General features: G+C 63.6%; 54 protein-coding genes, 1 tRNA gene and 3 pseudogenes (2 of these 58 running past the window's edge). 25 read left to right on the plus strand and 33 right to left on the minus strand.

The features are described 5' to 3' along the window. A protein-coding gene (locus AC0CH8_RS11870) for a LacI family DNA-binding transcriptional regulator (RefSeq protein ID WP_465240067.1) crosses the window boundary here: on the plus strand, positions 1 to 135 show its 3' end. 867 nt of this gene lie to the left of the window's left edge; 135 of the gene's 1,002 nt are visible here — the last part of the coding sequence; its start codon lies off the left edge, out of view; the stop codon is at positions 133 to 135. 41 nt (positions 136 to 176) lie between these two features. On the opposite strand, the gene AC0CH8_RS11875 is transcribed toward AC0CH8_RS11870, so the two are convergent. From AC0CH8_RS11875 to rpsU, 3 genes are all read right to left on the minus strand, one after another. After that, the gene (locus AC0CH8_RS11875; RefSeq protein WP_465240165.1) at positions 177 to 3,167 is read right to left on the minus strand and encodes a TonB-dependent receptor plug domain-containing protein; all 2,991 of its coding nucleotides are present in this window, start codon (positions 3,165 to 3,167) and stop codon (positions 177 to 179) included. Between the two features lie 226 nt (positions 3,168 to 3,393). After that, on the minus strand, positions 3,394 to 5,010 hold the full coding sequence (locus tag AC0CH8_RS11880) for a carboxylesterase/lipase family protein (RefSeq protein ID WP_465240068.1): 1,617 nt from the start codon (positions 5,008 to 5,010) through the stop codon (positions 3,394 to 3,396). A 431-nt stretch (positions 5,011 to 5,441) separates the two neighbouring features. Next, positions 5,442 to 5,642: a 30S ribosomal protein S21 gene (rpsU, locus tag AC0CH8_RS11885; protein ID WP_055997902.1), complete on the minus strand. Its 201-nt coding sequence runs from the start codon at positions 5,640 to 5,642 to the stop codon at positions 5,442 to 5,444. A 422-nt stretch (positions 5,643 to 6,064) separates the two neighbouring features. Between rpsU and AC0CH8_RS11890 the strand changes: the two genes are divergently transcribed. Both AC0CH8_RS11890 and AC0CH8_RS11895 read left to right on the plus strand, forming a co-directional pair. Further along, positions 6,065 to 6,580: a Ros/MucR family transcriptional regulator gene (locus tag AC0CH8_RS11890; RefSeq protein WP_465240069.1), complete on the plus strand. Its 516-nt coding sequence runs from the start codon at positions 6,065 to 6,067 to the stop codon at positions 6,578 to 6,580. Positions 6,581 to 6,758: 178 nt separating this feature from the next. After that, positions 6,759 to 7,025, plus strand: coding sequence for a hypothetical protein (locus AC0CH8_RS11895; RefSeq protein ID WP_465240070.1), 267 nt, complete (start codon positions 6,759 to 6,761; stop codon positions 7,023 to 7,025). Between the two features lie 474 nt (positions 7,026 to 7,499). Here the strand turns inward: AC0CH8_RS11895 and AC0CH8_RS11900 are convergent, their stop codons facing one another. After that, positions 7,500 to 7,631, minus strand: a complete 132-nt coding sequence (locus AC0CH8_RS11900; protein WP_465240071.1) for a hypothetical protein — start codon at positions 7,629 to 7,631, stop codon at positions 7,500 to 7,502. Between the two features lie 830 nt (positions 7,632 to 8,461). Between AC0CH8_RS11900 and AC0CH8_RS11905 the strand changes: the two genes are divergently transcribed. Then, positions 8,462 to 9,148, plus strand: coding sequence for an N-acyl amino acid synthase FeeM domain-containing protein (locus AC0CH8_RS11905; protein ID WP_465240072.1), 687 nt, complete (start codon positions 8,462 to 8,464; stop codon positions 9,146 to 9,148). 311 nt (positions 9,149 to 9,459) lie between these two features. Here the strand turns inward: AC0CH8_RS11905 and AC0CH8_RS11910 are convergent, their stop codons facing one another. The 3 genes from AC0CH8_RS11910 to AC0CH8_RS11920 form a co-directional block, all read right to left on the minus strand. Continuing rightward, positions 9,460 to 10,023 (minus strand): FxDxF family PEP-CTERM protein, encoded by a 564-nt coding sequence (locus AC0CH8_RS11910; RefSeq protein WP_465240073.1) that lies wholly within the window; start codon positions 10,021 to 10,023, stop codon positions 9,460 to 9,462. A 609-nt stretch (positions 10,024 to 10,632) separates the two neighbouring features. Continuing rightward, the gene (locus AC0CH8_RS11915; RefSeq protein ID WP_465240074.1) at positions 10,633 to 10,836 is read right to left on the minus strand and encodes a hypothetical protein; all 204 of its coding nucleotides are present in this window, start codon (positions 10,834 to 10,836) and stop codon (positions 10,633 to 10,635) included. After that, on the minus strand, positions 10,833 to 11,021 hold the full coding sequence (locus AC0CH8_RS11920; protein WP_465240075.1) for a hypothetical protein: 189 nt from the start codon (positions 11,019 to 11,021) through the stop codon (positions 10,833 to 10,835). Before AC0CH8_RS11920 ends, AC0CH8_RS11915 begins: the two co-directional genes overlap by 4 nt. A 207-nt stretch (positions 11,022 to 11,228) precedes the next feature. Between AC0CH8_RS11920 and AC0CH8_RS11925 the strand changes: the two genes are divergently transcribed. Continuing rightward, positions 11,229 to 11,582, plus strand: coding sequence for a response regulator (locus tag AC0CH8_RS11925; RefSeq protein ID WP_465240076.1), 354 nt, complete (start codon positions 11,229 to 11,231; stop codon positions 11,580 to 11,582). Here AC0CH8_RS11925 and AC0CH8_RS11930 read toward each other — a convergent pair. Then, positions 11,559 to 11,936 carry a response regulator gene (locus AC0CH8_RS11930; protein ID WP_465240077.1) on the minus strand — a complete coding sequence of 126 codons (378 nt, stop codon included), beginning with the start codon at positions 11,934 to 11,936 and terminating at the stop codon, positions 11,559 to 11,561. The two genes, AC0CH8_RS11925 and AC0CH8_RS11930, sit on opposite strands and share 24 nt — an antisense overlap. A 332-nt stretch (positions 11,937 to 12,268) precedes the next feature. Here AC0CH8_RS11930 and AC0CH8_RS11935 point away from each other — a divergent pair, with 332 nt between their 5' ends. The 3 genes from AC0CH8_RS11935 (at position 12,269) to AC0CH8_RS11945 (ending at position 14,790) form a co-directional block, all read left to right on the plus strand. Continuing rightward, a complete protein-coding gene (locus tag AC0CH8_RS11935) occupies positions 12,269 to 12,856 on the plus strand; it encodes a hypothetical protein (RefSeq protein ID WP_465240078.1) in 588 nt (195 codons plus the stop codon). A 79-nt stretch (positions 12,857 to 12,935) separates the two neighbouring features. Further along, positions 12,936 to 14,438 (plus strand): L,D-transpeptidase family protein, encoded by a 1,503-nt coding sequence (locus AC0CH8_RS11940; RefSeq protein ID WP_465240079.1) that lies wholly within the window; start codon positions 12,936 to 12,938, stop codon positions 14,436 to 14,438. Positions 14,439 to 14,451: 13 nt separating this feature from the next. Next, complete coding sequence (locus tag AC0CH8_RS11945) at positions 14,452 to 14,790, plus strand: hypothetical protein (RefSeq protein ID WP_465240080.1); 339 nt, start codon at positions 14,452 to 14,454, stop codon at positions 14,788 to 14,790. Positions 14,791 to 14,845: 55 nt separating this feature from the next. Here AC0CH8_RS11945 and AC0CH8_RS11950 read toward each other — a convergent pair whose 3' ends face one another. The 3 genes from AC0CH8_RS11950 to AC0CH8_RS11960 are packed head-to-tail and all read right to left on the minus strand — an operon-like array spanning position 14,846 to position 17,200. Continuing rightward, positions 14,846 to 16,009, minus strand: coding sequence for a glutathionylspermidine synthase family protein (locus AC0CH8_RS11950; protein WP_465240081.1), 1,164 nt, complete (start codon positions 16,007 to 16,009; stop codon positions 14,846 to 14,848). A gap of 3 nt (positions 16,010 to 16,012) precedes the next feature. Next, complete coding sequence (locus AC0CH8_RS11955; protein ID WP_465240082.1) at positions 16,013 to 16,738, minus strand: PspA/IM30 family protein; 726 nt, start codon at positions 16,736 to 16,738, stop codon at positions 16,013 to 16,015. A 24-nt stretch (positions 16,739 to 16,762) separates the two neighbouring features. After that, positions 16,763 to 17,200, minus strand: a complete 438-nt coding sequence (locus tag AC0CH8_RS11960) for a YjfI family protein (RefSeq protein WP_465240083.1) — start codon at positions 17,198 to 17,200, stop codon at positions 16,763 to 16,765. 110 nt (positions 17,201 to 17,310) lie between these two features. On the opposite strand from AC0CH8_RS11960, the gene AC0CH8_RS11965 reads away from it, so the two are divergent. From AC0CH8_RS11965 to AC0CH8_RS11975, 3 genes are read left to right on the plus strand one after another with little or no spacing between them, the layout of a single operon-like run. Further along, positions 17,311 to 17,949: a DUF2491 family protein gene (locus tag AC0CH8_RS11965; RefSeq protein WP_465240084.1), complete on the plus strand. Its 639-nt coding sequence runs from the start codon at positions 17,311 to 17,313 to the stop codon at positions 17,947 to 17,949. A 10-nt stretch (positions 17,950 to 17,959) separates the two neighbouring features. Beyond that, on the plus strand, positions 17,960 to 18,373 hold the full coding sequence (locus AC0CH8_RS11970; RefSeq protein WP_204199741.1) for a DUF350 domain-containing protein: 414 nt from the start codon (positions 17,960 to 17,962) through the stop codon (positions 18,371 to 18,373). Between the two features lie 10 nt (positions 18,374 to 18,383). Further along, complete coding sequence (locus tag AC0CH8_RS11975; protein WP_465240085.1) at positions 18,384 to 18,938, plus strand: DUF1190 domain-containing protein; 555 nt, start codon at positions 18,384 to 18,386, stop codon at positions 18,936 to 18,938. Between the two features lie 184 nt (positions 18,939 to 19,122). On the opposite strand, the gene AC0CH8_RS11980 is transcribed toward AC0CH8_RS11975, so the two are convergent. Both AC0CH8_RS11980 and AC0CH8_RS11985 read right to left on the minus strand, forming a co-directional pair. After that, positions 19,123 to 19,314: a hypothetical protein gene (locus AC0CH8_RS11980; RefSeq protein ID WP_465240087.1), complete on the minus strand. Its 192-nt coding sequence runs from the start codon at positions 19,312 to 19,314 to the stop codon at positions 19,123 to 19,125. Between the two features lie 522 nt (positions 19,315 to 19,836). Continuing rightward, a pseudogene (locus AC0CH8_RS11985) lies at positions 19,837 to 20,155 on the minus strand (IS3 family transposase); the annotation flags it as partial. 129 nt (positions 20,156 to 20,284) lie between these two features. Between AC0CH8_RS11985 and AC0CH8_RS11990 the strand changes: the two are divergent. Next, positions 20,285 to 20,925 (plus strand): annotated as a pseudogene (locus AC0CH8_RS11990) (replication initiator protein A). A gap of 124 nt (positions 20,926 to 21,049) precedes the next feature. Here AC0CH8_RS11990 and AC0CH8_RS11995 read toward each other — a convergent pair. The 8 genes and pseudogenes from AC0CH8_RS11995 to AC0CH8_RS12030 all read right to left on the minus strand — a co-directional run bounded on the left by AC0CH8_RS11995 (position 21,050) and on the right by AC0CH8_RS12030 (position 27,330). Next, on the minus strand, positions 21,050 to 22,249 hold the full coding sequence (locus AC0CH8_RS11995; protein WP_465240088.1) for an ABC transporter permease: 1,200 nt from the start codon (positions 22,247 to 22,249) through the stop codon (positions 21,050 to 21,052). A 9-nt stretch (positions 22,250 to 22,258) separates the two neighbouring features. Beyond that, a complete protein-coding gene (locus AC0CH8_RS12000) occupies positions 22,259 to 22,960 on the minus strand; it encodes an ABC transporter ATP-binding protein (RefSeq protein ID WP_465240089.1) in 702 nt (233 codons plus the stop codon). Next, positions 22,947 to 24,257 (minus strand): efflux RND transporter periplasmic adaptor subunit, encoded by a 1,311-nt coding sequence (locus AC0CH8_RS12005; RefSeq protein WP_465240090.1) that lies wholly within the window; start codon positions 24,255 to 24,257, stop codon positions 22,947 to 22,949. The genes AC0CH8_RS12000 and AC0CH8_RS12005 overlap by 14 nt, the downstream gene beginning before the upstream one ends. 1,035 nt (positions 24,258 to 25,292) lie before the next feature. Beyond that, positions 25,293 to 25,613, minus strand: coding sequence for a hypothetical protein (locus AC0CH8_RS12010; RefSeq protein ID WP_465240091.1), 321 nt, complete (start codon positions 25,611 to 25,613; stop codon positions 25,293 to 25,295). A gap of 229 nt (positions 25,614 to 25,842) precedes the next feature. Next, positions 25,843 to 26,091, minus strand: a complete 249-nt coding sequence (locus tag AC0CH8_RS12015) for a hypothetical protein (RefSeq protein ID WP_465240092.1) — start codon at positions 26,089 to 26,091, stop codon at positions 25,843 to 25,845. A 283-nt stretch (positions 26,092 to 26,374) separates the two neighbouring features. Continuing rightward, positions 26,375 to 26,573, minus strand: a pseudogene (locus AC0CH8_RS12020) (IS5/IS1182 family transposase); the annotation flags it as partial. Between the two features lie 187 nt (positions 26,574 to 26,760). After that, complete coding sequence (locus AC0CH8_RS12025; RefSeq protein ID WP_465240093.1) at positions 26,761 to 26,967, minus strand: hypothetical protein; 207 nt, start codon at positions 26,965 to 26,967, stop codon at positions 26,761 to 26,763. A gap of 60 nt (positions 26,968 to 27,027) precedes the next feature. Then, on the minus strand, positions 27,028 to 27,330 hold the full coding sequence (locus tag AC0CH8_RS12030) for a hypothetical protein (protein ID WP_465240094.1): 303 nt from the start codon (positions 27,328 to 27,330) through the stop codon (positions 27,028 to 27,030). Between the two features lie 274 nt (positions 27,331 to 27,604). On the opposite strand from AC0CH8_RS12030, the gene AC0CH8_RS12035 reads away from it, so the two are divergent. Beyond that, a complete protein-coding gene (locus AC0CH8_RS12035; RefSeq protein ID WP_465240095.1) occupies positions 27,605 to 28,108 on the plus strand; it encodes an ATP-binding domain-containing protein in 504 nt (167 codons plus the stop codon). 20 nt (positions 28,109 to 28,128) lie between these two features. Here the strand turns inward: AC0CH8_RS12035 and AC0CH8_RS12040 are convergent, their stop codons facing one another. Together AC0CH8_RS12040 and AC0CH8_RS12045 are read right to left on the minus strand one after the other, a co-directional pair. Then, positions 28,129 to 28,422 (minus strand): DUF6968 family protein, encoded by a 294-nt coding sequence (locus tag AC0CH8_RS12040; RefSeq protein ID WP_465240096.1) that lies wholly within the window; start codon positions 28,420 to 28,422, stop codon positions 28,129 to 28,131. A 52-nt stretch (positions 28,423 to 28,474) separates the two neighbouring features. Then, entirely contained in the window at positions 28,475 to 32,665 is a 4,191-nt protein-coding gene (locus AC0CH8_RS12045) for an RHS repeat domain-containing protein (RefSeq protein WP_465240097.1), read from the minus strand. A 744-nt stretch (positions 32,666 to 33,409) separates the two neighbouring features. Between AC0CH8_RS12045 and AC0CH8_RS12050 the strand changes: the two genes are divergently transcribed. From AC0CH8_RS12050 to virB11, 9 genes are all read left to right on the plus strand, one after another. Beyond that, positions 33,410 to 33,994 carry a TrbC/VirB2 family protein gene (locus AC0CH8_RS12050; protein ID WP_465240098.1) on the plus strand — a complete coding sequence of 195 codons (585 nt, stop codon included), beginning with the start codon at positions 33,410 to 33,412 and terminating at the stop codon, positions 33,992 to 33,994. 107 nt (positions 33,995 to 34,101) lie between these two features. Continuing rightward, positions 34,102 to 34,413, plus strand: coding sequence for a TrbC/VirB2 family protein (locus tag AC0CH8_RS12055; protein ID WP_465240166.1), 312 nt, complete (start codon positions 34,102 to 34,104; stop codon positions 34,411 to 34,413). 52 nt (positions 34,414 to 34,465) lie between these two features. Further along, the gene (locus AC0CH8_RS12060) at positions 34,466 to 34,699 is read left to right on the plus strand and encodes a VirB3 family type IV secretion system protein (protein ID WP_465240167.1); all 234 of its coding nucleotides are present in this window, start codon (positions 34,466 to 34,468) and stop codon (positions 34,697 to 34,699) included. Continuing rightward, positions 34,672 to 37,065, plus strand: coding sequence for a VirB4 family type IV secretion/conjugal transfer ATPase (locus AC0CH8_RS12065; RefSeq protein WP_465240099.1), 2,394 nt, complete (start codon positions 34,672 to 34,674; stop codon positions 37,063 to 37,065). The genes AC0CH8_RS12060 and AC0CH8_RS12065 overlap by 28 nt, the downstream gene beginning before the upstream one ends. Next, entirely contained in the window at positions 37,062 to 38,321 is a 1,260-nt protein-coding gene (locus AC0CH8_RS12070; RefSeq protein ID WP_465240100.1) for a type IV secretion system protein, read from the plus strand. The genes AC0CH8_RS12065 and AC0CH8_RS12070 overlap by 4 nt, the downstream gene beginning before the upstream one ends. Further along, a complete protein-coding gene (locus AC0CH8_RS12075; protein ID WP_465240101.1) occupies positions 38,318 to 39,046 on the plus strand; it encodes a VirB8 family type IV secretion system protein in 729 nt (242 codons plus the stop codon). Before AC0CH8_RS12070 ends, AC0CH8_RS12075 begins: the two co-directional genes overlap by 4 nt. Before the next feature lie 193 nt (positions 39,047 to 39,239). Then, positions 39,240 to 39,932, plus strand: a complete 693-nt coding sequence (locus tag AC0CH8_RS12080) for a TrbG/VirB9 family P-type conjugative transfer protein (protein WP_465240102.1) — start codon at positions 39,240 to 39,242, stop codon at positions 39,930 to 39,932. Positions 39,933 to 40,054: 122 nt separating this feature from the next. Continuing rightward, positions 40,055 to 41,059 (plus strand): TrbI/VirB10 family protein, encoded by a 1,005-nt coding sequence (locus AC0CH8_RS12085; RefSeq protein ID WP_465240103.1) that lies wholly within the window; start codon positions 40,055 to 40,057, stop codon positions 41,057 to 41,059. After that, entirely contained in the window at positions 41,056 to 42,042 is a 987-nt protein-coding gene (gene virB11 / locus AC0CH8_RS12090; protein WP_465240104.1) for a P-type DNA transfer ATPase VirB11, read from the plus strand. Before AC0CH8_RS12085 ends, virB11 begins: the two co-directional genes overlap by 4 nt. Before the next feature lie 463 nt (positions 42,043 to 42,505). Here the strand turns inward: virB11 and AC0CH8_RS12095 are convergent, their stop codons facing one another. From AC0CH8_RS12095 to AC0CH8_RS12130, 8 genes are all read right to left on the minus strand, one after another. After that, a complete protein-coding gene (locus AC0CH8_RS12095) occupies positions 42,506 to 42,802 on the minus strand; it encodes a hypothetical protein (protein WP_465240105.1) in 297 nt (98 codons plus the stop codon). Positions 42,803 to 42,918: 116 nt separating this feature from the next. Then, the gene (locus AC0CH8_RS12100) at positions 42,919 to 43,602 is read right to left on the minus strand and encodes a response regulator transcription factor (protein WP_465240106.1); all 684 of its coding nucleotides are present in this window, start codon (positions 43,600 to 43,602) and stop codon (positions 42,919 to 42,921) included. Next, entirely contained in the window at positions 43,602 to 46,271 is a 2,670-nt protein-coding gene (locus AC0CH8_RS12105) for a DUF4118 domain-containing protein (RefSeq protein WP_465240107.1), read from the minus strand. Before AC0CH8_RS12105 ends, AC0CH8_RS12100 begins: the two co-directional genes overlap by 1 nt. Next, positions 46,271 to 46,840 (minus strand): potassium-transporting ATPase subunit KdpC, encoded by a 570-nt coding sequence (kdpC, locus tag AC0CH8_RS12110; protein WP_465240108.1) that lies wholly within the window; start codon positions 46,838 to 46,840, stop codon positions 46,271 to 46,273. Before kdpC ends, AC0CH8_RS12105 begins: the two co-directional genes overlap by 1 nt. 11 nt (positions 46,841 to 46,851) lie before the next feature. Next, positions 46,852 to 48,888 (minus strand): potassium-transporting ATPase subunit KdpB, encoded by a 2,037-nt coding sequence (kdpB, locus tag AC0CH8_RS12115; RefSeq protein ID WP_465240109.1) that lies wholly within the window; start codon positions 48,886 to 48,888, stop codon positions 46,852 to 46,854. Between the two features lie 13 nt (positions 48,889 to 48,901). After that, positions 48,902 to 50,605, minus strand: a complete 1,704-nt coding sequence (gene kdpA / locus AC0CH8_RS12120) for a potassium-transporting ATPase subunit KdpA (protein WP_465240110.1) — start codon at positions 50,603 to 50,605, stop codon at positions 48,902 to 48,904. A 14-nt stretch (positions 50,606 to 50,619) separates the two neighbouring features. Beyond that, the gene (gene kdpF, locus AC0CH8_RS12125; protein ID WP_022685962.1) at positions 50,620 to 50,709 is read right to left on the minus strand and encodes a K(+)-transporting ATPase subunit F; all 90 of its coding nucleotides are present in this window, start codon (positions 50,707 to 50,709) and stop codon (positions 50,620 to 50,622) included. A 106-nt stretch (positions 50,710 to 50,815) separates the two neighbouring features. Then, complete coding sequence (locus tag AC0CH8_RS12130) at positions 50,816 to 51,688, minus strand: TorF family putative porin (RefSeq protein WP_465240111.1); 873 nt, start codon at positions 51,686 to 51,688, stop codon at positions 50,816 to 50,818. A 542-nt stretch (positions 51,689 to 52,230) separates the two neighbouring features. Between AC0CH8_RS12130 and AC0CH8_RS12135 the strand changes: the two genes are divergently transcribed. Further along, complete coding sequence (locus tag AC0CH8_RS12135; protein WP_465240112.1) at positions 52,231 to 52,887, plus strand: PIN domain-containing protein; 657 nt, start codon at positions 52,231 to 52,233, stop codon at positions 52,885 to 52,887. Between the two features lie 105 nt (positions 52,888 to 52,992). On the opposite strand, the gene AC0CH8_RS12140 is transcribed toward AC0CH8_RS12135, so the two are convergent. After that, a tRNA-Ser gene (locus AC0CH8_RS12140) sits at positions 52,993 to 53,082 on the minus strand. Positions 53,083 to 53,218: 136 nt separating this feature from the next. On the opposite strand from AC0CH8_RS12140, the gene AC0CH8_RS12145 reads away from it, so the two are divergent. Together AC0CH8_RS12145 and AC0CH8_RS12150 are read left to right on the plus strand one after the other, a co-directional pair. After that, positions 53,219 to 53,968 (plus strand): DUF1134 domain-containing protein, encoded by a 750-nt coding sequence (locus tag AC0CH8_RS12145; RefSeq protein ID WP_465240113.1) that lies wholly within the window; start codon positions 53,219 to 53,221, stop codon positions 53,966 to 53,968. Between the two features lie 74 nt (positions 53,969 to 54,042). Then, complete coding sequence (locus AC0CH8_RS12150) at positions 54,043 to 54,771, plus strand: ParA family protein (RefSeq protein ID WP_465240114.1); 729 nt, start codon at positions 54,043 to 54,045, stop codon at positions 54,769 to 54,771. Between the two features lie 961 nt (positions 54,772 to 55,732). Here AC0CH8_RS12150 and AC0CH8_RS12155 read toward each other — a convergent pair. After that, a protein-coding gene (locus AC0CH8_RS12155) for a dihydroorotase (protein WP_465240115.1) crosses the window boundary here: on the minus strand, positions 55,733 to 56,498 show its 3' portion. The gene runs 587 nt beyond the window's last position; 766 of the gene's 1,353 nt are visible here — the last part of the coding sequence; the start codon falls outside the window, past its right edge; its stop codon occupies positions 55,733 to 55,735.

Raw genomic sequence — 56,498 nt, forward strand, 5'->3', positions numbered from 1 at the left:
GCACTGGCCGCCGAAGCGATGCAGCGACTGATCCAGGCGATGCGCACCGGACTGCCGGCGGCCGGGGCGACCGGCAAGACCTGCATCCTCGACCACCTGCTCGTCGAGCGGGAGTCCACCGCCGCGCCGGCGTGACCGGCGAGCGCAGCTCTCGCTACGCTCGCCTCTCCGCAGCATCAGAAGTTGAATCGCACACCCGCGCGGTAGATCCGGCCATACACATCGTAGAGCGCCGGATTGACGAAGAAGGGCGACTTGGCCGGATCGCGATCGAGGAGGTTGTCGACCTTGAAGTACGCGGTGATCTCCTTGGTGACGTTATAGCTGCCGCCGATGTCGAGGTAGAACGCGCCGGGCATGAAGTTCTGGTCGATCGTCGGCCGCGTGGTGGTCGATGCCGGGCAATTGCCCGCGCCGCACTCGACATACTGGTTCCCCAGCACGCCGTCGCTGAACCACCGCTCCTGCACCAGCAGGGAGAAGTCATCGTTGGAATAGCTCTGCTGCGCCAGCCACTTCCAGTCCGGTGTGCTCCCCGTATTGACCCCCGCGGTATCGTTCGGGATCGTGCCGGGCAGGCCGGTGTCCGTCACGAACTTGCGGATGTTGGTCGCGAGCGCGCGCACGGTGACGTTGCCCGGCAAGCCCAACGGGCGCTGCCAGCGATAGCTCGCCTCAATGTCGAGACCCTCGGTATCGATCGACGCGAGATTGAAGGCCTGGACGTTGATGAAGTTCGGGCCATTGGTGTTGTTCAGGTTGAACGCGCTGCAACCGGCCGGAAGGATGTTCCGGAAGCACAGGTTGACGATGTCGCCCGCGCCGAGGCTGGAGATCACGTCCTTGATCTTGATGCGGTAGTAATCGACCGACACGCTGAGGCCGGGTAGCCACTTCGAATCCGAAAAGGCGATGCCGGCGGTCGAGTTGCGCGCGATCTCGGGCGTCAGGTTGGTGTTGCCGATGGCATTCTGGATCGCCAGCACGTTCACGTTGCGGAACGGATCGAAAAAGTTCGGCAGCGTCGTCGTGACGGGTGCGGCGAACAGCTCCGACAGATTGGGCGCGCGCACGTCGCGCGACGTCACGCCGCGGATGCGGAAGCCGTCGATCGGCAGGTCCCATGTTCCGCCGACCTTCCACGCCCAGACCGTCCCGGAGGTGCTGTAGTCGGTCACGCGGATCGCGCCGTTAATGTTCGCGCGTCCCGCACCGTCCGAGTCCAGAAGCGGGATGTTCGTTTCGACGAACGCTTCCTTGACGCTGTAGGCGCCCTGCCCGTTCTTGTAGTTGCCGGCGTACCAGTTGTTGCCGCCCGGCAGCAGCAACGGGTCGAACGGATAGGCCGCGTTGTTCGGCGTGTTCTCGATGCCTGCGCCGTACGGATCGGCGCGGACGCGGTAATATTCGTGCCGGAATTCACCGCCGAATGCGAACGAGACGGGTCCGGCCCACAGGCTGAACGGGGAGCCGGAGAAATTGACGCTGATCACGTCCTGCGTCTGGCGGGTGCGCTGGTAGGGTCCGTTGGCCGGCATAATATAGTCGAGCGCCTGCTGCGACGGATTGCCCCCGAAGATGTTCAGCGGCTGGCAACCGCCCGCTCGCGCCACCGGGTTGGCGCAGACGATCGCGCCGTTCAGCGTCGTGGCGTTGATCGCCTGGTTGAAGCGATTGGACAGCAGGATGTTGCTGACATCGATGTCCGAGTAGTTCGTGCCGTGTTCGTAGTACATGTCGTAGGTCCAGTCGGACCCGGCGACGGACTGACGCCCCTTCGCTCCGGCGACGAAGCGATACTGCCGCCGGTCGGTGTGCACCTGCGTGTTGCCGAGGGCGGCGTTGCTGGTGCCGTACTGGAAATTGGTGATGCCGGCGGTCGCGCAGGCGGCCTGGACGAGTGCGGGAACGAACGGGTTCGCGCACTGGATCGTCAGGTTCGGACGGTTCTGCCCGCCCACCGGCTGGTTGCGGGTCTTCACCTGACCGATGTTGCCGGTGAAATAGATCTCGTTGTCGGGTGCCCAGTCGAACCCGATCCGGCCATAGCTGTTGACGCGCTGGATGCGCGACTGGAGCGAGCGGCCCGCATCGACGTTGCCGGACAGGTCGCCGCCCAGACAGAAACCGGGGAAGCACCCGGTGACGGAGCCGGCGGCGTCGCGCGCGGGGGTGCCGTTGGAGCCGTACTGGAACTGGAACGGGTTGCCCGCCTGATCGAACGCGGTGCCCTGGAGCGGTCCAGCGGTGATCAGGCCGAACTTCGTGTAATTGTACGGCTGGGCGAAGTCCCGGAACAGATATTGCGGCGATCCGTCGTTCAGGACGTTGCGATTGATGAGCGTCGATTGACGAAACCAGTCGCGCCCACCGGCCAGACCGATACCGAACTCCCCGCCGCCGATACCCTCTTCCCGCGCATATTCGGTGCTGGCGACGACATGCACGCGATCTTCGAAGAAGCTGGTGCCGGCCGCAAGCTGCACCAACACCTGCTCGTTATCGCCGTAGTTGGTGATGCCGCCCTGCACATTGCCCTTCACGCCCTGATACCGCGTATCGGTGATGAAGTTGACCACGCCGCCGACCGCGTCCGATCCGTAGGATGCCGATGCGCCGCCGTTGACCACGTCGACCCGCTTCACCAGCAACTGCGGGAACAGGCTGATGTCCGGAACGCCCGTCACGTTCGCTCCGACGACGCGCTGCCCGTCGAGCAGCGTCAGCGTCCGGATCGCGCCCACGCCGCGCAGCGAGAACGAGCTGAGCCCCTGCTGCCCGCTCGATGTGCTGAAGGTGTTGGTAGCCGTGCCGGTCGATCCCTGCAGCGACGGCAACTGCGCGATCGTGGTGAAGATGTTGGGCTGCGCATTCGCGGCGATCGCGCTCGCGTCGATCACCGTCGTCGGTGTCGGCGCGGTGTAGCCGCCGGTCGTGATCCGCGATCCGGTGACGATGATGTCCTGCGCCGCGCCCGCCTCCGGCTCCGCGACCGTATCTTGCGGGCTGGCGGTTGTTATCACGGTGTCCGGAGCGGTCGAAGCCGCGCTTCCGGACTGCTCCTGCGCCTGCGTCGGCGGAAGCTGGGCGAAGACCGGTGACGCGATCAGGCAGGTCGCGATCGCAGCCGAGCTGACCGCGCTGAACCGCCAGCGCCCAAGACACATTCCGCTTGAATTATTCAAAGCCACAATCCTCTCCCATCGATCCAGTTTGTCTCTGGTAACGTTACCAGAGACATCCCAGCGTCGAGCGGACATGTCAATACTCGGACAGAAAAAATCCTATACGATCGTGCATTTGGCTGTCGTTCAGGAGGCTTGAAGCACGCGTATCGACATGGCTGACCGACGCGCAGCGGCGTCGGACTGACGGATCTGACCCCGTTTTTCCTCAACCGAGCAGGATGCGCCGCGACTCGCCTTCGGGATCGTCCACCATCCGGCTGTCGACATCGAAGACCATCGTTTGGCAGCGCGCCGGATCGCTTGCGGTCCACGTCAGCGAAGGCTGGCTCGGATTGCCCGTTCGCGCGAAATTCGCCCAGGCCGTGGCCATCGTGCGGCCCAGCCGCTGAGCTTCCACCGTGTTGCCCGTCCCCTGTGCGCAACGCTCGACATTGTCGAAGCAGAAGGCGAGCTCGGCCGTGTGCCACGCGCCTGCCACGCCCCCGAGTTGCGGCGACTGGAACTGGAACAGATACTGGTAGACCGGTGCTCCGCCCTGGTCATGCTTCAGCTTGACCATGCTCTGAACGCGGTTGCGGTTCATCAGGCCCTGCACCCCGTAAGCCAGCGTTCGCGTGGCTTTCTCCGGGTGCGCCGCCTTCATCGCCGCGATCAGCCGGTCCGCCTTGGCTCCTCCCATCTGTGTCGTCAGATCGGCACGCCACTGCGCCTCTTGGGGGTTATAGCCCCACCTCATGCCCTCCTCGCTGGTATTCCCCACCATAAACGGCACGTCGCGCGAAACCGCCGGCGCCGTATCGGCGAAGGAGCGCACATCGATGACCCGGCCGTCCAGCGTCGGGTTCCATCCGACCCGCGGCGTCCTGGCAGGCCCCATCGGACCGCGTGGACCGTTGATCTCGTCGGCCACCGCATTACCGGCTTCGAACAAGGGCTTCCACTCGATCTTCTGCAAAGCGCCGATGTCCTTGCCGCCGATATCGAGACGGCGCAGCAGCCGATGCGCGAATTCCCGCGACTGATCCGCGGTCGGCAACGCTCCGCCACCGCCCGATTGCGCCGCCGCACGATGGATCAGTCCCTTCCCGCTCTGCATCCCAAGCAGCGTGGTCACCTTCGATCCGCCGCCGGACTGGCCGTAGATCATGATCTTGTTCGGATCACCGCCGAACTTGGCGATGTTCTCCTGCACCCATCGCAGCGCGGCGATGCAGTCGGTCATGCTGACGTTGACCGATTCGTCATAGGCGGAGCCGCCCACGTCCCTCAGATCGAGGAAGCCGAGCACGTTCAGCCGGTGATTGAGCGAAATCTGCACGACGTCGTGATGGCGGGCCATCTGCGCGCCGTCGTGCGAGGCGAGTTCGTAGGAGGATCCGAAGCTGAAACCGCCCCCGTGGAAATACACCATCACTGGCCTGCTGCCCGACAGCGAGGGCGTCCAGATGTTGAGCCGCAACATATCCTCGCCGAGGAACCCGTCGGTCCATTGTTGCAGGAAAGTGTGCTCTACCGCGCGAAAGTCGTGCAGCGTCTGCGGACAATTGGGACCGTACGACAAGGCATGGAAATCTTCCGTCCAACGCCGCGGCGGCTTGGCCGGAAGCCAGCGGTTCTCGCCACCCGTGTCGGCGCCGTAGGGGATGCCCTTGAACGTGTAGACGCCGTCATCGAGATAGCCTCGCACGGGACCATATTGCGTCCGTGCCGTGGCGTCGCGCGGCGTCGACAGGGTGGACCGGCCCGATGGCCGCCTGCGGGCCTGGGCGGCCCCTGCGCCGGGAAGCATGAGCCCGGCCGCACCCAAGATGGGCGCGACCATCGCTTGACGACGACCGATCGGCAGACCTGACATGACGTGAACTCCCTCTCCTGCGCCGCATCGCGGTCGCCAGGGCCGATGGTACTACACGGGCGAGGAAATCATATAGGATATTTGGCAGGGACGGTTTGGGGCGTCGTTTGGAGTATGTTCACGGGCGTATCGATCCGCTCAGACCCGGACCTTCGTGCACACCGCTCGATGGGCAGGTCACCCCGATCGCGCGGCCATGCTGAAGGCGGGCGAGATCGACGTCGTCCCGCTCGCATTACGCGCGAAGAGCAGTACGCGCGACGACAGGCAGCGGGAGCGTGTCACGCACGTCCTGCGTCCACGCTCCCGCTGTTCATTGCGATGGGGCCCCGACCGGCGGCATCGTCAGCAGGGAAGGCGGCCGCTACCGTCCCGATGTCGGCGCGGCCGGCGACGGATTACCGGTCGCGTTCGGCCCGCTTGCGATCGGCCTTGCGAGCGCGGCTGATCGCCGCCGCACGCTCGCGCGCGCGCTTCTCCGACGGCTTCTCGTAATGCCGGCGCAACTTCATCTCGCGGTACACGCCTTCGCGCTGAAGCTTCTTCTTGAGCGCGCGGAGTGCCTGATCGACATTGTTGTCGCGAACGATGATCTGCATGGTTGGTCTGATTCTCGAAATTGGCAGTGCGCGCCCCCTGTATGCGGGGATGCGTGGCTCGCCAAGCGTTGTGTTGAGGAACACTCTTCACGCGGCCGGGCGCACGAGGCCCCGACCGCCTTGCCCGAACGTCGCGCCAACGGGTGCAACGCGCCACACGCGTGTCCGCGAGTAAAGACGTACGGCGCATATTGGCGGGAACCAATGAATTCGCCGCCACCCCCTCCTGCCCAAAGAGGATCTGTTCGGCACGCCGGTTCGGATCGCACCGGCATCGCGCGCCTAAGCATTATGATTGTCGATTTACGGGACATCTACATAGACAGTATTGACAGTAGCTGCCGTTGTATCATTTAGCGATCGGGCATAGATCGGATAGCGTAATCCGGCATGCTATCCTCGTATCGGGCAAGAGTATCTGAATGACTGACGACATCAACACGGTCGAACTTGCGACCGAACTCACCATTGCGTGGCTCTCCAATCCCAGCACGCGCACCAATGCCGACGATGTGCCGGCATTCATCGCGTCCATGCACGACGCCCTGAACAAGCTCGGCAAAGGTGCTGCGGCACCGCAGGATGATTCGGCGGAGCAGACCTACACGCCGGCCGTCACCGCCCGCAAATCCTTGGCTTCCCGCGATCACATCATCTCCATGATCGACGGCAAGCCGTACAAGACCCTCCGTCGCCACCTGAACGGCCATGGCCTGACCCCCGAGCAGTATCGTGAGCGCTTTGGCCTGAAGGCGGATTATCCGATGGTCGCAGAAGCCTACAGCGAAGCGCGCCGCGCCATGGCCAAGACCATCGGTCTCGGTCGCAAGCCGGGCCAGAAGGTCGCCAGGAAGGCGGAAGGTGCCGTCAAGCAGGTGCGCAAGACCGGCAAGGCCGCCCTCGACGCCGCCAAGACGGCGCTCGGTACGGCCGAATAGGCATGCGAGGGGGAGGAGCGTACGTCCTCCCCCATGTTTCGACGCGCTGGTCCGCAGGGCGCCGCAACTCCGGCAGGTGCGGCAGGTGAACATCCGGCCATGTCGAGCAGGCGATTTTAGCGGTTGTGCAAGCCGGTCAAAGAAGGCAGGTCGCCCGACCGCTTCCGGAGTTCACACAATGCCCAGCCGTTTCAAGATCGATCACGACAGCCTGACCGACAACGATCGCGAGCGGCAGGTCGAATTTACCGCCGAGATCGCCGGCGACGATCGCGATTTCGCCGTCAAATACGCTGTCCTCACCGAACTGAGCGGCGACGAACCCGAGAACGATGCCCTGGAGCTGTTCGAGCGGTTCAGCGACGAACTCGTCGATATCTGCATCGACGTCGCCGCCCGCAACACGAGCGATCTCGTCGTCATCACCGAAGACGATCTGGAATAGGTTCTCGCCAGCATTCGCGGCTTAGCCTCCAACGGAACCGCAGCCGCATCTCGCCTGTCGTCAGCGCCTGCTGCACCCGCATGTGCAGGCAGACGGGACGAGGGTCACAAGCATGATAGTGGCAGTGACGACGGTAAAGCGTGGTCTGGCGTGGCCACGCCGCTTGCGATGGGCGGCGAGAAGCACGAACGACTCGCTGAGGCCGCGCAAAGCCCAGCTATCCACAGGGCTAAGCGCGGGACGCTCGGTGCTTCTCCGCCTTCGAACCAGGACGGCCTCGACGACCCGCCCGTGAAGGGCTCTGCCTCGCCGATGGCGACGGTCCCAGATGCGCCGCAGAACCGCCAGGGGGTGCGGCGTATCGCCGTCGCCCCGAACGATAACGCGGCTCGAAACACGCTGGCGTGATCGCGGAGGGTTCAAGGCGGCTGGCACTCTCATCGGGGCGGCCACCGGCGACGCGATCACCGACAGTCAGGCCGAAGCGGTTCGTGCCGTTCCAAAGCTATGTCGATGCGGCAGGCTCATGATATTCGCGCTATCGACGAAACCGCGCTCGAACAGCAGATCCTCGCCATTGCGCAGGCTGAGCGGGAAAGCAGACATACATCAGCACCGCCAACAGGATCACCTCCGGCGAAGAGTTGAACTAGCGGAACAGCTGGCCGGTTCGCGTCGGCGTAGCATCCGGCGGCCCTACCCGCTTCAGATTACCCTGACGTGCATTTGTCCTGGGGAGCCCACAAAGAACGAAGGCCGCCACGCGGACGAACCACAATCGTGATCCTCGCCGTCGACGCGAGATCATTTGCTACCTTTCCGAAGCTTGTAGCGCGCCTTGCAGCGCATTGCGCTGGCATGGATCCAACGCCCTGTGAGGCGGCTGGTAAGGGAAAGCAAACCAGCCGCCTCGGTTGCCTGATATCGGAAGCCATGAGCGGCCACAACCTTTGTCCCAAAATGGGACGATACGCCCAGGTTGAGCTTGAAGACGGCGACACAAGCCTTCGGGCGAAGGTTCATCGAGGATAGCCCGCTCTATACGCACTCACTTTGAAACCGACGGAACGGTGGGTCCCACGAAGTTTCGCAATGTACTTTGTCTACAATCGTTTGACCGCCTCTAGGTGATGGTTCCGGAGGATGATCCTCCCAACGCAAGCAGCGACCCGCCTGCCGCAAAAAGGTGCTTTAAACGGTTTTTATCAATCTTGGTTCCGCTACCCTCATCACGAGCCGATAGAGAATGTCGTCGCGGCTCGGCGACTGCCTTGAATGAGCAGCGCTCAATAAGGGGGCTATCAACGGTGCACCAAACTGCAACTTCCTCGACCCTCGCAGCGCCCTCAGCCGGCCTGCTCTCGACCCGACGAGGCTCGCTCGCGAAGGACCAGCAAAGCAGCGACATATCCGTGCATCTTGCGGACTGTGAAGTGATGAAGAAGGAGGCCAGTCTCCTTCTGAACCGTATGTATCAATCCCGCGGCTACGGATCCAAACACCAGCTAGCCGATGGGAAGCACTGCGCCGTATTTACGAGTTGCACTGATAACGATGTCGTTGGAACGCTGACGTTAACTGTAGACTCTCAAGCGGGCCTGGCGACGGATCATACTTTCTCGATAGAGTTGAACAGCCTCAGGGACGAACCTGGGACCCGGCTGTGCGATCTGACCAAGTTCGCTGTTGACCCCGACACGAGTTCGCCCGCCGTTCTCGCTGCCTTGTTTCACGTCATACTTCTTTACGGAATGCAGGTTTTCGGGTGCACGGATGTCGTTATCGAAGTGCACCCAAGACACACGCGCTATTATGAGGCGATGATCGGCTTCGTGCGGGTTGGCGACCCCAAAATCGATGAATCGGTCGAGTGGTGGCCCAGCGACACGCCCGTGCAGCTGATGCGGCTTAATCTTCGCGATATGCGCAGACGCATTGAGTGTACGCGGGCGGGAGTAAAGGCGAACAGCCGTTCGCTCTACCCGTACTTCTTTTCACAAGAGGAGGAGCTCGGCATCGCAGATCGCATCGCGCGTCTGTGCAAGGTAGATGACGAGATGATCTTCGGCATGCCGAGGAGCACGTGCGGACGGCTCCCCGCTGAGTGGCGCGCAGCAGCTTGAGCTCGCGCCCGCCCGCCACCGATACCATTTCGCGTGCGGGCGACGTTGACCGGCACCTCAGACCAACACGCCCGGAAGTGTCTTGCTGCCTCGCACATCGCGGTGTGACTCGATCATCGGTCGAGAACGCGAAGGCATGGATTGCGGTCAGTCTCAGCCCGCCGAGAACAGGCCTGCTGAGGAACCAATTCGTTGTCATAGTCTCTATGCGGCGACCGCAGGCAGCTCGCGGCATCTTGAATCAGCTACTATAAAAAAAGGGGCGACAACCGCAGTTGCCGCCCCCGGATAACCGATATTCTGTAACGCGATCAGGCGAACTGAACGCGCGCACGGCGACGGCGCAGAGTGCCGCCGACCATTCCAAATCCACCGATCATCAGTGCCCAAGCGGCAGGCTCAGGAACGGCACCAGGAGTGAACGAGAGATTGCCACCATACGAGCCGAGACCATCGGACGTGTAGTTGATGATCAGCTGGTTCAGCGCACCCGCCGTGATCGCAATGCCCGAACGGCCACCGAACTCGATATCGCCCGTTGGTGTCAGAGTAACGACCAGGCCGTTGAACGTTGCACTCGTGAAGTCGATGTTGGTGCCCGGTCCGGAAAGGCTGGTCGAGAACGAGCCACTACCAATGCCGTCGATGTCGACGATGAACTGATAAATGTCCGTGAAGGTACCGCTGCCGACGCCATTCCGACCAATATCCGCAGACACCTGCCCGGTAATCGGAAAGGTCGTGTCGCCACTGGTCTGGAATTCGGTATCGCCAGGAACATACGTGCACACGTTGCCGACGCAGGCAGCCGACGCCGACGTGCTAGCCATTACGCCTGCGACGGCGAACGCTGCAAATGCGAGCTTCTTGTTCATAAAACGATACCCCTTTACTGACCGAGCTTGAAATCCAAAACCTGATCAAGCACCCTCACACGGCGCAAGCCGGGACTCGAACAGGTTGAACCTTCTTAACCATATGGCTCATATGAACCGGCGTCAACAAGATTAATGCTTGATTAACAACCATCTATTCAGATCAAAAAGCGACTTGGAACGCGCTCGTATGCGCGAGCGAGCATAGTCGAAGCCCTGGTTCTGAGCGGGGCAACAAACGAATCTTCGATCCGTTCCTCGACTGGAACGGATCCATAAGATGCGCTCGGTTTCATGGCATGCCGCTACCGGTTCAAATAGCAGGCTGCACGCTCTCCGCGATGAACCGGCGCCTACGTTAGCACGGACAGGCCGATTACTCGGAGCGACGCGCTGAGGTGGTGTGACGGGCTGGCTGACTTGCACGGAGGGCGCCGCCACGCGTACTGAACCCTACCCCGCCCATCCCTGCCTTTGGTCTGACGATGCCCGCAAGACCGAACCACTATCAAGGACGTGCGATGCCGCCAACTCGACTGTAGCGGCCCGCTCGATCGTGTTGAGTTGCTCTCGGCTCGCCCACTGATCGGTCGTGCTGCAAGGCCCCTGTCAGGCCTCCTTGAACCGCCGCTCCGACCGGTCGTGTTCGTCTTGTTCCGCTCGGGCCTGCCGGCGGTCCAGGTCCGAAGCCGCTGCTTCGTAGGCTGCCCGTGCTTCGGGTTGACTGTCGCTGGTGATGAGTTCCCGCACGCTTCTGGCGAGGTCACCAAGCTCTGCGCTCCGGTCGCGGCGCTCGCCTCCCATCATCCTCATCGGCCAGCTTCCTTCGGTGCGGGAAAGTGCTGCACCTTCCGCACTCCGCTCCATAGCTCCATGCCATAGGAGTGCGAGTGCTGATCTGTCGCAGCCAGTGCGTGATCATCGTCCGGGTGATGTAGATCGAACGCCTTGGCGATGCGGCCGTAGCGCCCGAGAATGTAGAGCCGGTAGTGGACCATCAGGGTATCCCGGCGGCCGAGCCTCTCCCGCCGCGGCCCGGAAAGTGGGCGCTGGTGGTTAACGACATCTTAAAGAACCGACGCGATGATCGATGCCGTCAGGTCGATCCGAATTGAGCCTAATGCCGGGTGAATTTCCGTTTGTTGCGAGTGGCTTGGTAGGCCAGTAGGCGTGACGTAGTGGTTAATCGAAGTCAGGACCCGAGTATGTGCCACGTGCTGGTGATCGAAGACGAGCCCATGATTGCCGAGATCATCTGCGACTTCCTCAGGGATGAAGGAGCCACGAGCTTCGACGTTGCGGAGACGGCGGACGATGCGATCCGCATGGCCGCCGCGCACCGACCGAAGGTCATCACGTCCGATATCCGACTGGCGAAGGGGCGCGGTCCCGATGCGGTCAACGTCATTCGCGCCAGGCATGGAGAGCTGCCCACCATCTTCATTACCGGCACGCCGGACGAGTGTGGTTCGTGTAAATACGCGGTCGCCGTGCTGGCCAAGCCCTTCTCGCCGCTGATGCTGGCAGACGCCTTCTCAAGGGCGCTGGCTGCCGCATAGTCGCCCCACGGCAGCGAGCAACGCCTCTCGACCTACCCTTTTGTTGAGGAAGACGTCGGCGCCCGCCTTGTAGCAGGCATCCTCATCGTCGATCGTGTTGAGAACGGAGAGCGCCAGCACCGGAATATGATTGGTGTCGTGTCTGGCCTTCAGGGTCCGGATGACCTCGCGACCGTCAAGATGTGGAAGGCGGATATCCGCGATGATGACATCCGGCCGAACCTTCGCCGCCTCCACGTAGGCCACGCGCTCGTCCGTCACGGTATGTACCGTGTGTCCGCCGAGCTGCAGCCAGATCGTGTAGAGCTTTCGGTGCAGAGGCTCGTCCTCGATCAGCATCACCCGCTTCGACATGTGCTTCCTGCCCCGTCCGCTCATGAGTCCGTGCAGTTCGCCAGGCGCCCGTCGTGACGGGGGCTTGCTACACTGATGCCGCGGGATAGCAATGCACCCTCAACAGCTTGCGGCATCTTGCCCCCACCCCTCAGCCCGCCGAGGCGACGTTGCGCTATGGAGCTTGCCCCCGAGCTACCCCGTGATAGGCTGCGCTCAACCAGCGGGAAGCCTCACCTATGCATCGTGGCCATTCTCTCCTCTTCCTCGCTGCTACCTCGCTAGCAGCCCCTATGTCCGCCCGCCCCGCCACGCCTCAGGAGCCCCAGGCCATTCCAGTCCAAGAGGCTCAGGTGGAACTCGCCGGCTATGCGGACTGCGTGGTTTCGAGGAAGAGCTTCAGAAAGCCTGTCGCAGCGTTCCTGCGCACCGTGCCTGGCAGTCCCAGCTATTTCCCCACGGCCCTGAAAGCCGCTGACATGACCTGTCTCAACGCAGCGGCCATGCGGCGCCGTGCATCCAAGCTCGAGATGAAGATACAGCCCGACACCTTCAGGGACGCACTGTACCCCGCGCTCTACCGCCGGGACTTCGGAAAGCTGGGGCCGCCAGCGGGCGTTGTGGACCTTCAGCCCCTAAGCCTTGCCGCCGAGTTCGAGGGCGGTAGTGCGTCACTCCCGGCCGAATACAAGCCTGGACGGGCGTTTGGAGACTGCGTGGCCCGGAAGGCGCCTCAGGACGTCCACGCGCTGCTTATGGCGGAGCCTTACTCAGGGGCGGAGACGGCAGCTGTTGAGAAGCTGAAGCCGGCGCTGGGTTACTGTCTGTCGAACGGTCAGACCGTGAAGCTGAGCCGAGGGGCTTTAAGGGGCTTTACGGGCGAGGCGATGTACAAGCTGGCGGTGGCGGCTCAGCCGGTGGCAGCCAAAAAGGCAGGCTGACTGGGATTGTCCGTCACCGGTCCTTGAGGTGCACGTCGCTTAAGTGGGGCGACTGTGGGCGGCAGCATGATAGGGCACGATGATGACCACGATGCACAGCCACTCACCTCTGTTGACCCGCTACCGTTGGAAAACGACACTGTGGATACTGCTTGCTGCGTGGAGTTGGTCGGCGGCTTCGCAGGCGCAGGACGTTGCGCCGCTCGCCCCCACGCCGGTTCCCGAAGTCGTTCCCCCGCCGCCAATGCCCCAACCGGTAGCGCTGCCGCAGCTATCGACCGGACAGCTGATCCAGCTGGCCAGTCTGGTCGGCAAGGACGCTGTGGCACAGGGGTTGAGCGATACGCCCCCTGCCGTCCCAACGGACAATGACGGGCTGGTTCGTGCAGCGTTGGACCACGCCAAGGCCGTTCATTCCGGGCGACTGGCGGAGGCCGACTTTCAGCGCGACTGGGCGATGCGGCCCGTTGCCTATGATCCCCTGCCGGCTTTTCGAAATGCGGTCGCCAACGATCGGCTGGCTGCCTGGATCGCGTCGTTGCCGCCGCCCTACGCCGGGTACGACACGCTGGTCGCGGGGCTTGCCCGCTACCGCGCGATTGCGGCGGTCGACGGATGGACAGCGATGACTCTGGGGCCGGAACTTGCCTTCGGAATGACCGGCGCCCGCGTGACGGCGCTGCGCCGACGGCTTGCCGTGGAAGATTTGCAGGTTACGGGCTCGGGCGATCGCTTCGATGCCGCTTTACTCGAGGCAGTGCGACGCGCCCAGCGCCGGTACGGGCTGAACCCCAGCGGTAAGGTCGGTGCACAGACGCTGGCCGCGCTCAATGTGCCGGTCGACGCTCGCATCCGGCAGATCAAGGCGAACATGGAGCGGTGGCGTTGGTTACCACCGGAGTTGGCGAAGAACCGCGTTCAGGTAAACATTGCCGCCGCGGTGTTGACGCTGTTCGACGGCGACGCGCCGGTCCTGTCGATGAAAGCGGTGACCGGGAGACCCGGCGACGAGACGCCGATGCTATCCTCGCAGGTTCATAGCATCGTCCTCAATCCGCCGTGGAATGTGCCGTCCGGCATTGCCAACCGTGAACTCTGGCCGAAGGAAAAGGCGAGTCCCGGCTATCTCGTTCGGAACGGCTTCCGCATCATCGAAGCTCCGGATGGGACCAAGCGGCTGCAACAATCCTCCGAGCGTAGTGCTTTGGGCAAGTTCAAGTTCGACTTTGCCAACGCGTTCTCGGTCTACCTTCACGACACACCCGCACAATCGGGGTTCGCGCGATTCGATCGGCTCGCGAGCCACGGTTGCGTCCGCCTGGAGAAGCCGGCCGTACTCGCCAAGGCGTTGATGAGCAGCACGCCGGAATGGACGCCCGACGCAATCGACAAGGCTGTCGCGACCGGCAAGACCGTCCGCGCCAAGGTGGCCGATCCGGTGGCCGTTTATCTGCTATACTGGACGGCGTTCGCCAACCCGGCGGGGCAGGTCAGCTTCCGCAGTGATCCTTATAATTGGGATGGAACACTGGCCACGAAGATAGAGGCACGGTCCGCGCGTCAGGCGCTCGCCGCCCGCTGAAAGAGGAAGAACGATGATACGGAAAACACCCCTGGCATTGGCGGCAATGCTGTTGACCATCGGTCTCGCGGCATGTTCGAGCTCGAGCGAAGAGCCCGCGCCAACCGAAACCAATCAGGTCGAGGCACTCGATCCGCGCGAACCCGCGGCCACTCCTTCACCCGAACCCTCCCCCACTCCGTCGGCCACACCCGACACCAACCTGACCGCAGAAGCTCCACCTGAAGCTGCCCCCCGACCGGACGAGCAGATGCTGGACGACGCGTCCGCCACCGGCATGACTGCACGGGCCTCTCGCGAAGAGGCTCCTGCGACAGAGGACACGCCGGTCGAGCAGACCGAACAGAAGTAGAGTTTCTAATTATCAGCGGCCAGCTTCAGCAGTTACTACGCAGACTCGGAGATGCCTACCCGTCGATATAGTGCGGGACGAAGCGTGCCAGGTTCCGCGTGACGAGCGCATCGTCCTCGCGGATGCCGATACCGGCAGGCTCGTCGCCAACAATCCACGCGCCGACAACCGCATGACGGTCATCGAACAACGGCGCAGGGTGGAATGCCTGACGAACAAAGCCTTCCGCGCCGTACCCTTCATCGGTTTCCGTGACCGCGGCATCGGCACGGACCACCTCTACGTTGGCACCTTCGCGTGAGAACAATGGCTTGCGGACGTAATCGGCACCCAATGCGGCGGCTGCGGGGTCTTCGTCGAAAAACGCTGGCAACAGATTGGGGTGGCCGGGGTGCCGTGCCCAGAGGAGAGGCAAGATGCCCTTATTGGACAGGATCGCCTTCCACGGTGGCTCGATCCATTGCACGCCCGCTGAGGCGAGGTTCGCAGCATAGGGCTCGCGGAACATGATCTCCCACGGGTAGAGCTTGAACGCCGCCTGCAATTCCAAATCGTCTGCATCTACGAAGCGGCCGGCTGCGTTCAGACCGATCGCCTGCATCTCGACGAACTTCGGCTCAATGCCCGCCTGCATCGCAAGATCCTCGAAGAAGCGTACCGTCTGACGATCCTCGACCTCGCCGGCATCGGCCGCGAAGTGCACGAAGCCGCCTTGCGGAAAGATTGCCGCAAAGCGCGCCCGAAGCTTGTCGAACACGCTGTTGAACTGATCCGTCCCGGCTGGGAGGTCGCCGCTGGAGATAAGCTCTTCCAGCCACAGCCACTGGAACGTCGCACATTCGAACACCGAGGTGGGCGTGTCCGCGTTATACTCGTAGAGCTTGGCCAGACCCGTACCATCATAGGCAAGGTCAAACCGGCCATAAAGCGATGGCTGACGCGTACGCCAGCTTTGCGCCACCAGGTCGTGCTGGGCCGCCGGAATCGCGAGCCGCGTCAGCAGCGTCGCATCACGGGTCGCTGCATCGACGAGATCGAGGCACATGCCGTGCAGTTCGGCTGCGACCGGCTCAATGTCCTCCTCGATCTCGCGCAACGAGAAGGCGTAGGCCGCGCTCTCGTCCCAATAAGCAGCGCCCTCATGGTCCTTGTAGACGAAGCCTATGGCATCGGCTTTGGCCCGCCAGTCGGCGCGAGGATTGAGGGTGACGCGGCGCACCTGTCAGTTGTCGCGCGATGTATCGTCACGTTGCTCGATCTGCAGCGTCGGCTTGGGTGCGCTGAGTCGCGCCAGGACATCGTCGGCGGAGGATTGGCCGGGCAGAATTCCGGCGAGCCGCAGTTTCTCGTCGAGATCGGCACCAGTCCGCCGATCCTCAAGCTCACCGGCAGCGCGGATCGTCTCGCCCCGAATGGCCTGCCGTTCACGGATGCGGGCGAGGCTTTGCGCGGCGGATCCGATCGACGAACCCGCCGCGCTCGAGGCGACGGTAGCCTGTGCCCGTTGCACGGACTCGTTCACCTTCACCACTTCGACTTCGCGCCGCAACTGCTCGATCTTGCGGTCCGTCGCGGCAACGGCCTTGTGGATATTGTCCTCGGCTGCGCGCATCTCGGCAACCTGCGGCGCCTTCATTGCGATGTCCTGCTCGAGATCGGCTACGCGCTGCGCCACCTGGCGGGCGAGATCCATGTCGCCCTTCTCCATCGCGATCCGCGCCGAGCTTTCATACTTCGCCGCCTGAGAACGGAAGCTCTCGACCTCGGTTTCGAGGATGCGGCGGCGTGCGACCAGACCGGCAAGATCGTCACGCGCCTTGCCCTGCGCCTTGTCGGCGTCGCGGATTTCCTGATCGAGGATGCGGAGCGCATTGGCGTCTACCACCGCGGTTGCCGCTTCGTTCGCACCGGCGCGGCCGAGCGTGAACAGCTTGCTCCAAATAGCCATATCTACACTTCTCCGAGAAAGGGGTCAGGCCGCGTTGGCAAAGCTGGTGCGCAGATCGGTTGCCGCCTCGATCGCATTCTCGGCCAGCGCACGAAGTTCGATGATGATCGTGTCTAGCGACGAGGTCGTCGCGAGTTCGCCGAACAATTCGTAAAAGTCGCGACCATCCACGGTGGCAATGCCGAAGTTCGACAGGGGCACGAGTTTCTGTGCCTTCAGCAGGAACTCGTTGAACGCCGCGCGGTCGGATTGCTCGTCGCACGGCCATAGCAGTACCGAGGCGGCGATCTGCTCCGCGCTTACGTTCACATACGCTTCGAGATCACCGTGGTTGTGCATCGTCACCAGCAAAACCGGATCGGCGCCCTCCACGATACGCAGGCCGAACTCGCCCCCCTGCACAGGCTCGCTCAGGTCGAGAGCCGCCTTCAGTGTGCGAACGGTCCAGGCGATGTCGGTCATGCGCGTCTTCTCCCGTGATGCGAGTTCCTACATAGGGTTTCGTGCAACACGCGCTAGCGGCTGTCGCCACGCTGTTCTAATCGGGGTCAAGCATTCAGCGAGGCCTTCCTATGTTCGACCGCCTGTTCGGGCGCAAATCGGCCAACGATGCGCCGGGCTTGCCCGCCATCCGCAACGTGACGATCGGGCGTACGGTGGTGCTTGATCCTCTGGCATGGCGGCGGTTCGGCGGCGCTCTGCTCTTTCCGTTCGATTCCGACACGTTGCAGATTGTCGCGCAAGGCGTGGTCGCGCTTGACGAAGGCGGCTTCATTCACCGTTTCTATACGGACGACGACGTCATGTTCCAGGCGGTGAGCAACGATCGCGCCGGGCAGGATATCACCGACGTGACGATCTTCGCGCCGTGGCAGAGCCGCTACCCCGGCGGGGCGTCAGAGCGACCTGCGTGGCGGGAGCGGCTGACCGCCCGCAGCTTCACCGACGACGGTCTGCCGGAGTATCGTCGCGCCTGGTTCGGCGACGAGGCCGAACGGCAGGAGCCTGTCTCCTTCTGGGAGGACGTGCATGACGACCGCGATGGCATCGTCGATCGGCGCATCTTCCAGACGTGCATGCTCTACGCCCGCACGGTCGAGGGTGACGGCCGCGAGTTGCTGCTGGCGATCGATCAGGAAAACGAAGCAGGCGAGGTTTCGTTCGAGATCATGCTAGGCATGGCGCTGGAGCTCGGCGAGTTTCGCGCATGAAGGAAGAAGCATGAACGACGGGTATAGTTTCGGTGACAGCGCGATCGCGTTTCTCGTCGCATTCATCGCGGCGGGACTGTTTACGATTGCCTTCAAGCTGATCTATCAGGCGGCTACACCGTACAACGAACGCAATCTGATCCGGGACGGCAACGTCGCGGCAGCGATTACGCTGGGCGCTGCGCTGCTGGGGTATATCCTGCCACTCGCGTCCGCGCTCGAACATACCGTCAGCCTGCTGGAATTCGCGATCTGGGCGCTTCTCGCAGGGTTCATCCAGATCGTGACCTTCACGATCGTCCGCCTTGCTGTCATGCGGGATTTCAGCGATCGGATCGTTCGCGGCGAACTGGCGGCAGCGATCTACATGGCCAGCATTTCGCTGGGCGTGGGCCTGCTTAACGCCGCCTGCATGAGTTCGTGAGGATCGACCGATGAAGCGTTCCCAGTCCATTGTTCTCACGACGCTGATGGCCGGCACCGGCCTGTCGCTGACCGCCTGTGACGGCCCTGCCGATACCCCGGTCGACGCGCGCAGCTATACGAGTGTCGCCGAATGCCGCACCGCCGGTGCCATCCCGGCCGACCAGTGCGAAACGGCGTTCGCGCAGGCTCAGAAAGCCAACGAACAAAACGCACCGCGTTTCGACAGCAAGCAGACGTGCGAGGAGCAGTTCGGCCCCGCGCAGTGCGCGCCGCGTAACAACGGCAGCTTCTTCACGCCGTTGCTGACCGGCTTCATCGTCGGGCAGATGTTCAACGGGGGCAGCGGTTACCGCGGCGCGCCGATGTACCGTGATCGTGACGGCAATTATTTCGGGGGTGGCGGCACCCGGATCAGCCGCGATTATGTCAGTGGGCGCACGCAAGTGGGCTCATCGGCATTCAATCCGGCCGCGCGTGCGCCTACCCGCGTGCAGTCGCGCAGCTCGGTGATCTCGCGCGGCGGATTTGGCGGCGGCTTCGGTCGGGGTGGCTTCGGCGGCTAGGGATTTAGTCAGTTTGCGGCCCGCAGCATCACGCAGCAAAGTTTTTTTCCAAGTAGTGGTTATGTCGTTTGGTAGCCACGCCAGGAAAATGATCGTTACGCCTGTGTTCGATCTTATCTATTGATAGAGCTCGTGTTCGCTTAACTGACCTTCATTAGCTGAGACGGATACGCGGCGAGCGACGTTAGCGCTTCATCAACCGGCGCTCCTGATCCTCCGCAAGCAGGATCACCGGCATTGACTTCGGATGCTTGGGTGCGACCAGCGGATTCGGCTCAGTTGTGCAGAAGGCGTAGACCCGGTCGTGATCCTGGTCGACCTTCCACAAGTCAGCGGCTTCCACAAGTTGCTGGAGGTGTTTCGGCAGTTCGTCCACCAGTCGTATAGGAACGGTAGCTCGCCTTCGCGAGCCAGTCTTTTGCGGGGTTTGCGCGTCGGCAAGCAGCAGCGCATCGTGCTCAGCACGCGCTGGCCGTTGTCGCGGCGGACGACGTATCCCGGCTTGCCGGGCGCGGCGTAATCCTTCTCGACCGCACGTTTGCCGCGTCGTCGGCTGCTGCCAGTGCATCAAAGTAGCCACAAGCATCGACGTTGAGGTTGTACAGGTTGCACATGCCAGCACCGGACACGACCGGTAGCGGGACACAAGCTTCTTCCACGTCGCTGCATCAGGATAGGAAGCTGCTCGCCCGTCGGCTCCTCACGCCCGACGACCAGACGGGGCCGGACGGCAAGTCCGTCGGTTGCCCTGCACGCCGAGCAGCACAGCCGCTGAGCTGTCGCTGATAGACTGTCGTCCCAGCCTCGCCGGTTGTGACGTGCTCCCCATTTTCGGGCCGCTGATAACTTAGCTTCTGTGCCCTCAAGCCCTTGGCGCGGTCGGTTGGTGAACTCGGCGGGTGTCAACAATGCAAGCCAAACACTCCCGGTTGTAGTCGTCGATAACGCCCGCGCATATGGAACCGCCGGCCGCAGGCCCACGAGTCCGACACGAAGTCGAGCGACCATCGCTGGCTGGGTTCCTGCGGGATCGCCATCGGTGCCCGCGTTCCCAGCGCGCGCTTGCGGCCGCCACGCTTGCGCGCTGTCAGCCGCTCCTCGCAATACAGCCGATACACCTTGTTCAGGTTCATGCCGTCACGCCTGAGCAAGATCGCCAGCCGCGGGTAGCCGAGCCGACGACGCTCGTTCGCGATCTCGCGCATTCGCTCGCGGACAGCATCGTCGTTCCCGCGAGGCGGCTCATATTGCCATGCCGACCGGTTGACCCCGGTGACGTTCACGGTGAAAGAACGGTCGCCGAGTTCCCGTTCTTCGCCCTGTCGAAGAAGGCGCAGATGACGCCGATGGCCTTCGAGAACGGCCACGCCCGGATCGAAATCAATCCCAGCAAGACCGGCATTGCCACGATCTACGACAAGGAAATCCTTATCTACATCGCCAGCCTGATGGCCGAGCGAATGGAACGCGGAGAGCAGGTCGACTGGATGATGAGCTTCACCGCCAACGACCTGTTCCGCGTCACCAGCACCAATGCCTCTGCCCGATCCTACACGTCGCTGAAGGCATCTCTGAACCGTCTGCAAAGTACGCATCATCACCAACATCGAAACGGGGCGGTGAAGGATCGGACAGCGCCTTCTCGTGGCTGCTGAAGGCCGACATCAAATACACCAAGCTGCCCACAGGCGAGCGTCGCGTGAAGCGCATCGAGGTCATGGGCTGTGACTGGCTGCACCGCGCGATCCTGACCGACCGGCGGATCGCCGCCTATCACCTCGTTTTCCTCAAGCTCGGCGCGATCGAGCGCCGGCTGTATGAGTTGGCGAAGTTCAATTGCGGTAACGGCGACGGTTTCAAAGTCGACATGGAGGCGCTGGCCGCGCGCGTCGGCTGCGCGACCGACAAGCGTGCACTGGAATATCCAAGAAACAGCCCCGCGAGGTTGCCGCGCAACAATCACTGCCCAAATACGTCGTCTCGTTGATCGAGGAAAAGCTGCCCTCCCCCGCGGCGGGCGACCGAAGATCAGGACGCTGGTCGGCTTTCGCGTACGATCGACGCTGGGATCGGTTGGATGCTGAACCGGTGGAAAAGCGGCTGTCAGCAAATCATTCCGACCGTAAGGCCTCGATCGGATTGAGGCGCGAGGCGCGCCTGGCGGGGTAGTATCCCGCTACAAGGCCAAGAAAGCCTGAGAAGAGCAGTGCTCCCAGAGCGGCGAGAGGGCTGGTCGAAGCCTGCCAGCCGGTCGTCAAGTTGATGGTCGTCGTCAGAACCACGCTAATGAAGATCCCAAGCGTTCCCCCCATTGCGCAGAGAATGATCGCCTCCACGAGGAACTGCTGTCGGATCACGGCCGGACTTGCGCCGATCGCCAGCCTTACCCCGATCTCGCGAGTCCGTTCTGTTACCGAAACGATCATGATGTTGGTGATGCCGATGCCACCGACTATCAAGCTAATCGAGGCGATAGCGCCGAGCACTGCGCGAAAGACGGTGATGATGCCTTTGCTGGCGGCCGAGAATTCCTCGGTGCTGACGACGGTGAAAGGGTCGGTCGCCCCCTCTCGAACCCTGTAGATCGTCCGCATCGTGGCGATGACGCGTTGGCGAGCTACCTGGGCGGGTACGGTCGGAGAGAACCGGACGAGCAGTGCGTCTATCCTCGTCGGACTGCCACGATCCTCGCCCAGCATCCTGCCCCTGACAGTGGCCAGCGGCATGATCGCCTGTGTGTCCTGATCGCCACCGGAATTCTTTAGTACGCCGACCACGATGGTCTGCACACCGGCGATGCGGACGCGGCCGGCGACCGCGCTGCTGGACGGGAACAGCTTCGCTGCCGCCTTTTGCCCCAGCACGACGCTGCGTTGCGATCCTCGCAGCTCGGCCACGGTCATGAAGCGCCCCGCTGTAACCTGCGGCGCGACGGTCTGGATGTATCCGGGGTCGATGCCGAGGATCGTAACGGGGACATGGCCCGAAGGCGTCACGGCGTCACCCGTCGCGCGCAGTTGCGCCGTCACCGACGTCACGCCGCTGACGGAGCGCAAGATGACATCGGCATCGCGCTGACTCAAGCGGCCCCGCCCGGGCAACGCCGCCGAACGTGCGGCATCCGCGACCGGCCAGACGATCACTATATCGCGGCCCATCGCGTTGATCGATTTCTCGATCTCGATCTGCCCGGCGCGCCCGAGCGCCATCACGAGCACGACGGAAGCGACGCCGATCGTAACGCCGATCAATGTTAGGATCGAGCGAAGCCGGTTGGCCCTGATCGCGTCGAGGGCGATCGCGATGTTCAACGCCAGCATCTAGCGCGCTACGCGATCATCGACGATGCGTCCGTCTTCGATCGTGATCTGCCGGCGGGCTTGGGCAGCGACGCTCTGATCGTGGGTGATGAGCAGGATCGTGACGCCATCGGCATTGAGGCGACCAAACAGATCCATGATCTCCCTTGATGTGCCCGTGTCCAATGCGCCCGTCGGCTCGTCGGCGAGGAGCAGGCTGGGTTCTCCGATCAACGCCCGCGCGATCGCGACCCGCTGTTGCTGACCGCCGGACAACTGCGCGGGGCGGTGTCCGAGACGTTCCCCCAGACCCATACGCATGAGCAGTTCAGACGCGCGGTCGTTTCCTTCCTGGCGCGACAGACCGCGATAGGCGAGCGGAAGGGCGACATTGGCGAGCGCGGACTGTCGTGGCAGCAGGTTAAAGCCTTGGAACACGAAGCCTAACCGCTCCCGTCGAAGCTTCGCCATCCCTTCCGCGTCGAGATCCGCCGTACAGGCTCCACCGACTGTTACCGTGCCCACGTCGGGCAGATCGAGGCAACCTACCAGATTCATGAAGGTACTTTTGCCCGATCCCGAAGGCCCGACGATCGACACATAGTCGCCGTGTTCGACCGTAACGCTGATGTCCGACAGCGCATGGACGGTCGCATCGCCCATACCGTACCGCTTGGACACCCGCCGGGCGTCGAGCGCTTTGACCCGTTCAGTGCGCGACATCGGTATTTCTCAGCCGCATCGCGACCCTGTCGCCGAGGTGGATATCGCCACCGACAAGCTGCGTGAATTCGTCACCGCGCAGCCCCGGTTGAACAGGAATGGAGGTTACACCTCGTTCCTCTTCGGATTCTCGCCAGAGCGTACGACTGTTGCTCGTCGACGACGTCTCCGGCACTCCCTGACGAAGACGGTTGGCCTCGGTCTCGGATACGAATTTGACGCTGATACCACTGCCCGGAACCGTTACTTCCGGCACGAAGGATAAGGCAGCCGTCGGCGCGCGTAGGACATCGCGAGCGCGGCCTGTGACGATGCTGACGTTGGCCGTCATGCCAGGCAGCAAGCGCCCGTTGGCGTTCGCCACATCGAGGACGACCGTGTAGGTTACCGAACCGCGGGTATCGCTGGCTTGTTGGCGGATTTGCGTGACGGTACCCTTGAACGTATCTTCCGGGAAGGCATCGACGCTGAATCGCGCACTCTGCCCGATTCGCACGTTGCCGATATCGGCTTCGTCTACGAAGACGTCGATTTGCATCCGTTTTAGGTCCGCCGCGATGCGGAATAATACGGGAGCTTGGAATGATGAGGCCACCGTCTGCCCCTGCGCGATACGTCGGTCGATCACCACGCCGTCGATTGGCGAGACGATGCGGGTGCGGCTCAGATTGTTGACCGCCTCGGCAAGCGACGCACGATTACGGTCAATGTCGGCGCGAGCGACGGCGATGCGCGCATTGGCCTCTCGTACGCTCGCACGCGCCTGATCGAGCGTAGCTCGGCTCTGCTCGACATCCTTGCGGCTGGAGAAGCCGCGGTCGGCCAATGCGGCTCTTCGCTCATACTCGCGGGTCGCGCGCTCTAACTCGGCCTTAGTACTATCCAGGCCAGCTGCGCTCTGCTGCACGCTTGCCTGGCCGCTGCCGATCTGCGCCTGGACCTGCCGAAGTGCAGAACGGCTTGAAGCAGGGTCGATGATCGCAAGCAACTGACCCCGGCGAACGCGGGTTCCGTAATCGGCCGTCACCTGAAGCAACAGTCCGGATGTCTGCGCACCGACATCGACCACTTCCACGGGCCGAAGCGTTCCCGATGCGGTTACGGTCCGCTCAACCGGACCGCGATCGATCGTCAGGAAGTCGTAGCGACTGGAAGCCGACCCGCTGCATGTCGTGACGGTGAATATGATCGCGACAATGCAGAGCGACAGCAGAGCAATTGTTCGCTTGCGTAGGCGCAGGATCGCCCAAACCCTTTGAAATGCCGGCTTCCGCGGGAGTATGTCGATAGCGTTCACGATGATGTCTCGGGCACGCTAGGGGCGTTCGACCGATAGAGGCATGTCCCGCAACTGAGCGGTACCGATTTCTAGGCGGCCACTCGGCATCGCTGGACCAGCCATATATGCAGGCCCTGCGATCCCACTCGTACCGTTTTTGAAGACGAACTGGAAGTGCATCCCTTTTGGATTGCCGGAGACGATGTTGAGACTACCGTTTTCCAAGGTGCAGACGGCATCACCGGGACCGGTTGGCTTCCCGGGATCCCGTGTCGTGCACCCGCCCAGTCCCTGGCCCTTACGCTCTATATCGACATCGAGCTGCATGGACTTTTCTAGCGGTCCCCCCGGCGCGCTGGAGATTGTTATGCTGAAGCCCTTGCGCTTCGATGGCTCGAAAATGAGCCGATGACGCCCTGAAACATCTTGCGCCGTAAGTCCCCCCGGCGTGGTGAAATCTGCTTCCCGGTCACAAGCCGAAAGCGCGCAGAGAAGAAATATCAACGGAATTCGCATAAATTCCAACCCCCAATAGAAAACGGTTCGGGACAGCTATAGCCGTCCCGAACCGCCGTGATCGCCAAGGTTAAGCCCAGACGATGCAGACACAATGACCCCGCATGCATGCGCAGACCGCGCCCGCTGCCTGTGATGGCACCGCCCACATCATTGCCGATCCGAGGACAGTGACTGCTACCAGCTTCTTCATCTTGGTCATCGATTACACGCCTTTTATTCGACGGCATTGTTCCGCCGAAACAAATTCTTGGTCTGCCTACTTCCCACAGGCAAAGACTATTCGATCCGTTCGGCATCTGTTTGATCCATTTGCGGAGTGAAATGGAAAAAGTGCTGCTATTACAGCGTGTGATCAGTGACCCAGTCCTGCACTAGTGTACTATAGCAATAGCACTGCTCATCAGGCGCAATCAAGTCAGGAGCACAAGAAACTTACCGCTTTTTATCAGCGAGTTGTCATCGAGAACGAGATTTTAATAAGGTGGGACCAACAGGCGTCGGTCGACTCCGTACCAGAAACAGCTGTCGGAGATTTCAACCGCTTCTTCGTTGGCTTTCTACAACACCGCTCTCGTCTCCGCATTCATGTAGATACGGTTCCTGATCGTCATGCCGCCACAGTAGGTGGATGTAGACGGGGTCGTTCTTGTATTCGTTGACCGACTTCATCCACCCGCCCTGCGCGGTAAAGTCGCCCGCGGTACAGCGTACCTCTCCGATCAGCCGATGCGCCACGCGCGCGAACGTCGCGTCATACTGTGCGAAATCGTCCGACTGCCCGACGATGCGCTCGCCTACCGTGACCTTCTCCGCGGGATCGGGCGGGCGGTCGCTGAATAGCGCGGTTGCCGGCACCCGCTCGGCGAATCTGCCGTGGACGATGCCGTTGGGGCCTCACACCTGCCGTTGCCAGCATCGACATAGCGGCTTCGCCCCCCGGGCGGTTGGCGTCATAGAACTTCGTAATCCGCACCCATCCGTCGCGTCGCTCCAGTGGGGCGAGGGTCTGACGAAAACCGGCCCAGCCCACGTCGCTGCACCGTTCGCTGGGACAGGTCCGGCGCTGAACGCGCTGGACCGTCACTTACAGCTTGCTCCTCTCGCTCTCAGAAGCGGCGGATCCGGGCAGTGCCATGTTCTCGCCGGCGACGGCTTCCGAACTGGAATTGCACGCCCCGCACATGAGCAGCATTGCACTGGCTAATAGCTGTAGCGGCTCGCAATGCTGATACGTCTGCTCGCGAACGGCGAACATGGTCTGGAAAGCTGTCGTCCCGATCGAGATCGAGTAATGGAATTCTCGAATCTTGCGTCCGCTACCGACGTGAGCCACCGAAGTGAGCTATCCTGCCGCTATTGTATCCTACTCCGACAAGCCGCGTTTTCGCGGCAGGCCGGATCAACCTTCCGCATCGCAGTCATCGAAGCTCCACGTTCATTCGATGCACGATAACCAGGATCAGCGTCATGCCCGGTCAAGCAGTCGCGCAGAAGGCTCATCATAACTTTATCGTTGCCGGCATTATCGGCCACTACACGCTCGCCTTCGTGCTGGCCGTCCGCACATTGTCCCTCAGGCTTAAGTTTGCGGCCTTCGTAGGCTCAGGACTCGTTCGTCAAAGCCAGAAGATGACGGTGGCCGCGAGCGCGACGGCAGAGAAGAGGACGGTTGGGCAGCGTCGTAACGATTGGTGACGCAGCGCCAGTCCTTCAGACGGCCGAACATGATCTCGATGCGGTTGCGGCGCCGGTAGCGGCGCTTGTCGTGTCTGACCGGTCGTTGCGCGATCTGCGGCCCGGGATGCAGGGTTGGATGTGGGCGCTTGCTAACGTAGCGGCCCCTGCTCGCAAACGGAGAAGTTTTTTGCTCAGTTTGGCTGACAGCGGGCGGGCCGGACTGCTCGTGCTAAATGACAATGTGCTCGCCATCATGCGCGCCCGCTTGCAATCGTAGTCGGCCTGCTCAGGCTGAATGCCAATCTGAGGAAGGCGATGACGAACATCAGCCATAGCTGGTGAAGTTCACGCCCACCAACGAAACGCCAAGCAGGGCCATGGCCATAAAGCACCGTCGACCCCAACCGACGTTGCCGGCCATCCCGACTGCAACGGGCAGTCCGATCATCCAGACCAGATTGGCCGGTGACCTGAACGCAAGCGCGTCTGTCACCAATACGCCGACCGTGGTTGCTGCCGCGATGAAGCACACCTGTAGAAGGTATCGATGTCATGCAAGTGCTTGCGACACCATCATATCGGCACCCCCGCCTCACGGAACCGCTCGGTCAGTTCGCGGGTATGTTTGGTGTCCAGCGTTCCGGCGAGAAACGCACGCACATCGGACGGCCGGATGTTGAGCTGGCTGGTGAGCGCGCCGGCGTCGTAACCGTTCCGCGTCAGGGTGGGGTTCGAGGTCGTCGATCACGCACGACAGCACCTGCTCGACGATGTCGACCGTGACGGGCTTGGCGGCGAGGCAGAAACCCTGCTCGAACGCAGGGGTCAGGTACATCTCGATCTGGACCGGGGTGCGCAGGCGCTCGGCGATGAGGTCGATCGCGTCCTCGTCCATAAGGTCGGCGACCTTGACGCCCTCGGCCGCGCAGGCACCGAGCAGCCAGGCGACATAGTCGCGGCGCTCGGCTCCGATGCCCTCACAGTCGAACGTGGTGGTGCGGTAGCCGATCTCCTCCTTCTGCGGGCGGCGCAGACCGTTGCGCAGCCGGGGACGGCCTCACCCGCGCCCAGCCGGGCAGGCCGACTCCTACCTGCCCGGCGACATCGTGACTTTCCGCCAATCCGAGAAGGGGCGCCCGCGTCCCGGCAAGGGCTACCGCGTCGATGCCGTGAACGCCCAGACCGGCACCGTCCGCCTCGTCCCCCACAAGGGCCGCGCCCACGACTGGCAACCCGCCCGCTGGGGCGCCTACCAGGCCGAGGCCTTCACCGAGGTGCAGCATGAGTTCCGCGCCGGGGACCGGCTCCAGTTCACCCGCAACAACTACCGCGCCGACCACCTCAACGGCCACACCGCCGAGGTGGTCGCTTGTGACCCCGCCGGCTTCAGCATGGTCGTCGCGTGCGACGATGGACGCCGTGAGATTCTCGACATGACCCATTTCGCCGACCGCCACGGATGGGTCCGCACCATCCATTCCGCGCAAGGCGCCACCAGCGACCGCGTGCTCGCCAATGTCGAAAGCTACCGCGCCAACATCGTCGATGCCCGCGCCGTCTATGTCGCGATCAGCAGGGCACGGAAGCTCGCCACCCTCTACGCCGACAGCCGCGCCGACCTCACCGATGCCCTCGGCATCCGCGATGCTGTGGGGATGGCAATTGCCAAGTAAGAAATAATCGATGGCAGCAACTAAGACAGAAGTCCGAAGTCAGCCTCCGCCGCACCCAAATCCCATAACAATCGACGCGGATTGATCGCCTTGGACTCGCGCTCAACAAAACCAGCCATATGCCTAACTGCCATCAACAGTGCCTGCATTGGATCGACGCCATATAAAAGGGTGCTTTTGCTAATGCCTGCCCCATCAAGACCAATCCTGCATGAAAATTCATCACGACGACCTGTGCTTTCTGGCCATTCTATATATAGAATCACCCTTGATCCCAAACTATCTAGAAGTTCCCTTTCAACTCTCATTGCCATCCACTCTCAAATTACCAAATATACACATTGTCGTTCGCAACAATCGGGCCTATCATGGCACTGGGACCAAATTACGAGGCGGAAAAAGAATACGAGAGCCTTCACTAATCACCCAATAGAGGATGGTTCCGACAGCAACACCCCCTGCGACGCCCGCCGCATTCTTCCAAGTGATCAATGGTGGCAGCTGACTCTCCGGAGTGCCCCTGTCCCGCAAACCCTTGCGCGCCTCCGCACTTGAATAACAACGGCTAGCCGCTGCCCTATTTCCCGCATCAGCAAGAGCGCGGCATTTGTTGAGGTCCCGAGTGTAGTCTGGATCGCCCTCATCATGAAAAGGGGGTTTCTGACCCTTCCGCTGGAGACTTTGCGGCGTTAAAGCAGGCGACTGCCCTGGGCTTGCACCTAGGCCGGGTCTGCTAGGCGAAGGCATGCCATCATCGCACATGCCATAGCCACCTCCAGGGATCCCTCTGCCCAAGCAATCAAGAGTTGCCGGAAATGGAGGACCACGCCCTGTCACTGTAGTTTCGTTCACACTAAAGCTACTAGACCCGGGGCTACGGCAATATCCGGGACGACCGAAGTCATAGCCTGGTTGGCACCGCCATCTTCCAATATATGTAGCCAGTCCTGTAGGATCGGTGCTGTTCACCGGATCGCCAGCGACATAGCCATAGAGGTTCAGCCCATCGCCGTAGCCGATCGGATCGGTCTGCATGAAGCGGCCAAGCGTCGGCGAGTACATGCGGGCCTTGTAGTGGTAGAAGCCGAGCTCGGGCATCCACATCTGGCCGGTGTACTGGAAGCGGCCGACGTTGCCGGCGCCCGGGATGCCGTATTCGTCGTACGTGTTCACCGCCAGCGCCGTGCCCGCATCGTTCGTCACCCGCACGATCGATCCCCGCTCATCGGCATCCAGCCAGCGCCGCTGGCCGGTGCCAGAGCCGTCATACCACACGACGGGCTCGTCCACACCGGCCCCGTGCACGTAGCGCTTGACGATCGCACCGCCGGACCGCTCAGTCACCAAAGTGCTGCCATCCCATTCCCACGTCAGGCCCGACTGCGTCACCTGATCGAGCCGCCCGGTCGCATCGTAATAGAGGTACGTCCCGTTCGCCCCCGACAGCTGGTTCTTGCTGTTGTAGAGATACGCAGCCCCGCCTGCGCTCGTCAGGTTGCCGCGGCCGTCATAGGTCGGCACCACGGCGCCCGATGCGGTATACTGGTTCAGACCGTTCACTGTGTAGGCCCGGTTCGCATTCACCGCCCCTGCCCAGGCATAGGCGTCGTTCGACACCGTCCGGCTCACGATCTGGCCGGCCGGATTGTACCCGAACGTCCCGGCACTCGGCTGGCCGCCGGCGTTCAGGTTCAACGCCGTCAATCTCGATGCCGCGTCGAAGCCGTAGGTGGTGCTCGTTCCATTCCCCAGCGCCCGCGACACGCGCCGTCCCAGATTGTCATAGCCGTACGACGCCAGCACCAGTCCGCTATTCTCCCGCACCGCCGTCATCGCGCCGCTGGTGTCGTACTCGTAGGTCACGAAGAACCCGTCGCCCCATGTCAGTCGGGTTCGACGTCCACCGACATCGTACTGGCTCGTCAGCGTGCCATAAGGCCCGCTTTCGGTCGTCACCCGGCCCAGCGCATCGCGTCCATAGCCAACATTGTGCCCATTGGTGTCCTGGGCCAGCGTCACCCGCCCTAGCAGGTCGTAGCTGTAGGTGAGGTTGGAGTCGGTAATGTCCACCGGATTGTTGAACACGGTCGTCGCGCGCCGGCCCAGCGCGTCGTAGCCGAAGGTCACGTACTTGCCGTCGCGCAGCCGGACGCCGGACACGTCGCCCGGCCTGACCGTCGCCGTCGCCGACGTTGCGTAGTCGACCTGCTCGTAGCTGCCGCCCGGATAGGTGGTTCGGTTGGACCGGTCGAAACCGTCATAGCCGTAGCTGGTCGTATTGCCGTTGCCATCGGTGACGTTGAGGATCTTGCCGGTCACGGTCTGCTGCACCGTCTCGGTCGCAGCCTCCGCCGTGCCATAGCCGGTCGTGGCGCTCGTCCAAGCCCCGGAAAGTGCGCCGGCTGGCCCGAGTTGAAGGTACGTGATGCGGTCCGGCCCGGAGGATCCTGCTGCGCCCAGAGAACACGCTGCAACGGCGGTTCCGAACGCCGATGGATTCATACGTTGTGCGGTGCATGTCGGGCGGCCTGCGGCGTCATAGGCCTGGTCCGTCCGCGCGAATGTCGTACCGCCTGCTGCAAAGATCGATGTCGTCGTTCGCCCGGCCGCGTCCAGCGTCGCCGTCTGCGTCTGGAGCACGCTCATGTTCGCCAGCGCGAGATCGCCCTGATCGCTGGCGGTCCCTTGCGCGCTGACAGTTACGCGACCCCAGTTGTCATAGGTGCTACGCGTCGCCATCCCGAGCCGCGGCCCACCGCCGTCAGGATCCGGACCGACGGCTCCCAGCGGCTGGCGTGCCGCATCATAGTAGAGGCGTGTGGTGTCCGCAGCGCCTGCCAGCGGGCCGTCCACGGTCAGCACATCTCCTGCTGCCGTGTAGGTCGCGCTGGAGGTCGCCGTCAGCGAACCGTCGCCCGCGCCGCTCGTCATGGTCGAGGGCAGCAGATTGGCGTTGTACTGGATACTCGTCTGCGCGGCGTCCGCCGTTCCGTCGCAATTCGCCTGCGTCCGGCACGACCAGGTGCGCGACGGCAGCCACACACCGGCCACCTGCGTGTAACGGGTCTGGCTGCTCGGGTTCACGCCGCCGGCGTTCGACGTGATCGCCGATGTCTGGCCGCCATGCGTCGGATCATAGCCAAACGTCGTCACCACCCCGCGCACATCGGTGCTCGTCGCAATGCGATTGCAGGTGCCGACGGTCGTGCAGGAATAGTCCGCGTAGGTTGCCGAACTGGTCAGCGTTGCGGCGTCTGATGCGGTCACCGTCGTCTGGGTGACATTCGCGTTGGCGTCGTATGTGTACGTCGTGACCTGGCCGCCCGGCGAGGTCGCCGTCTTCAGCCGATTGCTGCTGTCGTAGCTGTATACAGTAGCACGGCCATATTCGTCCTCGACGCGCGTCGGCAGGCCGACGGTGAGGTCGGACTGGTATTTTCGTACCCTGAACGTCGGGTCGGTCATCGTCAACGCGGATGTCGTCGCCGTGGGTTGCGTAAACGCATAATTCCACGTCGCGCCGTCGCGCACGACCGACGTCACCCGACCGGACGCATCTACGTTGACGCGCTCGTTGTCTGCCCCGCTGCCGGGGCGACGAACCGCATTGTAGCTGCCGCTGCCGCCATATTGCATCGTGTACCGCGTCGACCGCCCCAGTGTGTCGGTAACGTCGGTCGTCGTTACGTAGCCGCCGGTGATCGGGGTTCTGGCAAAGACATAGCTTGCACCCGGCAGGGACCCCGCCCCGCCCGAGTTGTTGCCTCCCTGTGCGCCGGAAAGTTTCGACCACGCGTCGATTTCTGCCTGCGTCGGATTCCGAACCCCGCCCAGGAAGTTTCCTGCATAGCTGTGATCGATCCGGTACCCTGCGCTGTTTGAAATCGCCGTAAGCCGCGTCAGCCAGAGCTGCGGTGGCGGACCCGACCACGTCGATCCGCCATAGGTGCGACAGGTCGGCCCGGTATCGGGGTCGTATGTGCCTCCGAAGGGACAGTAGCTCTCCGACTGCCAGGTCAGGTCTTCCTTGAGTCCGTTGGGATGCTCGATCGACGAAATGTACGCGTACGCATTGTAGGTGGAGACAAAGCCGCTCTGATGCCGCGTCGCTTTCTCGAAAAAGCCGAACTTGTAGCGCGTTCCCTCAGGCAGGATGACCGTATGCACACCCCCGGTGAGGACGAGACGCGCGCCATCCGAGGCGGGCAGAAAGCCGCTACCGCTGCGGACGAACCGATAGGCCTTCTCACCGATCCCGACGCTGATCGTGCCACCGGAGGCGGGATAGGGATCGAGCAGCAACTTGGCATCGGCCCATATGGGCCGCCCGTAGATACGTTCATTCGCGATCGCACCCACGCCCGATCCCACGACGAAATCTGCCCGCGGAACGCGGTAAGCACCGGTTGCGACGTTCACCCCGTTCTCATCGACAAGCGCCCGTTCCGGCGGTGCCGCCTCTCCGGCCACCTGCGCCGACGCCATCGCCGGAAGGGAGACCGAGACGAGCAACAACGCGCACGCACCAACGGTGCGCACGTCAAGACGTGCGATCATGAACATCCCCCATTGAATGATGACGCACCTTTCAGAAGGTGCGGTACCGGATCATCGGCTCAGCGTGGTGCGCCGGCCGTCTGCACCCGTTTGCGATTACTGGCCTTGTCGTGCTCGTAAGTGGTCACGGTACCGCTGACCGGACCGCCTGATTTGACCACCTGGATCAATCGACCCTTTGCGTCATAGCTATATGTCGTTGTTTCGGCAGCCAAAGACGGCGCGCTGACAGCAATCACCGCCACAGGAGACCAGAGCAGAGTCTTAACGGACCTACTGAACGCCATGATCTTTCTCCGACCCAATGCCACTTGAAGACAGAAGAACACACGCAATCAAATTTGAAAAGCTATTTGTCCAACAAAATATGCAGGCAGCCGCTATTTTGCTGTGACTAGCAGCTTAAGTAATGGAATTATTTATCTGAATTCCTCGAGGCCGTGCTCTACCCATAAGGTACTGCCCCGACTCTACAATTTTGCCGGTAGCCGTACACCGCCACAGGTCGGGTTGGATCTTGCACATCTTCGTGACAGGATGCGGGAGACGTTGTAAATTTGACGCAACAGGCGGAGTGCCTGGCAAAACTCGTTTATCGGGAGACTTGTCTGCGCCGCCTCAAGGCAAGAGAGGGCGCATTTAGATATTATCCCGCCAAAACAGTAATATGCGAAGTTTCTCGCATTTCTCTATTTGATCGACCCGATACATAGTAGATGATGGGACCATGCCCTCATTTTTTTGATGGTTGGCGATATGTTAATCGATGTTTTCGACAGTCTTGTCAGCAAAATCAACGTCGCGTTGTTACAAGTTGACCCGGATGGTGGGGCGTGGCGTCGGTACAGGCGTTCATTTTGCAACGGCAGGAATAGAGCGCCTCGCCGATCTGGTGTGTTAATGGCCCCGGCCGCCGTGATGGCTGTCTCCGATGCCGGAGCGCAGACTCTGAACGGCAGATCAGCGGAGCCGGGCGCTAGCGTCGATGCAATTCGCTGGTTGTCAGAGCTAATGACAGGGGGAATTGCGACCGCCATCGCGATTGTGGCTGTCGCAGGGCTGGCGATCGTGATGCTGCAAGGGCGTCTGCCGGCGCGTCGCGGGAGCGCTGTACTCACCGGCTGTTTTATCCTGTTTTCTTCGCCAGCGATCGCAGCAGGACTGCTGGCGGCGCTCGGTCGCGGTGCTGAAGGCGCTGCGATTACCGTCACGGGATTGTCGCCAGACTACACCGCTCCTGCCGTTCAACCGGTGCCTTACGATCCCTATGCGGGTGCTTCCGTCCCGGCGCGGGCACAGGATGGCGCGCGCGATCTCCTCCCTGAATAAAGGTCACTGGCATGCTTATCGCGAAACGCCCAACTTTCGCAGAAGCAGAATTAAAGGGCCTCGATCGCGACGAGGCTGTGGCAGTTGTGCGCGGTGAAAAGCCTGTACTGAAAAGTTGGTCAGTCTTTGCCAGCTTTGCAACGCTGGTATGGGCGTCGGCAGCAGGTGCGCAGGACAGCTTCTCGGACCCCGCAGGCTCGGGACCTATCGTGGGCGCCGTCAACTGGCTGCAGGGCACGCTGCTTGGCACCGTGGCCACCGTCGTGGCGGTCATTGCGGTCGCCTCAGTCGGCCTGCTCATGCTGGCGGGCCGTATGAACTGGCGCTACGGTGCCACGGTCATTCTGGGGTGTTTCATCCTGTTCGGGGCAGCCAGCATCGTCGGTGGCATCCAGTCGGCGTCCAGCGTTGGCTACTGATCCGGAAAGCCTCGACCGCGACGTGCTGTTCGTCGGGCTGACCCGCCCGCAGATGCTGCTCGGCGTGACCTATGGCTTCGCGATCGGCAATGCGATCCTCACCACCGAGCTGTTTCTCGTGTTCAGGTCGGTCTGGGTCCTGCTTGCAGCGGTGCTGGTCCATGCCGTCGGGGTCGTCGCCTGCCTGCGCGAGCCGCGCATCTTCGATCTTTGGCTCGTCAGGGTGCGGCGCTGCCCGCGCGTCCCGAACCACCGTCTGTGGCGCTGCAACGCCTATCGTCCGTGAGCAACGCCGCGCAGGATTGGGCAAGGGAGAAGCCTGCCGGCGATCACCTGCCCTATCTGGCGCAGATCGACGATCATACCGTGATGCTGCGCGACGGGCGGCTCATGCAGGTGCTGATGCTGGACGGCCTGCTGTTCGAGACAGCCGACACCGCCGAGATCAATTACCGCAAGGGCCTGCGCGACGCGATGCTCCAGACGATCGGATCGTCACGCTTCGCGCTCTACCACCACGTCGTTCGTCGGCGGGTCGAGCCGCAGCTAGAAGCGCCCTACCCCGATCCGTTCAGCGCCAGCGTCGATGCGGCCTGGCGTGAGCGCCTGGCATCGAAGCGGCTGTTCACCAACGACCTGTTCCTCTGCATCCTGCGTCGGCCGCTGCAAGGTCGCGGGGGTGTTGCCGATCGCATCGGCCGCTGGCTCGGTCGTGAACGGGGCACCAGTGCCGCCGAGGAAAGCACAGAGCTCCGCGCGCTCAACGCCGCCCGTGATGCGCTGCTTGCGGCGCTTGGCGCATACGGCGCAAGGCTGCTTGGCAGCTACGACGGCAAAGGCGGACCATGTTCCGAGGTCCTCGAGTATCTCTCCGGCCTGTATAACGGCGAACTTCGCCCCGTCAGGCTGCCCGAAGGCGATATCGGCCAGTATCTGCCGGCCCGCCGGGTCAGCTTCGGTGCCGACACGGTGGAGCTTGGCCCCACCGGCGAGCGCGCGCGCAGCTTTCAGGCTATCCTCTCGATCAAGGATTATCCCGGACAGACCGGTCCGGGGATGCTCGACGAACTGCTGCGCCTGCCCTTCGAGCTGACGGTTACGCAGAGCTTTGGCTTCGTCGACCGGCAGGCGGCACTCGGCCGGGTCAATCTGGCGCTGCGCCGCATGCGCGCGGCCGATGACGAGGCGCTGAGCCTGCGCGGCGAGCTCGGCGTTGCACGTGACGACCTAGCCGCCGGGCGTGCGGCGTTCGGCGAGCATCACCTGACCATCGCGGTGCGAGCCGATACGCTGGCCGACGTCGACGATGGTGTCGCCGAGGTACAGGCCACGCTGACAGACCTCGGCCTCGTTGCCGTGCGCGAGGAGATGGCGCTGGAGCCTGCCTTCTGGGCACAGTTCCCGGGCAACTTCAGCTACGTGCCGCGTCGGGGGCTCGTGGCCAGCCGCAACTTCGCCAGTCTCGCCAGCCTGCACAATTTTCCAGTCGGCAAGGCGGAGGGCAATCACTGGGGTCCGGCGGTGACGGTGCTGGAGACCACCGCGGCAGGGCCTTACCACTTCAATTTTCATCACGGCGATCTCGGCAACTTCACCGTCATCGGTCCCTCAGGGACCGGCAAGACCGTCGTGCTGAACTTCCTGCTCGCCCAGGCGCGCAAGTACGATCCGCGCATCGTCTTCTTCGACAAGGATCGCGGCGCCGAGCTGTTCCTCCGAGCCGTGGGCGGTCGCTACGACGTGCTGCGGCCGGGCGAGCCCTCAGGCCTCAACCCGCTGCTCCTCGACGACACGGCCGAAAACCGCCGCTTCCTCGTCGACTGGCTCGCGCGGCTCGTGGCCGACCCCGTTCGACCGCTCGACAGCGAGGATATGGTCCGGATCGTGGAGGCGGTCGATGCCAACATGGAAGCGCCGCCCGCCTATCGCCGGCTGGCGCATTTCGCCCAGCTTTTGCGGGGTCAGGCGCGACCGAAAAGCGGCGATCTCGCCTCGCGTCTCGCGCCGTGGTGGGGCAGCGGCGAGCGCGCCTGGCTGTTCGACAATGCCGAGGATCGCACCGACATGGCCGAGCGGGTCGTCGGCTTCGACATGACCCGCATCCTCGATGATCCCACCGTGCGGACGCCGGCGATGATGTACCTCTTCCACCGCGTCGAGGAGCGCCTCGACGGCACGCCTTCGATCATCGTGGTCGATGAGGGCTGGAAGGCCCTCGACGACGAGGTGTTCACCGCCCGCATCCGCGACTGGGAAAAGACTATCCGCAAGCGCAACGGCATCGTCGGCTTCGCGACCCAGAGCGCCGAGGATGCGCTCTCCAGCCGGATCGCGTCCGCGATCGTGGAACAGGCAGCGACCCAGATCTTCATGCCCAACCCCAAGGCACAGGCGCGCGACTACATGACGGGGTTCGGGCTGACGAGCCACGAATATGATCTGGTCCGCACCATGCCCGACACTGCGCGCGCCTTCCTGATCAAGCACGGTCAGGACAGTGTGGTCGCGCGCCTCGACCTGTCGGGCGACCGCGACCTGCTGACGATCCTGTCCGGCCGCGAGCGTTCGGTGCGCGCGCTCGACGCCATCCGTGCCGAAACCGGCGATGACCCTGCGCTCTGGATGCCGCGGCTGCTGGCGGAGGTCGCATGATCGCCTGCACGCTGCCGGACGCCGACGCCGGTGTAGCCCTGCGTCTCTCCGGCTTCCTGACCTGTCAGGCGCAGGCTTTGGGCGAAAACGGATATCAGACGCTCGCGGGTGGGCCGATGGTCGCCGGCATGCTGGCGGGCATCGTCACGATCTTCGTGGCGCTGATCGGTTACCGCTTCCTGCTGGGCTCGATCCCCACCATGCGCGACGGCGTCGGCTGGGCGATCCGGCTCGGCATGGTGCTCACTCTCGCGACCGGCTGGCCCGCGTTCCAGGTGCTCATCTACCGTGTCGCTGTCGACGCACCGGGCGAGCTCGCCGCGGTGCTGCTGCCCGCCAGCGGCCTGTCGGCCGAGGGGCTCGATGGGCGGGTGCAGCAGGCCTATGACACGATCCGGCTGGGCTCGAGCGTCGGTCAGGGTCTGTTGCCGCAGGCGACGCCGACACCACAACCGGGAGCGCCGCAAGCGGCAGGTCCTGACGCTTCTCCGCCGCAGCAGGTGCCGAACTTCGGACCACTTGGTCAGGCGGCCCTGCCCCAGACTGCGTCGTGGTTCGTCGTGTCGACGCTGGGCATCGCCGGCGGGCTTCGTCTCGCCGCAGGCTTCCTGCTCGCGATCGGCCCCCTAGCGGTCATGGCGCTCCTCTTCGATGCAACGCTGGGCTTCTTCATCGGCTGGGTGCGGGCGCTGGCCGGCGCTGCGCTGGCGCTGCTGGGTGCGACGATCGTCACCGCGCTCGATCTGCTGCTTGTCGAAAGCGAGCTTGCCCATCTGCAATCGGTCGAGCGGGGGGTGTCCGTCATCGATCCCCAGGCAATCACCACCATCGTGCTCGCCTTCACGCTGGTGATGTTCGCGGCGGTCTGGGCGGCTGTGCGGACGGCTGGAGCGTTCAGCTTTTCGTTGAAACGTCGCGAAAGCTCGCCTGCCGAGCATTCGCACGACAGCGTCACGGAGCGCCTGGGATCGATCACGGCCGGACCGAGCGACGCCGTGTCCCGCCCCGCCGGGGGGCCGGGCGCGCCGCTACGCGCGCAAGGGGTCGCCAATGCGCTTGCGGGCACGATGAGGCGCGAACAGCTTGCTTTGGGCGGAAGTGGGACCGACCCCGCTCCGGGCGGTAGCCGGCGCCAGCCGCTCCAGTCGAACGGCGGAATTGATCCGTCAGTGCGGCCCGCCGCGTTAGGCCCTGCCGGACGACGATCGATGACACGCAAGACACGTAGCGCCGTGCGGCGGGATGGAGCGGCATGACCGAACGCGAGACGTACTTCCGGGACGCGCGGAGCTGGGCGGAGGATGCCCGCGCGAGGACATCGCGCTCGAAACAGATTGCGTGGACGATCGCCGGCATCGCGGTGGGTGCCGCGGCCTTTGAGGCGGTGGCGCTTGCCATGCTGACGCCGCTGAAGACCGTGCAGCCGATCACGCTTCTTGTCGATCGCCAGACCGGGTTCGTGCAGGCACTCGATCCCAATACGCCGCAGCGGGTTTCCGCCGATGCGGCGCTCACCGATGCGTATCTCGCGCAATATGTGGCAGCGCGCGAAGGCTTCGACCGGGCGACACTGCAGGTCGACTATCGCCGGGTGGCGCTCTGGTCCGCAGGCCGCGCCCGGACGTCGTACCTCACAGGGATCGCCGCCACCAATCCGGCAAGCCCGATCCAGTCGCTGCCTGGCGGCGCCCTCATCTCGGTCAGGGTGAAGAGCGTTTCGCGATTGCAGTCCGGCGTCAGCCTCGTGCGCTTCGACACCCAGCGTGTCGATCGTAACGGTCAGGCGGAGGCTTCCCGCCCCTGGATTTCGGTCGTGCGCTTCCGCTACTCGGACGCGCCGATCGCATTCGGCGACCGGCTGGTGAACCCGCTTGGCTTTCAGGTCACCGGCTACCGCCGCGATGCGGAAGCGCCGCCTGCGCGGAGATCACGGTACCCGCCAGAGCGGCTCTTGCAGTCACCCCGGCGTCGTTCCCCGTGATCGAAACCCGGGCAAATCCGACCACGCCGGTCCCCGCGCGTGTCACTCGGCGGGACTCTCCGCAAACCGTCCCGGGCGGCGTCGGCGGACCGTTTGTGGAACGGCGTGAAGTTCCGGCCAATCGGATCCCGATGGGGTCGCCGCTCCAACCGGGCCCGGGTCCTGCAGCAATGCCCGCGATCGGCCAGCGGCCATGATGCCCGGCGCTCTCGCACTGGTCACCGCGGCGTTGCAGGCCGCGATGCCGTCCATGCCGATGCTGCAGCAGTTTGCCATGCCGGCAGATCCGCGCATCCAGACGCTGGTCTATGACAGCGGCCGTGTCTTCGATCTTCGGGTGGGTGGCGGGTACGCTGCGATCGTCGAACTTGCCGGCGATGAGCGGGTGGAGACGATCGTCGTCGGCAACGATGCTGGCTGGGAGGTGACGCCGAATCGCTCGGGCAACCGCGTGATCGTCAAGCCGCTCGCCTCCGCCACGGCGACCAACATGATGATCGTCACCGATCAGCGCCGCTATGTCTTCGTGATCGGCACCGACGGTGGGGGCGGGAGCGGCGCTTTCGTCATGCGCTTCTCCTATCCTGCCGGCCAGCCCGGTGGCCCGCAGCAGGTGCGCCGCGAATCCGACTACCGCCTGAAGGGGAACAGGACCCTGTATCCGATCGCGATGAGCGACGATGGCAAGCGAACCACCATCACCTGGGATCTGAAAGCCTCGCTGCCGGCGATCTTCGCGATCGACGACCGGGGTCGCGAGGCTCTCGTCAACGGCCGCATGGCCGATGGCGATTACATCATCGAGAGCATCGCCCGCCGCTACGTGTTCCGTCTCGGCAAGGTACGCGCCACCGCCACGCGTATGCTCCTGAAGACCCAGCCGTGAGCCGCGGTGAATCTACACCTCCGGTGCCGGTGCCGAGCAGCCATGATCCCCGCCCCGCAGTGCGTTTGCCGCGGCAGGGCATACCCGGAGCCGTCATCGCGCTGGGCGCTATCGCCCTCGCATTGGTCCTGTTCGTGATCCTTAACGGTCAGCGCCAGCGCCGGGTGTCCGCGTCTCGGCCGACCGCGCAAGCCGATGGCTTCACGCCCCCGCCGCCCTTGCAGGTCCCTGCCCTCCTTCCGCGTTCGGCACCGGCCGCCGTCATCGTGACATCGCCGGCTCCCGTCGTCCCGCTGGTACGCAACCTTCCGCCGCCCGTTTCCTACACGCCAGCGCCGGTCATTGTGCCGACGCCGCCCGTATCCTTCGTGCCAGCACCTCCGCCCGCTTCGACCGAGCCCGCGCAGGACAGGAAGCCTCGCAGCGCTGTGGTGTTCGATCTCGGAGCGGAGCCGACCGGCACTGGCGGGGGCAGGCAGCCGACGACGGCTGCCGGAGGCGATACCGGGCGTAACGCTCAGGGCGGCTTCGATGACGCGTCCGCCAAAGCCACCACCATGACCAGCCGCACGGACATTGTGCCGATCGGAACGCAGATCCCGATCGCACTGGAAACACCGATCGATACAGCCCGCCCCGGCCTGGTGCGGGCGATCGCGTCGCGCGATACGCTCGCCTTCGATGGACGCCGCATCCTGATCCCGCGGGGATCGCGCTTCGTCGGCGAGTACCAGTCGGAAGTCCGCTCCGGGCAGAACCGCGTGTTCGTCACCTGGACCAGGGTCATCCGCCCGGACGGCGTAACCATCCGGCTCGGCTCGCCCGCCGCAGACCAGCTCGGCGGCAGCGGCGTTCCCGGTCGGGTGAACAGCTTTTTCCTCGAGCGGTTCGCCGGCGCTGTTTTACAGTCTGCGTTGACGGTGGGCGTGAACCTCGCCGCGCGGCCGCGAGCGGGATCGGTGGTCGTCGGTATTCCGTCAGGACCAATCTCGACCATCGGCCAGGGTCTGATACCGAACGACTACCGGCCCAAGATCACCGTCAAGCAGGGCGCGGCGCTCAACGTGTTCGTCGCCCGGGATCTCGACTTCTCCGGCCTCACGGCCGGTCAATCGTCCGCGCCATGAGCGCGTCGGCCTATCTCGACGTCTATCTGGCTCCATTCCTCGAACAACTGGCCCGCCCGGATGTCACCGATCTCTACGTCAATCGCGCGGGCGAACTCTGGGTCGAGACGCTGCGTGGAAGGCTGGAACGACACGCGGCACCTGACATCACCGAAGCACAGCTCTGGCGGCTGGCGCGGCAGATCGCGAGCCTGACGCATCAGGGCATCAGTCGCGAGCACCCTCTCCTCGCCGCTCGTCTCCCCGATGGTGCCCGTGTCCAGATCGTTGCCCCTCCGGCAACACGCGAAGGCATGGCGATCGCCATTCGCAAGCATGTCTCATCCGACTTGTCGCTGGCCGACTATGCGCAGAGTGGAGCCTTTTCCCAGACCGCCGGAGCCGATGCCGCCAATCCAGCGGAGGAGGAACTCGCGCGGCTATACGAAGCGCGCGACTGGGGCGCTTTCCTCCAGGCTGCGGTTCGGGCACGCAAGACCATCATCGTCTCGGGCGGCACCTCGACCGGCAAGACCACGTTCCTGAACGCCCTGCTGCGAGAAATCGATGCCGCAGAGCGGCTCATTCTGATCGAGGATACGCCCGAACTCGTGCTGCGGCACGAGAATGCGATCGGGCTGGTCGCCGCGCGTGGCAGCCTCGGCGAGGCCAACGTGTCCATGGACGACCTTCTCATCGCGTCGCTACGACTACGGCCCGACCGGATCATCCTCGGCGAGCTGCGAGGTTCCGAAGCCTTCACCTTTCTGCGGGCGATCAACACAGGCCATCCGGGTTCACTGACGACCATTCACGCCGACACTCCAGAAGGTGCCATCGAGCAGATCGTGCTGCTCGTGCTGCAATCGGGCGCGCAGCTGCACCGAAGCGATTTGTTATCGTACATCGATCAGGTCGTGAATGTCGTCGTTCAGCTCGAACGGCGGCAGGGTGTCCGACGCGTAGCGCAGGTTGCCTGGCGTCGGAATTCTAGAGAGACATGATCGTCAGCTATTGGGCGAGAGCGGAATGGCCACTTCTGACATCAGCCGTCAGATAGCTGCCGTTTTCCGGCGAAGGTTCGTGCGTTCGACTATACGTCGACGCCGCAAGCACGCTGACCCACAAGCAGACACTCGCGGGCTCCTTGGGCCTTCCCAACTTCGGCCGTTTGTTCATGTAGGCATATCGTCGCGGACGGGGTCGCCCGGATAGAGAGGGTGCTGTCAGTCTTACGCGAACCGCTCTCCGCCAGAAGCATGTCGGGCTTTGAGGATGGCCGCTTATCCGCAGGGTCGGAACGCCATCTGATAGGGCGACGGAGCTGTCGAGCCGGCTGTGTTGCTCGTCGAAGGCAAAGCGATTGGCTGCGGGAAGCGCCCGAGCAACAGGCCGCTACTCTCCCGCACCGTCCACCCCCCGCCGCCGACATCCCGGCCGCAACGATGGTTTCGTGCTCGGCCATCATCAACGCTCACAGAAATCAGACAAATAGTCCTGCGGGCGAGCCTTATAGCTTCGCCTCCACCGCGTGCTGACCTGAACCTCGTCGAACAGATGTTTGCCGAGCATCGCCAGAGCGGTTCCTGCGCTGGCGGAAAAGAAACCCACTGTCGCCAGCGCGTAGGCAAGCGCTCCCGCCGTATGAGGCGCAACCTGCATCGCGATCAAACAGGTGAGCGCCAGATACGCCAAACCGCACAGGATCAGTCCAGAAATACGAAGGCCGATGTCAGCCTTCCACGATCGATGCCACAATGCCATGCCACAACTCTCAAGGTGGCCATCCAGCTATCGGTCCGGACGTAGCATTTCGAGATCGACTCCACGAAACTGCATAGCGCTGGCGTAGCGTTGCGCTTTTCGAACAACCGCAGCCGCTATTGATCGGCGCGCAATCGGTACCCAACACCAAGTTCGTTGGCAATGATGCTGCCGACCGCGCCCGGCGCTTCCAGCTTTTGCCGGAGATTGCGCACGACGATCCGCAGATACTCGACGCGGGGGTCCTCCCCTGCCCAGGCAACCGCAAGGATGCGGTCGTGCGTCACGACGCGGCCGGCATGACGCGCCAATACTGCGAGAACGTCGTGCTCCTTGCGGGTGAGGTGTAGTTCCACTGTTCCGCGGCAGACGAGGCGACGATCAAGATCGATCGTAACGTCACCTTTGCGAACGATCTTTGGCGCTGTCTCCGACACCCCGCGGTGGCGAAGGGCGACACGCAATCGAGCGAGCAACTCATCCGTATCGAAAGGCTTGGATACAAAATCGTGGGCGCCAAGATCAAGCGCGGCGACCTTCTCGTCGGTTGCGTCGCGAGCAGAGACGACAAGGATAATGGTGTCGCTGTTCTGCAGGAGGAGCGGGATAAGGCCCAGCCCGTCCCTATCCGGCAGGCCAAGATCGAGGAGGATCGCGCTGGGGTACTCAGCTCCGGCGCGAATAAGGGCATCGCGTCCGTCGGCAGCTTCCACAACAGCATAGCCGGCCCGCTCGAGCGTGTTGCGAAGCAAGCGGCGGATCGAGGCTTCGTCATCCACGACGAGGATCTTTGCAGGCATCAGATGTGGCTCTCGGAAGTGTTGCGGACGATCAGGTCTGCTGGAAATACGAGTGTGAAGGCGGCACCTTCTCCGTCGTCACGGTTGCCAGCTTCGACGCTCATCCCCATCGCCTCGGCAAACGCCTTGACGATCGCAAGGCCAAGGCCCGTGCCGCCAATCGCACGATCAGAGCCCTCGAGGCGGCGGAAGGTCTCGAACACCTCCGCCTCTCGCCCGGGGGGTAAACCTGGTCCATGATCGAGGATGGTCAGCCGTATCTGGCCGTATCGGTGGACGCCCTCGACGATGATGTCGGTTCCAGGATCGCCGTAGCGCCCGGCATTGTCGAGGAGGTTAAGCAGGCAATGGTGCAGGAGTTGCGCGTCTACGCGGACGAGCGGCAGCGACGGCGATACCTGGAGGCGTACATCATGGCCTTGCAGCGCCCGCCGGGTATCGTGCGCGGCGCCGGCGACGGCATCGCTGAGATCGGTGGCCTCGACGTTGAGCTTCAACGCTCCCGCCTCCACCCTCGCCATGTCGAGCAGATTGGCGACGAAGCGATTAAGCCGCGCGGACTCGCTCTTGATGGTGCCGATGAGCTCCGGCGTCGCTCCGTGATCGAGTTGATCCGCCGCGGCAATCACCGCGGTTAGCGGGGTGCGCAGATCATGGCTGACCGACGATAGCAGGGCAGCGCGCAGGCGATCACGGGTCCGTACGGCATCGACGTCGCGCATCTCTGTCTCGAGCCGGAGGCGTTCGAGTACCAGCGCTGCCTGATCGATCAAGCTGGTCAGCAGCGGCAACTGATCGGCACGGATCGGATCGCCGCTATTCTCCTTCGCCACCCCGATCACCGCCAGCGCCTTGCCCCCTGCCTTGAGAGGCTGGAACAGCCACTCCGAGGCAGCAAGCGTGCCCGATCCCTTGCCTGCCGACGTGCCGTTGTCGAAAGCCCAGTTGGCCGCTGCCATGTCCATCGTGTCGAGCCGGTAACCAGAAGCGCTGGCGGCCTGGACGGTGAGACTGGTGCCTCCCGAGGAGGTGAGCAGAACCGTCTGGACGTCGAACAGACGCGCCAGGTCTTCGCAGATCATGCGGGCCGCGACCGATGCGTCGTTGATCGCGCTCAGCTGCCGCAAGAAGCCAGCCAATGTGGCGTTCGTCCGCGCGCTGGCGGCAGCCATATCGGCCTGAGCACGAACGCGCGAGGTCAGCTGGCTGGTGGCGATCGCCACGCCGAGCAGCACAAAAATTGAAACGACATTCTCAGGGTTGCTGACGCTCAGCGTCCCGACCGGCGGCAGGAAGAAGAAGTTATAGGCCAGGCTGGATGCAATGCCTGCGAACAGTCCGGTGCGAAGGCCGAACAGACTTGCGGCAGCCATGACGGGCAACAGGTAGAGCAGGGCGACGTTACCCAGGTCGAGGATATGGAACAGCGCACTGGCAAGTGCGGTAACGATTCCGACGAGCAGCAGCGTGACGAGATAACCGGCAGGCTGGCCCCAGTTGCCTCGCTGACGCCGTACTGGTGATGAACCCGGTCCCTCCTCCATCGGCAGGACGTGCACGGTGACGCCCGGCGTCTCGCGGATCAGGCGATCGACAACCGAGTCGTGCAGGAACTCGAACCAGCGCGACCGACGGGACTTGCCTACCACGAGCTGCGTAGCGCGGGCATCAGTCAGAAAACCGCGAATGCCGTCCACTACGGAGGTCGCAGGTACGGTCGCAACCGCAGCACCGAGCTGCGTCGCCAAGGTCATCACCGCGGCAACCCGCTGGTGCTGCGCGTCGCTGAAATGAGCGGTCCGCGGCGTCTCGATGAAGAGCGCTGTCCAAGGTCCCCGCAGGCCATCCGCTACCCGCTTGGCCGCGCGCACCAGGCCGTCGGCGCCAGGCAGTTCGTTGATCGCGACGACGATGCGGTCCGAACCCGCCCAGGTGCCACCGACGCCGAGCGCCCGGACATGCTCCAGCATCTGGGCATCGACCGCCTGCGCGGCTCGCCGCAGCGCCAGCTCGCGCAATGCCGACAGATTGGATTTCGAGAAGAAGTGGCTGAGCGCGCGCGTCGCCTCATGCGGCAGGTAGACCTTGCCGGCCTTCAATCGCTCGATGAGCTCGTCGGGCGGGATGTCGACGACCTCGATCTCCGCCATTTCGAGGATGCTGTCCGGCACCGTCTCACGTACCCGGACGCGGGTGAAACTCGCGACGATGTCGTTGAGGCTTTCGACGTGCTGGATGTTGAGCGTCGAATAGACGTCGATCCCTGCCGCCAGCAGTTCCTCGACATCCTGGTAGCGTTTGGGATGACGGCTGCCGGGCGCATTGGTGTGCGCCAGCTCGTCGACCAGTACGAGACGTGGACCGCGCGCCAGGACGGCGTCGAGGTCCATCTCCCCCAGCGTGCGGCCCTCATAGGCGACGTTGAGCCTCGGGATGATCTCGTGGCCGCGGGTCAGCGCTTCGGTTTCGGCCCGGCCATGCGTTTCGACCACGCCGACGACGACATCGGTTCCATCACGGCGTCGTCCAGCGCCTTCCGACAGCATTTCGAAGGTTTTACCAACGCCGGGCGCTGCTCCGAGGAATATCTTCAGCCGTCCCCTCCCCTCCTGCGCGGCTGCACGCAGGAGGGCGTCGGGATCCGGTCTGCCGTCGCCACTGACCGGCATCAGCGCGCGGCGGCGTCCAAAGCGCGGTTCAGGCCAAGCACGTTCACGTGCGGCTCTCCGAGGATGGAGTTTTCGGTCGATCGGGCGACGATCCCACGCACCGCATCCACCGGCATCGCTCTGACATGCGCGATGCGGGGTGCCTGAGCCAAGGCGGCGGCTGGCGAAAGATCAGGGTCGAGACCCGAGCCGCTGGCGGTGACGAGGTCGGCCGGAAGCGCGCCCGTGACGCCTTCCGCCCGCCGCCTGGCGATGTCGGGCTTGATCCGATCGACCAGCGTCTGGGACGCCGGGCCGAGGTTCGATCCCGACGAGGCGAGGCCGTCATAGCCCTTGCCGGCAGCCGACGGCCGGGTCTGGAAGTAGCTGTCCGAGGTGAAGGCCTGGCCGACCACGGTCGAGCCGATCACCTTGCCGTTTGCGCTCACGAGGCTGCCGTTCGCCTGCGAGGGGAATAACATCTGCCCGATGCCGGTCATTGCCAGGGGATACAGGATCCCAAGAAGGGCTGCGAAGAGGATCGTCATGACGATCGCGGGCCGCAGGGCGGAAGTGAAGTCTTTGCCCATGATGGTTGTCCTTATGCGAGGCCGAAGCCACCGACGACAAGGTCGATGAGCTTGATGCCGATGAAGGGCGCAACGAGGCCTCCGAGGCCGTAGATGGCGAGGTTGCGCGCCAGCAGCGGCCCCGCCCCCATCGGCTTGTAGGTCACGCCCTTGAGCGCCAGCGGCACCAGCATTGGGATGATGATCGCGTTGAAGATGATCGCCGACAGGATCGCGCTCTGCGGACTGCCGAGCGCCATGACGTTGAGCACGCCGAGCCCGGGATAGAGTGCGACGAACATCGCCGGGATGATCGCGAAATACTTCGCTACGTCGTTGGCGACCGAGAAGGTGGTGAGCGCACCGCGGGTCATCAGAAGCTGCTTGCCGAGGCCAACGACCTCGATCAGCTTGGTAGGGTCGCTGTCGAGGTCAACCATGTTGCCCGCTTCGCGCGCTGCCTGGGTGCCGGTGTTCATCGCCACGCCGACGTCCGCCTGCGCCAACGCAGGTGCGTCGTTGGTGCCGTCGCCGCACATCGCGACCAGCTTACCGCCCTGCTGCTCCTTGCGGATCAGCGCGAGTTTGTCCTCGGGGCTGGCCTGCGCGAGGAAATCGTCGACCCCTGCCTCTGCCGCGATCGCGGCTGCGGTCAGCGGGTTGTCGCCGGTGATCATCACCGTGCGAATGCCCATCTGCCGCAGTTCGCCGAAGCGTTCGCGAATGCCGGCCTTCACCACGTCCTTGAGGAAGATCGCCCCCAACACGCGACCGTTCTTGGCAACCGCCAGCGGGGTGCCACCAGCACGCGAAATCTCGTCGGTGATGCGGCGAAGCTCGGTCGCGGCAGCAGTTTCCTCAACGCCGGGATTGGCCTTGAGAATCGAGTCCACCGCGCCCTTCTGCACCAGCATGTCGGGCGTCTGCACACCGGAGATACGGGTCTGCGCGGTGAACGGGATGACCTCGGCACCCGCCGGCAGCTCGCTCGTGTGAACGCCGAACTTGTCGCGGGCGAGAACGACGATCGAGCGGCCTTCGGGCGTCTCGTCAGCGAGGCTGGCGATTAGCGCCGCCTCCGCCATCTCGGCATCGGTCGCGCCACCAACGCTGCGGAACTCACTGGCCTGCCGGTCACCGATCGTGATCGTGCCGGTCTTGTCGAGCAACAGGACGTCAATGTCGCCCGCCGCCTCGACCGCGCGACCGGACTTGGCGAGGACGTTGAAGCGCACCAGCCGGTCCATGCCCGCGATGCCGATCGCCGACAGCAGCGCCGCGATCGTCGTCGGGATCAGCGTGATGAGCAGCGCCGCGAGGATGGCGACTGGGATCGAGCCGCCGGCATAAGCGGTGAAACCCGGAATGGTCGCGACCGCGATCAGGAAGATGATCGTCAGCCCGACGAGCAGCAGCGTCAGCGCGATCTCGTTCGGTGTCTTCTGCCGCTCCGCGCCTTCCACGAGGGCGATCATGCGGTCGAGGAAACCCTGACCGGGCATCACCGTCACCTTGACACGAATTTCGTCCGAGATGACCCGCGTGCCGGCGGTCACCGCCGACCGATCGCCGCCCGCTTCGCGGATCACCGGTGCGCTTTCGCCGGTGATCGCCGCCTCGTTGACCGAGGCGACGCCGGATACGACTTCGCCGTCCGACGGGATCAGATCGTTGGTTTCGACCAGCACGATGTCGCCAACCTTCAACGCGCTGGCGGGTACATTCTCATGCGCGCGGCCGTCGCCCTTCAGGCGCTTGGCGGTCAGCTCCGCCTTGGTGGCGCGCAGCGATGCCGCCTGCGCCTTGCCGCGCCCCTCGGCCAACGCTTCGGCAAACGTGCCAAAGAGGACGGTCAGCCACAGCCAGACGACGAGTTGCAGCTTGAAGCCGGTGGTGAGGTCGTCATGGCCGATGACGAGCAGCACGGTCATCAGCGCGGCGACGACCGCGGTGACGAACATCACCGGGTTGCGGATCAGCTCCGCCGGGTTGAGCTTGGCGAACGACGCCTTGATCGCCGGCACGACGAGGTCGGCGGTGAACAGGCTTTTCGATTGGGTTGTTGCCATGTCAGGCGCCCCTTCAGGACAGTTTGCCGCTGATCATCGCGAGATGATCGGCGATAGGACCAAGCGCGAGGCTCGGCAGGAAGGTGAGACCACCCAGGATCAGCACGATGCCGACCAGCAGCCCGACCCACAGCCCGCCGGTGGTCGGGAACGACCCGGCGCTTTCCGGCGTGTACCTCTTGGCGGCAAGGCTGCCCGCGATCGCCAGCATCGGCACGATAATGAAGAACCGCCCGACCCACATCGCCAGCCCGAGCAGCCCGTTGTAATAGGGCGTGTTCGCGGTCAGCCCGGCAAAGGCGGAGCCGTTGTTCCCTACCGCGCTGGTGAAGGCGTACAGGATCTCGCTGAACCCGTGCGGCCCCTTGTTGAGCGGCCCTGCCAGTCCCTGTTGCAGCACCGACGACAGCGCCGTCAGTCCCAGGATCATCAGCGGCAGCACGGCGATGGCGAGCACCGCAAGCTTCACCTCGCGTGCCTCGATTTTCTTGCCGACATATTCAGGCGTGCGGCCGACCATCAGCCCGGCGACGAACACCGCGAGGATGGCGAACAGCAGGAAGCCGTAGATGCCCGCGCCGACGCCGCCGATCACGACCTCGCCCAACTGGATGTTGAACAGCGGGATCATGCCACCAAGTGCGGTGAAGCTGTCGTGCATGCTGTTAACGGCACCGCACGACGCAGCGGTAGTGACGACCGAGAACAATGCGGATGCAGCGATCCCCAAGCGGACCTCCTTGCCCTCCATGTTACCGCCTGCGACGCCCAGATTGTGCAGTACGGGGTTGCCTGCGGCCTCCTGCCAGTACGTCACGGTGACGCCGGCGAGGAACAGGATCACCATCGCCGACAGGATCGCCCAACCCTGCCGCGTGTTGCCGACCGCCTTGCCGAACGTCCACGTCAGGCCGAAACCGATCAGGAAGATCGACAGCATCTGCACCAGATTGGTCAGTGCGGTCGGGTTCTCGAACGGGTGCGCGCTGTTGGCGTTGAAGAAGCCGCCACCATTGGTGCCGAGCATCTTGATCGCTTCCTGGCTGGCGACGGGGCCGAGCAGCAGCGACTGTCTCGCACCTTCCAGCGTCTGCACATCCACCACGCCGGACAGCGTCTGCGGCACGCCGCTCGCGATCAGGAACGTCGCATAGACGATGCTAATCGGCAGCAGCAGGTACAGCGTGACGCGCGTCGCATCCGCCCAGAAATTACCGATCGCCTTCGCCTCGCGCCGCGCAAAGCCGCGGAACAGCGCGAACGCCAGTGCGATGCCGGTCGCCGCCGACAAGAAGTTGTGGATCGTCAGGCCCAGCATCTGGGACAGGTTCGACATCGTCGACTCCCCGCCGTAGCTCTGCCAGTTGGTGTTGGTGGTGAAGCTGATCGCGGTATTGAACGCGAGGTGCGGCGACAGCCCCGCCAGCCCTTGCGGATTACCCGGCAGCACGCCCTGCAACCGCAGCACCGCATAGGTAAACGCCATCAGCGTGGCGTTGAACAGGAGCATGTGAACGGCGTAGCGCCGCCAGCCATATTGCTGATTGGGGTCGATGCCGGCCAGCTTATAAAAGCCCGTCTCGACCGGGCCGAGGACGGTGTGCAGCGGCGTGCGGCGACCTTCGTACAGCGCGAAGAGCCACGTGCCGATCGGTTTGGTCAGCGCGAGCAGGATGGCGACGAAGCCAAGGATCAGGATCCAGCCCTGGAATGTCATGATGTCCGCTCCCTTCAGAAGCGTTCGGGGCGGATCAGCACCGCCACGAGGTAGATGAGAAGGCCAAGCGCGGTCAGCGCCGCTAGCCACAGGTCGAGGGTCATCGCATCACCTCAGGCGTTGTCGCACAGGCGTGCATAGGCAAGCGTTGCTGCCACCAGCCCGAGCATGACGAGGATCCAAAGCAGGTCGTCCATCAGCTGTTCCTCTTCAGAAAGCGGCGGTCAGCGACACGACGAACGTGCTGCCGGCGATATTGCCGGTGCCGTCCTGCCCCTTGCTGAAGCTCGGGCGCAGGTAAGTCGCCTCTCGGGCGGAGATGTCGGTGTCGATGTACGAGACGTTGAACGTCAGGTTCTTCCACGTCGCATCCGCACCCAGCGACCAGTCCCAATACTCGCCTGTCGGTGCGACTGCGGTGGCATTGGGACCCAACCCGTCCTGGCCCCAGCTGTGACCGACGTGTGCCTTGGCGGTGAACGGCGTACCGGTGACGGCGAACGCCCCGTCACCCCACAGGTAAAGGTTGTCGTCCTTGTCGCCTGGATCGTTATAGACGCCCGCGGCTGCATCGGCGCCGGTGTTGTACCATTTACCGATCGCCTGCTGCTTGGGCGCGTAGGCCACGCCCGCTGTGAGGGTCGCGCGGCCAGCCGTGCCAGTGAGTTTGATGTATGGCTCGCCGAAATCGGTCATATCCGAGCCGCCTGGATACATGTACCAGGTCAGGCCAACGTCCAGCGTCGCGTTCTCGGCAAGCTTTGCCTTGTAGCCGCCGATCAGGTCGAGCTCCATGTTGGCGCCACCGAAGGTACCCCAACCGGCAAGGTTGGATGCCCATGTGCCGATGTAGAAACCGCTGTTGTGCGCGATGGTGATGCCACCCTGCACTGCGATTTCGCGATCAGACTGCGAGACACCGCGGAAGCGATAATCCGAAGCGATTGACGCCGATCCGCTGACGGTGATCGCAGGTGGTGGTGCCGTGTCACCCGCCACCTTGTCCTCAGGCGTCGATTGCGCCTGTGCGACAGCAGGAACCCCAATTAGCACAATGGCGATGAGCGGTAGTGTAAGCTTCATTCTTGCCCCCAGCGGAACCGGCTGCCGCTGAGTGAGCGCGGAGCCTTAGGGGCATGCGATTAGGCCTATGCGGCGTAGCAATTCGAGATCGATTCCGGGAAAACGCATATAGCTGGCATATAGCTGACGTTTTTACCTCTATCGGTGCCTTCAGTTTAGTTCGTTTAGAGTATCAGGTCTTTTATGACCGCCTTGCTGTATATCACCTGCGTTGACCTTACGTGAAGCGAAAGACGCAACGTTCCCTTCGAACCGGTCCTCCATACTTGTACAATCAGGATGCCGAACGGCACATGTTCGGCCGTTTAATAGGGTCAATGAAAAGGTCGAACTAAGAGCGTTGTTTAGGGGATACCTCCAACGTCAACGTAGTCACAGTGCAAAAGGTGACCCAAGAACGCGACATTCAGCGCGCGGTGGCCTCTACCTGAAAGTGGCCGCTCGTTCATCTGGTTACAGGTGGCCGTATTTTCTTGTTCAGATCGGCAGGATCTACCCGGCAATGATGTCAGCCATGGTCATCGAGTATCTCTCGTCGAACGATGAGCACCACGGACGACGTGATTATGCGTGCAGGCAGGCGGACCCTGGAGCGGCGAGCGCCCTTCCACAAGGCAAAGAATAGCATGGGCGACGCGCTCCTGATTGAGCAATATGCCGAGATTGTGAAATCGTGCGCGGGGCGAGGTCAACTCGCGTTCGTGACCCACAACAAGCACGACTTCTCGAGCATGGGCGTCAATGAACGGCAGCCGCACCCTGACTTTGCCGACCTCTTCGGCGACCCTCAGTCGACCTACTCGCCGGCCCTGGGCGAGGTTTTGAACGAGATCGCCCCGGAGTGGCTGGAGGAAGCTCAATGGCAGTTCGAATGCCAGAAGGAGCCACGACGCCTGCGGGAGATCATCGAGGTCGAACACCTCCTCTTCCGGCAAGTTTGGTCCAACCGCCATCGGTACCTCCGCCACCAGATCGAGACCGGCGAGGTGAAACTGGTCACGAAGGATCAACTATCCACCGCTCCCTATCGGCAGGACGAGCGCCTCGACACCGTGTGGGCAATGGCGCTTGCCGCCGCCGAGCGAACGGAAAACAAGGTCGGCCTTGAGAATTTGGGACCATGGGACGATTTTGAATGGGGCAAGCTGAGTGCGCTGCGCTGGGTCTCAGGTTCGGAGTGGGATTTTCTCGACACCTGAAGATAACCCCGGAGAAAACTGGGGTACCTGTTTGGGGTACATCAGGCGCTGAACGCACCGGCTAAGTACCTTGAGTTGCTTGCATTTTCCAGAGGTGCCCAGCCCTGGCGGAGACGGAGGGATTCGAACCCTCGGTACGGTTTCCCGTACGACGCTTTAGCAAAGCGTTGGTTTCAGCCACTCACCCACGTCTCCGGATGCGGCAGTGGGGCGGCTATAGCCAGCGTCGCGGCGGCGATCAACCGTTTGACGCATCGGTTCGGCGACTCGTTCATTGCGTGGCAAGCCGCGGGTTGGTTAACGTGCTGCGATCAAGACAGGGGTTCGGGTTATGCGGGGCGGTTGGATCATCATGGCGGCGGCGGCGAGCCTGTCGCTGGCGGCATCGCCCGTCGCGGCGCAGGTGCGCACGATCGACCCGAACAGCGCGATCGACAGCGATCTTGCGCCGGGCGCGCCCGCGGCGTCGCCGTCCGTACCAGTCCGACCGGCCCAGCCGGCGCCTCCGCCGGTGCGGACCGCGCCGCAATCCACCGCCCCGGCCGAGGCTCCCATCACCGCTTCCGAGGCCCGCAAGGAGGCGACGACGCGCGCCGCCGACACGTACGAGCGCGATGACCTGCTCGCCGCCGGGGAGGGTGTGTTCGGCAAGGGCGCGGAGGGTCTCGCCGGCATCCTCGAAAAGGTGCTGAAGGAGCAGGGTCGCCCCAACGCCTATATCGCCGGGCGGGAAGCCTCGGGCGCGTTCGTCGTCGGCGTGCGCTACGGATCGGGCGTCATGACGCACAAGGTGGAGGGGCAGCAACCGGTCTACTGGACCGGCCCCTCGGTCGGCTTCGACGTCGGCGGCGATGCCAACAAGGTGTTCGTGCTTGTCTACAATCTGTACGACACGGAAGAGCTGTTCCACCGCTTCCCGGGCGCGGAGGGACGTTTGTACCTCGTCGGCGGCTTCGCGGCGACGTATCTGCGGCGTGGCAACGTGGTGCTGATCCCGATCCGGCTGGGCGTCGGCTGGCGCGCGGGCGTCAACGTCGGGTATATGAACTTCACGCACAAGAGCCGCTGGCTGCCGTTCTGATCCCGTCCGGGTGCTGGTCAGTCCGACCGCTGCGAGCGCTGGCGGAGACACCGGCGCGCGGCTAGGCTGCCGCCATGCAGGCGATCGCGGTCTACAGTCCCAAGGGCGGCGTCGGAAAGACGACGCTGTCGGTGAATCTGGCGTGGTGCGCGGCGACGCTGTCGGCGCGGCGCACCCTGTTGTGGGATCTCGATCCCCAGGGTGCCTCGACCTTCCTGCTGGGTCATGACCGCGCGCTGGAGGGGCAGGCGCGGGCGGTGTTCGCGCGGGACGTGTCGGCGGACGCGCTGATCGTCGGCACCTCCGTCGATCGGCTCGACCTGCTGCCCGCGGATACGTCATTACGTGGACTCGATCTGCTGCTGCACGGGCTGGGCAAGCGCAAGCGCTTGAACCGGTTGCTCGAAACGCTCGCGGGTCGGTACGATCGCGTCATCCTCGATTGCCCGCCGGGGCTGACGGAAACGGCAGAGCAGGTCGTTCGCGCCGCCGCGCTCATCATCGCGCCGGTCATCCCCTCCCCCCTTTCGCGCCGCGCGTTCGACGAGATGGTGCTCCACCTCGATCGCGGCGGCGGCCGACGGCCCGCGATGCTGCCGGTGTTCGGCATGGCCGACCGCCGCCGCAGCGTCCACAACGCCGCACTCGCCGCCGATCCCGACTGGCCGGTGATCCCAATGGCAAGCGTGGTGGAGGCGATGGCCACGCGCCGCCAGCCGCTCGGCGCGTTCGCTCCGTCCAGCCCACCCGCACGCGCGGTGGCGGAACTATGGACCGCGATCGAGCGACGGCTGGCCGGCTGAGCGGCCGAGGTCAACGTTCAGGTCCGGCGTGGGTCTTGCCGCCCTCCCCGTCGCTCCAGGACTGAGCAACCCCGGCTTGATCGGGAGTCCAGCGTCCAGCGGCGCTGTCCACTGAAAACGGGGCGGCCTGCCCAGCATCCCCCGTGCTCCCGCGAAAGCAGGAGCCCAGAGGAGGCCGAGAATCGAGGCGCCGCCTACGCGGGCGCACCCGACCAGTACAGGTCTGGAAAAAAAATTACCGAACACGTGAGAGTTACGCCGCGACTACGCCGATCATCCCACGCCAGCCGAGAAAACGATCCGGCCTGACCGCCGCGCCGACACCACCGAGGCGTCCCACGTCGCTGGCAACGGACAGCGATCGGCAAACAGAACCTCCGCTCGACCGGAGCGATCTCGCAACGCCGCAGGGATCGCCGGGCCGCCATGCCTCGCAAGGCGGTGCGGTCCATGCCTTACCCCAACCCGTTCAATGTAAACGCCAACCCGGTTTGCCTTACGCGGTAGCGGTACTGAGAGCGCAACCTCCAAACGGTATCGGGGCTGACCGCAGCCACGCTGCTTCCCACCTCGCTTGTCGGCGAACCCGCACACCGATCTCGGGCACAGGATGGAAGCCGCCGCTGACCACGCGCGTCGTCCCACCGATCGCGAAACCCACGCACCAGCCACGTCCAACAAACTGCCCCGCGCCCTGTCCTACAGATGAGATCGAGCGTAGGCGTCAGAGCTTGTCAGGCGGTCGCCCGCCCGGCCGCTCTTTCAACTGTCCGACACCACTTCCTCGACGAGCCGAGGCGACCGCGGACATGCGTCGTTGGACTAACCTTAGCCTAACCTTCCAAAAGCCCGGCCTGAAAACATTAGGCTTTTCCCGCGACGGCACTCGGGCCGGCGCGCATCCCATCGATCATCGGCCGACGCGGCTCACACCCCCTATCGCGCGGCACTGCGAGCCGGTTCAGCCGAATTCGACCGCGTCGAACCGGATCGGCTTGCCGGCGGGGGCCGCGCCCAGCTCGTCCTCCCACATCACCGTCTCGCCGCGGACGATCGTGCCGACTGGCTTCCCCGTCAGCGTCATGCCCGTGAACGGCGACCAGCCCGCCTTCGACGCCAGCCAAGGCTGCTCCACCGTCCACTGCTTCTTTAAGTCGACGACGGTGAAGTCGGCGTCGTATCCGACCACGATGCGGCCCTTGCCGGTGATGCCGAACACCCGCTGCGCACCCGCACTGGTCAGCTCGATCAGCCGTTGCAGCGTCATCCGCCCCGCCGCGACATGATCCAGCAGCAGCGGCAGCAGCGTCTGTACGCCCGGCATGCCGCTCGGCGAATTGGGATATGCGTTCGCCTTCTCCTCCAGCGTGTGCGGCGCGTGATCGGACCCGATCACATCGGGCACGCCCTGGTTCAGCCAGCTCCATAGCCCGTCGCGGTGGGCGCCCGACCGGATCGGCGGGTTCATCTGCGCCAGCGTGCCGAGCCGCGGATACGCCTCTTCCCCCGCCAGCGTCAGGTGCTGCGGCGTCACCTCGCACGTGGCGATGTCCTTGTTCTGGCCGAGCAATTCCAGCTCGGCGGGCGTCGTCACGTGCAGCACGTGGATGCGCCGCCGCGCCGCCCGCGCCAATGCCAGGATGCGCCGCGTCGCCAGCAGCGCGCTCTCGTCGTCGCGCCAGACCGGGTGCGACGACGCATCGCCCGCGACCCGCTGTTCCAGGCGC

The sequence above is a fragment of the Sphingomonas sp. AC435 genome, from assembly GCF_979253005.1.

Coding starts and splice junctions, on each gene's coding strand:
- AC0CH8_RS11890 (WP_465240069.1), top strand. CDS start 6,065: ATGACTGACGACATCAACACGGTCGAACTTGCGACCGAACTCACCATT.
- AC0CH8_RS11880 (WP_465240068.1), bottom strand. CDS start 5,010: ATGGTCGCGCCCATCTTGGGTGCGGCCGGGCTCATGCTTCCCGGCGCA.
- virB11 (WP_465240104.1), top strand. CDS start 41,056: ATGAGCGCGTCGGCCTATCTCGACGTCTATCTGGCTCCATTCCTCGAA.
- AC0CH8_RS12105 (WP_465240107.1), bottom strand. CDS start 46,271: ATGCCGGTCAGTGGCGACGGCAGACCGGATCCCGACGCCCTCCTGCGT.
- AC0CH8_RS12135 (WP_465240112.1), top strand. CDS start 52,231: ATGAGCACCACGGACGACGTGATTATGCGTGCAGGCAGGCGGACCCTG.
- AC0CH8_RS12080 (WP_465240102.1), top strand. CDS start 39,240: ATGATGCCCGGCGCTCTCGCACTGGTCACCGCGGCGTTGCAGGCCGCG.
- kdpA (WP_465240110.1), bottom strand. CDS start 50,605: ATGACATTCCAGGGCTGGATCCTGATCCTTGGCTTCGTCGCCATCCTG.
- AC0CH8_RS11895 (WP_465240070.1), top strand. CDS start 6,759: ATGCCCAGCCGTTTCAAGATCGATCACGACAGCCTGACCGACAACGAT.
- kdpF (WP_022685962.1), bottom strand. CDS start 50,709: ATGACCCTCGACCTGTGGCTAGCGGCGCTGACCGCGCTTGGCCTTCTC.
- AC0CH8_RS11920 (WP_465240075.1), bottom strand. CDS start 11,021: ATGGTCCACTACCGGCTCTACATTCTCGGGCGCTACGGCCGCATCGCC.
- AC0CH8_RS11900 (WP_465240071.1), bottom strand. CDS start 7,631: ATGTCTGCTTTCCCGCTCAGCCTGCGCAATGGCGAGGATCTGCTGTTC.
- AC0CH8_RS12150 (WP_465240114.1), top strand. CDS start 54,043: ATGCAGGCGATCGCGGTCTACAGTCCCAAGGGCGGCGTCGGAAAGACG.
- AC0CH8_RS11960 (WP_465240083.1), bottom strand. CDS start 17,200: ATGACCGACATCGCCTGGACCGTTCGCACACTGAAGGCGGCTCTCGAC.
- AC0CH8_RS11940 (WP_465240079.1), top strand. CDS start 12,936: ATGATGACCACGATGCACAGCCACTCACCTCTGTTGACCCGCTACCGT.
- AC0CH8_RS12050 (WP_465240098.1), top strand. CDS start 33,410: ATGGTTGGCGATATGTTAATCGATGTTTTCGACAGTCTTGTCAGCAAA.
- AC0CH8_RS12145 (WP_465240113.1), top strand. CDS start 53,219: ATGCGGGGCGGTTGGATCATCATGGCGGCGGCGGCGAGCCTGTCGCTG.
- AC0CH8_RS12070 (WP_465240100.1), top strand. CDS start 37,062: ATGATCGCCTGCACGCTGCCGGACGCCGACGCCGGTGTAGCCCTGCGT.
- AC0CH8_RS12130 (WP_465240111.1), bottom strand. CDS start 51,688: ATGAAGCTTACACTACCGCTCATCGCCATTGTGCTAATTGGGGTTCCT.
- AC0CH8_RS12045 (WP_465240097.1), bottom strand. CDS start 32,665: ATGATCGCACGTCTTGACGTGCGCACCGTTGGTGCGTGCGCGTTGTTG.
- AC0CH8_RS11975 (WP_465240085.1), top strand. CDS start 18,384: ATGAAGCGTTCCCAGTCCATTGTTCTCACGACGCTGATGGCCGGCACC.
- AC0CH8_RS11930 (WP_465240077.1), bottom strand. CDS start 11,936: ATGTCGAAGCGGGTGATGCTGATCGAGGACGAGCCTCTGCACCGAAAG.
- AC0CH8_RS11965 (WP_465240084.1), top strand. CDS start 17,311: ATGTTCGACCGCCTGTTCGGGCGCAAATCGGCCAACGATGCGCCGGGC.
- AC0CH8_RS11910 (WP_465240073.1), bottom strand. CDS start 10,023: ATGAACAAGAAGCTCGCATTTGCAGCGTTCGCCGTCGCAGGCGTAATG.
- AC0CH8_RS11955 (WP_465240082.1), bottom strand. CDS start 16,738: ATGGCTATTTGGAGCAAGCTGTTCACGCTCGGCCGCGCCGGTGCGAAC.
- AC0CH8_RS11875 (WP_465240165.1), bottom strand. CDS start 3,167: ATGTGTCTTGGGCGCTGGCGGTTCAGCGCGGTCAGCTCGGCTGCGATC.
- AC0CH8_RS12095 (WP_465240105.1), bottom strand. CDS start 42,802: ATGGCATTGTGGCATCGATCGTGGAAGGCTGACATCGGCCTTCGTATT.
- AC0CH8_RS11925 (WP_465240076.1), top strand. CDS start 11,229: ATGTGCCACGTGCTGGTGATCGAAGACGAGCCCATGATTGCCGAGATC.
- AC0CH8_RS11905 (WP_465240072.1), top strand. CDS start 8,462: ATGAAGAAGGAGGCCAGTCTCCTTCTGAACCGTATGTATCAATCCCGC.
- AC0CH8_RS12075 (WP_465240101.1), top strand. CDS start 38,318: ATGACCGAACGCGAGACGTACTTCCGGGACGCGCGGAGCTGGGCGGAG.
- rpsU (WP_055997902.1), bottom strand. CDS start 5,642: ATGCAGATCATCGTTCGCGACAACAATGTCGATCAGGCACTCCGCGCG.
- AC0CH8_RS12060 (WP_465240167.1), top strand. CDS start 34,466: ATGCTGCTCGGCGTGACCTATGGCTTCGCGATCGGCAATGCGATCCTC.
- AC0CH8_RS11915 (WP_465240074.1), bottom strand. CDS start 10,836: ATGAGGATGATGGGAGGCGAGCGCCGCGACCGGAGCGCAGAGCTTGGT.
- kdpC (WP_465240108.1), bottom strand. CDS start 46,840: ATGGGCAAAGACTTCACTTCCGCCCTGCGGCCCGCGATCGTCATGACG.
- kdpB (WP_465240109.1), bottom strand. CDS start 48,888: ATGGCAACAACCCAATCGAAAAGCCTGTTCACCGCCGACCTCGTCGTG.
- AC0CH8_RS12100 (WP_465240106.1), bottom strand. CDS start 43,602: ATGCCTGCAAAGATCCTCGTCGTGGATGACGAAGCCTCGATCCGCCGC.
- AC0CH8_RS11945 (WP_465240080.1), top strand. CDS start 14,452: ATGATACGGAAAACACCCCTGGCATTGGCGGCAATGCTGTTGACCATC.
- AC0CH8_RS12040 (WP_465240096.1), bottom strand. CDS start 28,422: ATGGCAATGAGAGTTGAAAGGGAACTTCTAGATAGTTTGGGATCAAGG.
- AC0CH8_RS11970 (WP_204199741.1), top strand. CDS start 17,960: ATGAACGACGGGTATAGTTTCGGTGACAGCGCGATCGCGTTTCTCGTC.
- AC0CH8_RS12000 (WP_465240089.1), bottom strand. CDS start 22,960: ATGTCGCGCACTGAACGGGTCAAAGCGCTCGACGCCCGGCGGGTGTCC.
- AC0CH8_RS12030 (WP_465240094.1), bottom strand. CDS start 27,330: ATGGACGAGGACGCGATCGACCTCATCGCCGAGCGCCTGCGCACCCCG.